The 57671-nt window shown below is 47.6% G+C and carries 45 protein-coding genes and 1 riboswitch (2 of these 46 running past the window's edge); of the genes, 17 read left to right on the top strand and 28 right to left on the bottom strand.

Annotation, left to right across the window (positions count from 1 at the left end; genetic code table 11):
• Positions 1 to 1310, top strand: the final stretch of a protein-coding gene (gene fdhF / locus AC0VXX_RS14585) for a formate dehydrogenase subunit alpha (protein ID WP_475514835.1). The gene continues 2908 nt to the left of window position 1, outside the view; the window shows 1310 of its 4218 coding nt (coding positions 2909-4218); its start codon lies off the left edge, out of view; it ends in the stop codon at positions 1308 to 1310.
• Between the two features lie 319 nt (positions 1311 to 1629).
• Positions 1630 to 2673, top strand: a complete 1044-nt coding sequence (locus tag AC0VXX_RS14590; RefSeq protein ID WP_475514836.1) for an IS110 family RNA-guided transposase — start codon at positions 1630 to 1632, stop codon at positions 2671 to 2673.
• A 503-nt stretch (positions 2674 to 3176) separates the two neighbouring features.
• Here AC0VXX_RS14590 and AC0VXX_RS14595 read toward each other — a convergent pair.
• From AC0VXX_RS14595 to ohrR, 4 genes are all read right to left on the bottom strand, one after another.
• Positions 3177 to 4841 (bottom strand): methyl-accepting chemotaxis protein, encoded by a 1665-nt coding sequence (locus tag AC0VXX_RS14595; RefSeq protein WP_475514837.1) that lies wholly within the window; start codon positions 4839 to 4841, stop codon positions 3177 to 3179.
• Positions 4842 to 5331: 490 nt separating this feature from the next.
• Positions 5332 to 6507 carry a 23S rRNA (uracil(747)-C(5))-methyltransferase RlmC gene (rlmC, locus tag AC0VXX_RS14600; RefSeq protein ID WP_475514838.1) on the bottom strand — a complete coding sequence of 392 codons (1176 nt, stop codon included), beginning with the start codon at positions 6505 to 6507 and terminating at the stop codon, positions 5332 to 5334.
• A gap of 96 nt (positions 6508 to 6603) precedes the next feature.
• Positions 6604 to 7770, bottom strand: a complete 1167-nt coding sequence (locus AC0VXX_RS14605) for a glycerol-3-phosphate dehydrogenase/oxidase (protein WP_475514839.1) — start codon at positions 7768 to 7770, stop codon at positions 6604 to 6606.
• 116 nt (positions 7771 to 7886) lie between these two features.
• On the bottom strand, positions 7887 to 8327 hold the full coding sequence (ohrR, locus tag AC0VXX_RS14610) for a transcriptional regulator OhrR (protein ID WP_475514840.1): 441 nt from the start codon (positions 8325 to 8327) through the stop codon (positions 7887 to 7889).
• Between the two features lie 525 nt (positions 8328 to 8852).
• Here ohrR and AC0VXX_RS14615 point away from each other — a divergent pair.
• From AC0VXX_RS14615 to AC0VXX_RS14625, 3 genes are all read left to right on the top strand, one after another.
• On the top strand, positions 8853 to 9305 hold the full coding sequence (locus AC0VXX_RS14615) for a hypothetical protein (protein WP_475514841.1): 453 nt from the start codon (positions 8853 to 8855) through the stop codon (positions 9303 to 9305).
• Between the two features lie 283 nt (positions 9306 to 9588).
• Positions 9589 to 11001 (top strand): cytochrome C biosynthesis protein, encoded by a 1413-nt coding sequence (locus AC0VXX_RS14620; RefSeq protein WP_475514842.1) that lies wholly within the window; start codon positions 9589 to 9591, stop codon positions 10999 to 11001.
• A 237-nt stretch (positions 11002 to 11238) separates the two neighbouring features.
• Positions 11239 to 11436, top strand: a complete 198-nt coding sequence (locus AC0VXX_RS14625; protein ID WP_475514843.1) for a cytoplasmic protein — start codon at positions 11239 to 11241, stop codon at positions 11434 to 11436.
• Between the two features lie 31 nt (positions 11437 to 11467).
• On the opposite strand, the gene AC0VXX_RS14630 is transcribed toward AC0VXX_RS14625, so the two are convergent.
• From AC0VXX_RS14630 to AC0VXX_RS14645, 4 genes are all read right to left on the bottom strand, one after another.
• A complete protein-coding gene (locus AC0VXX_RS14630) occupies positions 11468 to 12697 on the bottom strand; it encodes a membrane-associated sensor domain-containing protein (RefSeq protein ID WP_475514844.1) in 1230 nt (409 codons plus the stop codon).
• Positions 12698 to 12789: 92 nt separating this feature from the next.
• Positions 12790 to 14355, bottom strand: coding sequence for an alkyl hydroperoxide reductase subunit F (ahpF, locus tag AC0VXX_RS14635; RefSeq protein WP_475514845.1), 1566 nt, complete (start codon positions 14353 to 14355; stop codon positions 12790 to 12792).
• A 175-nt stretch (positions 14356 to 14530) separates the two neighbouring features.
• Entirely contained in the window at positions 14531 to 15100 is a 570-nt protein-coding gene (gene ahpC / locus AC0VXX_RS14640) for an alkyl hydroperoxide reductase subunit C (protein ID WP_475514846.1), read from the bottom strand.
• Positions 15101 to 15349: 249 nt separating this feature from the next.
• Positions 15350 to 16093 carry a spermidine synthase gene (locus AC0VXX_RS14645; protein ID WP_475514847.1) on the bottom strand — a complete coding sequence of 248 codons (744 nt, stop codon included), beginning with the start codon at positions 16091 to 16093 and terminating at the stop codon, positions 15350 to 15352.
• 371 nt (positions 16094 to 16464) lie between these two features.
• Between AC0VXX_RS14645 and AC0VXX_RS14650 the strand changes: the two genes are divergently transcribed.
• Positions 16465 to 17010, top strand: a complete 546-nt coding sequence (locus AC0VXX_RS14650) for a mechanosensitive ion channel domain-containing protein (protein ID WP_475514848.1) — start codon at positions 16465 to 16467, stop codon at positions 17008 to 17010.
• Between the two features lie 26 nt (positions 17011 to 17036).
• Positions 17037 to 18008 carry a magnesium/cobalt transporter CorA gene (corA, locus tag AC0VXX_RS14655; RefSeq protein WP_475514849.1) on the top strand — a complete coding sequence of 324 codons (972 nt, stop codon included), beginning with the start codon at positions 17037 to 17039 and terminating at the stop codon, positions 18006 to 18008.
• A gap of 206 nt (positions 18009 to 18214) precedes the next feature.
• Here corA and AC0VXX_RS14660 read toward each other — a convergent pair whose 3' ends face one another.
• Together AC0VXX_RS14660 and AC0VXX_RS14665 are read right to left on the bottom strand one after the other, a co-directional pair.
• A complete protein-coding gene (locus tag AC0VXX_RS14660) occupies positions 18215 to 18952 on the bottom strand; it encodes a dienelactone hydrolase family protein (protein ID WP_475514850.1) in 738 nt (245 codons plus the stop codon).
• Between the two features lie 131 nt (positions 18953 to 19083).
• Positions 19084 to 20073 carry a 2-hydroxyacid dehydrogenase gene (locus AC0VXX_RS14665; protein ID WP_475514851.1) on the bottom strand — a complete coding sequence of 330 codons (990 nt, stop codon included), beginning with the start codon at positions 20071 to 20073 and terminating at the stop codon, positions 19084 to 19086.
• A gap of 360 nt (positions 20074 to 20433) precedes the next feature.
• Here AC0VXX_RS14665 and AC0VXX_RS14670 point away from each other — a divergent pair, with 360 nt between their 5' ends.
• From AC0VXX_RS14670 to asnC, 5 genes are all read left to right on the top strand, one after another.
• Positions 20434 to 20844 (top strand): hypothetical protein, encoded by a 411-nt coding sequence (locus AC0VXX_RS14670; RefSeq protein ID WP_475514852.1) that lies wholly within the window; start codon positions 20434 to 20436, stop codon positions 20842 to 20844.
• A complete protein-coding gene (locus AC0VXX_RS14675) occupies positions 20819 to 21349 on the top strand; it encodes a class I SAM-dependent methyltransferase (protein WP_475514853.1) in 531 nt (176 codons plus the stop codon). Before AC0VXX_RS14670 ends, AC0VXX_RS14675 begins: the two co-directional genes overlap by 26 nt.
• 43 nt (positions 21350 to 21392) lie before the next feature.
• Positions 21393 to 21680 (top strand): hypothetical protein, encoded by a 288-nt coding sequence (locus AC0VXX_RS14680; RefSeq protein ID WP_475514854.1) that lies wholly within the window; start codon positions 21393 to 21395, stop codon positions 21678 to 21680.
• A gap of 95 nt (positions 21681 to 21775) precedes the next feature.
• Positions 21776 to 22453 (top strand): bifunctional tRNA pseudouridine(32) synthase/23S rRNA pseudouridine(746) synthase RluA, encoded by a 678-nt coding sequence (gene rluA, locus AC0VXX_RS14685; RefSeq protein ID WP_475514855.1) that lies wholly within the window; start codon positions 21776 to 21778, stop codon positions 22451 to 22453.
• Positions 22454 to 22580: 127 nt separating this feature from the next.
• Positions 22581 to 23042, top strand: a complete 462-nt coding sequence (gene asnC / locus AC0VXX_RS14690) for a transcriptional regulator AsnC (RefSeq protein ID WP_110457221.1) — start codon at positions 22581 to 22583, stop codon at positions 23040 to 23042.
• Between the two features lie 116 nt (positions 23043 to 23158).
• Here asnC and AC0VXX_RS14695 read toward each other — a convergent pair whose 3' ends face one another.
• From AC0VXX_RS14695 to AC0VXX_RS14705, 3 genes are all read right to left on the bottom strand, one after another.
• On the bottom strand, positions 23159 to 24265 hold the full coding sequence (locus AC0VXX_RS14695) for a succinylglutamate desuccinylase/aspartoacylase family protein (RefSeq protein ID WP_475514856.1): 1107 nt from the start codon (positions 24263 to 24265) through the stop codon (positions 23159 to 23161).
• A complete protein-coding gene (lysC, locus tag AC0VXX_RS14700; protein WP_475514857.1) occupies positions 24262 to 25620 on the bottom strand; it encodes a lysine-sensitive aspartokinase 3 in 1359 nt (452 codons plus the stop codon). The genes AC0VXX_RS14695 and lysC overlap by 4 nt, the downstream gene beginning before the upstream one ends.
• Before the next feature lie 131 nt (positions 25621 to 25751).
• Positions 25752 to 25928: riboswitch (Lysine riboswitch) on the bottom strand.
• A gap of 119 nt (positions 25929 to 26047) precedes the next feature.
• Positions 26048 to 26479: a DUF3293 domain-containing protein gene (locus AC0VXX_RS14705; RefSeq protein ID WP_475514858.1), complete on the bottom strand. Its 432-nt coding sequence runs from the start codon at positions 26477 to 26479 to the stop codon at positions 26048 to 26050.
• A 577-nt stretch (positions 26480 to 27056) separates the two neighbouring features.
• Here AC0VXX_RS14705 and arcA point away from each other — a divergent pair.
• A complete protein-coding gene (gene arcA / locus AC0VXX_RS14710; protein WP_110457217.1) occupies positions 27057 to 27776 on the top strand; it encodes a two-component system response regulator ArcA in 720 nt (239 codons plus the stop codon).
• A 290-nt stretch (positions 27777 to 28066) separates the two neighbouring features.
• Here arcA and AC0VXX_RS14715 read toward each other — a convergent pair whose 3' ends face one another.
• The 6 genes from AC0VXX_RS14715 to AC0VXX_RS14740 all read right to left on the bottom strand — a co-directional run bounded on the left by AC0VXX_RS14715 (position 28067) and on the right by AC0VXX_RS14740 (position 36576).
• Complete coding sequence (locus tag AC0VXX_RS14715; RefSeq protein WP_475514859.1) at positions 28067 to 28273, bottom strand: helix-turn-helix domain-containing protein; 207 nt, start codon at positions 28271 to 28273, stop codon at positions 28067 to 28069.
• Positions 28251 to 29699, bottom strand: a complete 1449-nt coding sequence (locus AC0VXX_RS14720; protein ID WP_475514860.1) for a sigma 54-interacting transcriptional regulator — start codon at positions 29697 to 29699, stop codon at positions 28251 to 28253. The genes AC0VXX_RS14715 and AC0VXX_RS14720 overlap by 23 nt, the downstream gene beginning before the upstream one ends.
• 365 nt (positions 29700 to 30064) lie before the next feature.
• Positions 30065 to 31240, bottom strand: a complete 1176-nt coding sequence (locus AC0VXX_RS14725) for a DcaP family trimeric outer membrane transporter (protein ID WP_475514861.1) — start codon at positions 31238 to 31240, stop codon at positions 30065 to 30067.
• Positions 31241 to 31352: 112 nt separating this feature from the next.
• Positions 31353 to 31712: a cytochrome c3 family protein gene (locus AC0VXX_RS14730; RefSeq protein WP_475514862.1), complete on the bottom strand. Its 360-nt coding sequence runs from the start codon at positions 31710 to 31712 to the stop codon at positions 31353 to 31355.
• A gap of 66 nt (positions 31713 to 31778) precedes the next feature.
• Positions 31779 to 33455, bottom strand: a complete 1677-nt coding sequence (locus tag AC0VXX_RS14735; protein ID WP_475514863.1) for an FAD-dependent oxidoreductase — start codon at positions 33453 to 33455, stop codon at positions 31779 to 31781.
• An 868-nt stretch (positions 33456 to 34323) separates the two neighbouring features.
• The gene (locus AC0VXX_RS14740; protein ID WP_475514864.1) at positions 34324 to 36576 is read right to left on the bottom strand and encodes a S9 family peptidase; all 2253 of its coding nucleotides are present in this window, start codon (positions 36574 to 36576) and stop codon (positions 34324 to 34326) included.
• 215 nt (positions 36577 to 36791) lie between these two features.
• On the opposite strand from AC0VXX_RS14740, the gene AC0VXX_RS14745 reads away from it, so the two are divergent.
• The gene (locus AC0VXX_RS14745; RefSeq protein ID WP_475514865.1) at positions 36792 to 37781 is read left to right on the top strand and encodes a class 1 fructose-bisphosphatase; all 990 of its coding nucleotides are present in this window, start codon (positions 36792 to 36794) and stop codon (positions 37779 to 37781) included.
• Positions 37782 to 38006: 225 nt separating this feature from the next.
• Here the strand turns inward: AC0VXX_RS14745 and AC0VXX_RS14750 are convergent, their stop codons facing one another.
• The 3 genes from AC0VXX_RS14750 to AC0VXX_RS14760 all read right to left on the bottom strand — a co-directional run bounded on the left by AC0VXX_RS14750 (position 38007) and on the right by AC0VXX_RS14760 (position 42021).
• Positions 38007 to 38669, bottom strand: coding sequence for a hypothetical protein (locus AC0VXX_RS14750; RefSeq protein WP_475514866.1), 663 nt, complete (start codon positions 38667 to 38669; stop codon positions 38007 to 38009).
• Positions 38670 to 38755: 86 nt separating this feature from the next.
• On the bottom strand, positions 38756 to 39343 hold the full coding sequence (locus AC0VXX_RS14755; RefSeq protein ID WP_475514867.1) for an SEC-C metal-binding domain-containing protein: 588 nt from the start codon (positions 39341 to 39343) through the stop codon (positions 38756 to 38758).
• A gap of 881 nt (positions 39344 to 40224) precedes the next feature.
• Positions 40225 to 42021: a flavocytochrome c gene (locus AC0VXX_RS14760; protein ID WP_475514868.1), complete on the bottom strand. Its 1797-nt coding sequence runs from the start codon at positions 42019 to 42021 to the stop codon at positions 40225 to 40227.
• Between the two features lie 387 nt (positions 42022 to 42408).
• Between AC0VXX_RS14760 and AC0VXX_RS14765 the strand changes: the two genes are divergently transcribed.
• Together AC0VXX_RS14765 and AC0VXX_RS14770 are read left to right on the top strand one after the other, a co-directional pair.
• Positions 42409 to 44376, top strand: a complete 1968-nt coding sequence (locus AC0VXX_RS14765) for an ATP-binding protein (protein ID WP_475514869.1) — start codon at positions 42409 to 42411, stop codon at positions 44374 to 44376.
• Positions 44377 to 44380: 4 nt separating this feature from the next.
• Positions 44381 to 45760 carry a sigma-54-dependent transcriptional regulator gene (locus AC0VXX_RS14770; RefSeq protein WP_475514870.1) on the top strand — a complete coding sequence of 460 codons (1380 nt, stop codon included), beginning with the start codon at positions 44381 to 44383 and terminating at the stop codon, positions 45758 to 45760.
• Positions 45761 to 45825: 65 nt separating this feature from the next.
• Here the strand turns inward: AC0VXX_RS14770 and AC0VXX_RS14775 are convergent, their stop codons facing one another.
• The 5 genes from AC0VXX_RS14775 to AC0VXX_RS14795 all read right to left on the bottom strand — a co-directional run bounded on the left by AC0VXX_RS14775 (position 45826) and on the right by AC0VXX_RS14795 (position 54229).
• Positions 45826 to 47094, bottom strand: coding sequence for a dicarboxylate/amino acid:cation symporter (locus AC0VXX_RS14775; RefSeq protein WP_475514871.1), 1269 nt, complete (start codon positions 47092 to 47094; stop codon positions 45826 to 45828).
• Between the two features lie 581 nt (positions 47095 to 47675).
• Positions 47676 to 48896: a phosphoenolpyruvate carboxylase gene (locus AC0VXX_RS14780; protein ID WP_475514872.1), complete on the bottom strand. Its 1221-nt coding sequence runs from the start codon at positions 48894 to 48896 to the stop codon at positions 47676 to 47678.
• Position 48897: 1 nt separating this feature from the next.
• Positions 48898 to 49551, bottom strand: a complete 654-nt coding sequence (locus tag AC0VXX_RS14785; RefSeq protein ID WP_475514873.1) for a hypothetical protein — start codon at positions 49549 to 49551, stop codon at positions 48898 to 48900.
• Entirely contained in the window at positions 49552 to 53223 is a 3672-nt protein-coding gene (locus AC0VXX_RS14790; RefSeq protein ID WP_475517046.1) for an ATP-binding protein, read from the bottom strand.
• Positions 53224 to 53518: 295 nt separating this feature from the next.
• Positions 53519 to 54229, bottom strand: coding sequence for a DUF3581 domain-containing protein (locus AC0VXX_RS14795; protein WP_475514874.1), 711 nt, complete (start codon positions 54227 to 54229; stop codon positions 53519 to 53521).
• A gap of 306 nt (positions 54230 to 54535) precedes the next feature.
• Between AC0VXX_RS14795 and AC0VXX_RS14800 the strand changes: the two genes are divergently transcribed.
• A complete protein-coding gene (locus AC0VXX_RS14800; RefSeq protein WP_475514875.1) occupies positions 54536 to 55717 on the top strand; it encodes a flavohemoglobin expression-modulating QEGLA motif protein in 1182 nt (393 codons plus the stop codon).
• Between the two features lie 100 nt (positions 55718 to 55817).
• Here the strand turns inward: AC0VXX_RS14800 and mrcB are convergent, their stop codons facing one another.
• Positions 55818 to 57671, bottom strand: partial view of a penicillin-binding protein 1B gene (gene mrcB / locus AC0VXX_RS14805; protein ID WP_475514876.1) — the 3' portion only. The gene runs 369 nt beyond the window's last position; the window shows 1854 of its 2223 coding nt (coding positions 370-2223); the start codon falls outside the window, past its right edge; it ends in the stop codon at positions 55818 to 55820.

Genomic DNA, 57671 nt, shown 5'->3' on the forward strand with positions numbered 1-57671 from the left:
AGGTGATGAAGCCAGACTACAGCCTTGAAAACGCAGCGCTTATCACCGGCGTCAGTGCAGCCGAAATACAGCAACTGGCGAAGATGATAGGCACGGCGAGCAAAACCGCCCTCTATTACGCCATGGGCGTGACCCAGCACACCTCGGGCCATGATAACGTTACCGCCATCGCCAATTTACAACTCTTGTGCGGCAACATAGGCATGGCCGGCGCGGGGATCAATCCCCTGCGCGGACAGAGCAATGTGCAAGGCGCCTGCGATATGGGCGCGCTGCCCAACTATATTACCGGCTATCAAAGGGTTGACGATCCCAAGGTGCAGCAACTCTTTAAACAGGCGTGGCAACAACCGCAGTTGCCGAGCACTGTCGGTATCGCCGCCACCGAGATGATGCATGCACTGGCACATGGCGAGCTCAAGGCCCTGTATGTGATGGGGGAAAATCCGGTACTGAGCGATCCTGATCAAGCCCATGTATTACAGGGGTTGGCCGCTGCCGAGTTGTTAGTGGTGCAAGATATCTTTATGACCGAAACGGCTCAGCTTGCCGATGTGGTACTGCCCGCGGCCAGTTTTGCCGAAAAACAAGGCCACTTTACCAATACCGAGCGCCGAGTTCAGCAACTGCAAGCGGCGGTGAACCCGCCTGGGCAAGCACGTTTAGACTGGCAGATAGTTCAAGCTATCGCCAATCAACTTGGCGCCCACTGGCATTACCAAGATGAGCCCCAAATTTGGCATGAAATAACCCAAGTTACGCCACAATATCGCGGCATGCGTTGGCAAGATACCGCGGTTAACGGCCATGCAGGGCGCCACGGCATTCAGTGGCCTTGCCCGAGCGAAGGCCACCCAGGCACGCCGATTTTACACACAGAACAATTTACCCGAGGCAGGGCCATAATGAAGCCAGTAAGCTATCGCTTACCCGCCGAAATGCCCTGTGAAACTTATCCCTTTATTCTCTCGACTGGGCGCTTGCTCGAGCAGTTTCATACCGGCACCTTGACCCGTAAAACAGCAGGCCTCAATGAGCTGGGCAGCCCTAAGGTGATGATCTCTGCCTTCGATGCCGATAGGCTCCAGATAGCCAACGGCGACATGCTAATACTATCGACTCGACGTGGCAGTATTCGCATTGCCGCCTTCGTCACTAAGCGGGCGCAAGCAGGCGTGCTATTTTTACCGTTTCACTTTGCCGAAGCGGCGGCCAATAAACTGACTAATAATGTGTTAGATCCTGTGGCTAAAATCCCCGAGTTTAAGATTTGCGCCGTGAAGGTCGAAAAGGAAATTGAACTAGCCTAGTCCTGGTTAAGCCTAAGTCTGGTTAAGCCTAAGTCTGATTAAACCTAAGCATGGCTAATTCTAAGATAAGCGAGAAGTGCCCCTGATGAGGGGATCCATAAAAGGATCCCCTCATCGAGAACCATTTAGGCCCCCCCCTACCGCCCTAAATGGGTAAACACTTTATAGAGCAAGATACGTCATTACATCGAAGACCTGCCCCAAACGGCTAATATCAAAAAGGCCACCCATAAATGGGTGATGAGATGGACGCTCCCTAATACGGCGTCAATGCGCCAAACTGATGTTGAACCATACAGTTACTTAAGGAGCGTCCACCATGAAAGTTAGCACTATTTCGATTGATTTGGCAAAGAATGTATTTCAACTATTGGGGATGAATAAACACGCCAAGCAAGTGTTCAGTAAGCGCTTAAATCGAAAACAGCTGAGCGAGTTTATGTCACAGCAACCTGCCTGCGATGTGGTCTTTGAGGCGTGTTTTTCTTCCCATTACTGGGGGCGTAAGTTTCTTGCCATGGGGCATAACGTTAAGCTCATCCCAGCGCAGCATGTCACCCCGTTTGTACGCGGTAGCAAGAATGACAAGAACGATGCCATGGCGATTTATGAGGCAAGCCTCAGGCCTAACATTCGCTTTGTGCCGATTAAAACCGAAGCGCAGCAAGAGGTACTGATGCTGCACCGCGTCAGAGAGCGCTTAGTAAAACAAAGAACCGCCTGTACCAATCAAATTCGTGGCGTGTTAGTCGATTTCGGTATTTGTTTTTCGCAAGGTCACAGTGCGTTTGAGCGAGCCATGTGGGATATCATCTGTGACGAAGCGCAACGACCACTGATAAAATTAATGGCCAATGATTTTTGGGAAGAATATCAAGCACTCACTAAGCGCCTTGAACGAATTAACTCATTATTAAAGCAGCTGGTCGAGCAAGACCCTAATGGTAAAATCCTATTGAGTATTCCAGGTGTTGGCCCGATTATCGCTTCAGCATTTGCTGCTGCCATTGGCGCAGGCCAAGCCTTTAATAGCCCTAAAGAATTAGCGGTCTGGCTAGGGTTAACCCCAACACAATTCGCCTCAGGAAATAAGAGCGTCAATGGCAGCATCACCAAGCGCGGCGACGGCTACTTACGCAAACAACTTATTCATGGCGCCAGAACCGTAGTCAGCCATGCCAGCAAGAAAAGTGATGATTTAAATCAGTGGATAACCCAATTAAGAAGCCGTAAGAGCATTTGTACAACCGTAGTGGCTACTGCTCACAGACTTGCCAGACTGATATGGATTTTATTGCACAAGCAAGTGCCTTATGCGCCGCAATACGGCACTTATCAAGGCATAAGCCATGATGAAAATTAATCCCGTTGTCGCTATCTTGCAAAGCTCGGTCTGGCCAAGGGTAGTTAACCCGACTGGGTGATAAGAGCCGCAAGGTAGCACATTAAACACTCACCAAGGTTGTTGTTAACGATGAAGAAATGGCTCAGTCCAACCAGTGTAAGCCCGAACAGGCCAAGGATAGGATAAACCTAATCCGCATGGGTGTTTCACATTTTTAGGCGCAGTGGTACGGATTTCATTAGGGGCGGCACATTCAAAAGGATGCATGCACAGCCCGTATATATGGCAGTACAACCGCTTCTAGCGGTAAATGAGTCGCATCAAAAACAACGATAAAAGTGAGAATGTTGTACAAAAAACTAAGGCCAAAAAGCCTTCGGTGAGCAGAGTCTTGTCTTGACTCACCGGGAGCGTCCATATATGGCCTTTTTGATATGACACTGCTGACATGTTTTATATTTACGACACCAAGCTGATTAGCATTTTTTGGCATCAAACTTATCATTTCCAGCCGATAGCGCTTACACCTTAAATTGGCCCACTAACGAATCTAGGTTGCGTCCCTCATTAGCCAACTCTTGGCTGGTATCTGAGGCGCTATTGCTCGACTGCAGTAGCTCGTTGACAATATCTTGGATAGCAAACACGTTACGGTTAATCTCTTCGGTTACCGAGCTTTGTTCGGTGGCGGCGGTAGCAATTTGGGTACTCATATCATTGATAGAGGTCACCGCAGAGGTCACGGCACCTAAACTGTCAGAAATCGCCCGCGATGAGCTGACTGAGCGATGACAACTTTGCTGGCTCGACTCCATGCTATTAACCGCCAGCGAGACTAAGTTGTGCAGCTGTGACAGCATTTCGTTGATCTCTAAGGTACTCGCTTGAGTGCGACTGGCTAGGCTGCGCACTTCATCGGCAACCACGGCAAAGCCTCGCCCTTGCTCACCCGCTCTCGCCGCCTCAATCGCGGCATTAAGCGCCAATAGATTGGTCTGTTCGGCAATACCACCAATCACACTCAGTACGCTGTTAATTTTTTGTGATTGCTCATTAAGCGAGGTGATGTGGGTGGCGGCGGTATCGATTTCGGCCATTAATGCCGACACTTCGCTCAATGAAGTATCCACACACAGCTGGGCATTACCCACATCTTGTGTCGCGGCTTGTGTCGCCTCGGCGACCTGAGTTGTGCTCATCGCCACTTCTGATGCGGTCGCCGACATTTCGGTAATCGCGGTGACCACCTGATCTGTCTCATTATTATGGCTTTGCAACTGCTGCGACATGGTATGCGTCTGGGCTAAAATGTTGTCTGCGCCCCCCTTCACGGCCTGCGTTGCCTGTGCTACCTGCTTGATAATGCCTTGCAGCTTTTCGACAAACTGGTTAAAGGAGCGTCCTAACATGGCTATCTCATCTTGGCCTTCAACCTCAAGCCGTTTGGTCAGATCGCCCTCTCCCTTGGCAATATCTTCAAGGCTGCGCACCATATTATGAATTGGATTGACCATACGCTGCGCCGCAAACAGCATCACCACGGTCGTAATACCAATGAGCACCAAGACAATAAACACAATTGTCATCGCCTTATTTTGCATATTTTGGGTCATCAACGCGCGATAGTCATCGATAATCACATCCAGATCATCAACATAGGCGCCCGTCCCCATCACCCAATTAGTACCGGGAACCACAGCGCTGTAACTAAGTTTAGGGATGATTTGGCTGGTACCAGGTTTGGCGTACTCAAATTCAAAATGACCATCGGCGTTACGTGCGGCGTCAATAAGCCCTACCACAATTTTTTTACCGTTGGGGTCGGTCATGCCTATCTGATCTGTGCCTTCCAATGCTGGCGCCACGGCGTGAAATATGGTCTTACCGGTAAAGTCATAAATAAAGAAGTAACCCGCGCTGCCAAACCGGACGTTACGCAACGCCGCACTAACATCGCCCCTATCGCCGAGACTCAGCTGATATTTAACAATCTCAACGCCTATTTCTACCTCTTCCTCTAATAGGCTCTTACGCTCACTATAGAGGGAGTCACGAAAAGTGTTCATGTTTTCTTCAAGGGCGTTCGATTCTAGGGTATAGGTGATAGCCACCAGCAACAAAAAGCTGATGATTAACGGCAGTAAGGCAAACACCAGTAGCTTATTTTTCATTTTAAGTTGCCACATTTTCATGCTCCATAACAGATTGATACATTTATTAAAAAAAGAGGTTAATCACTTGCTTGATGGACCCAATAGTTAAACTATAGTCAATATCGCTTTAGCTGCCGTACAAAAAAATACCAAGAGCAACACAATACCTTGTTTCATTGTGAGAAACTCAAGTATCACCTGACCCACAGCGCACTAAATGGAGATAAGCCAAAATCACCATAAGGCGAATATATTCGACCAATTTGACGACAAAACATTGAAAATTTAATGGCTTAATATCAGTAATGATCGAACAGTAAGGCAGCCTATTAACAAGACAGCTTGCTAATAACCTACACTTTTGCGACATCTATCACTAAATCAAGCCAAGCTTTCAGCAGTAAAATCGATTCCTATTACTAAAGTACGACAGTCTAACAGCAAAGCTAAAACGAAATTGCCACCTATCTGGTAAAATCAAGCAGGTCGTACCACATCAGCACACTCGGGTAGCACAATCACGCTACATATCCTTAACCAGCATGGCTAACACTTCGAAGTGATCGGTATGGGGAAACATATCAAAAAGTTGAACTTTGGTGATGTGATAGCCTTTTATCTGGCGTAGATCGCTGGCTAAGGTATGAGGGTTGCAACTAGAGTAGAGAATCGCTTTTGGGGCGAACTCACTTAATGAATGGCACAGAGATTGACCTATGCCGCGTCTGGGAGGATTAACAATAATCAGGTCGGGCTTATCTTGAGCTTGCTTACCGCTGGCAAATTCGGTCGAGTCGAGGGCGGTAAATTGCACGTTATCTAAACCCATCGCCGCTGCCGACTGTTTGGCGCATGCTATCGCCTCAGGCTCGATTTCGATACCGGTTAACGCTATGTCGCCAGAGGCGCAGTGCAAGCCAAAGCCGCCCACACCGCAAAACAGATCCCAAATCGATTGAGGCGCAAGTTCAGCAGTCCACTCACGAGCAGTTTGATATAGCTTTTCAGCCACGATGGGATGGGTCTGAAAGAAACTCTTAGGGCGAATAGACAGTGGTACGTCATTAAAACGTTCTTCTAAGCGTGTCGCCTCGGTGAGGAACATTTCCGTTTCGCCCTCAAGAATTGCCATATGCACTGGCTGCAAGTTAACCGACACCACCTTAATTTGTGGATATTCGGATAATAATGCTGGCAGTTCGCGCTCGATACGGGCAATGGCGTCGGTGGATCGCAACACAAACCTGAGCATATATTCACCGCGAACTTGGCTGCGGGTGAGCAAAATAAACTTCAATTCGCCTTTTTGTTTATCAACCCGATAAGGTGGGATACCAGCTTGGCGCACAAACAGCTGTAAGCGATGCAGCAGCTGCTGCATATCATCAGGGTAGAGCTGGCAATCACACAGACTGACGGGCTCGCCACTGGGGCTCACTATGCCTAAAATGGGCTGATGAGCGGCGCCCAGCACCACCATTTTGGCCTTGTTACGAAATCCACTTTCAGGCCCAAACACAGGTGACAGCCACTCTTGTACCGGTAATCCCTGCAGCAACTGGCGTAATACTGCCGATTTAGCCGTTAACTGCTCGGCTAAAGGCGTCTGAATATGACGACAAGATAAACACTGCTTAGCATCGAAATGGGCACACTTCACGGGTGATAGGCTCTGAGATAAATAGAAAAGGCGGCCCATTTTAGCGCCTTTCAGCTAAAGAATCACCTGCTGAGCAAGGATCTTTCACCACGCCTAAATCAAGGCTTAATACCTAAATCCGTGATGACACTCCATTTAACCTAAGGGCAAATGATCAACATCGGCTTTTATCGGTCTGACACCTATTTGCTCACGCAGCCATAACATCGCATCGGCGGCGGTATGCCTAAAGGTGGTGAGCTTACCCCCATAAATGGTCAATAAGTGTGGGTGACTCGGCTGAACATCCATGATGGTGTCTCTAGGGGTATCGAACGCTGTTCCCGTCTGTTTAGGTAAGACTCGCACACCGCAATAGTGACCAACGACCTTGCTCTGGAGTGCATCCATTGTCATATGGGGAAAGTAATGACGATAAATTCCCAGTAAATATTGCGTTTCTGCAACCGTGACCTTGGCATCTTGCGGCGTCGCAATCGTCGTTTCAGTGGTGCCTATCATGGTTTTACCATGCCAAGGCATCACAAATACTACCCGCTTATCGTAAATAGACTCGAGATACAAAATGCCAGCAGGCGCGGCAATATCCAGCACCAGATGACTGCCCTGCACCAGCTCGATAGCCAGTTTATCCACCTTGGGAGTGACAAGATCTAAGGTATCGTTGACCCAGGGCCCTGTGGCATTAATCACGCAGCGCGCGTGCAGACTCGTAGCCCCGTGGTTGTGACGGTAATTGACCACGCAGCCGTCGCCGTCATGGCTGATCTGCTCTATCTGCGCCTGGGTGATAATGCTCGCGCCAAGTTGCTCGGCACTGGCGGCAACTGCGCGGGTCAGCGCCAAATCGTCGGTTTGCGCGTCCCAATAACGAAACACGGCCCTAAGCCCTTTTAGGGTAATACCAAGTGAGCTCCACTCTTTTGCCTCCAGCGACTTAAATTGCCCTAACGGGTCAAACTCACTGAGCAAGGCATAAAGGCTGAGGCCTGCGCGTATAGCCAATGGCCCGCGCTGGCTATCTTGGTAGACGGGGATATAAAAAGGCACAGGTTTGACTAAGGTGGGGACTAAGGATAACAGCGCTTTACGCTGGGCTAACGACTCTCGCACCAATCCCAGTTGGCCAGTTTCGAGGTAGCGTAGGCCACCATGAATAAGCTTACTGGAATTGGATGAGGTTTGCTCGCCAACACCGTATTTTTCAAGCACGGTAACGCGATAACCCGCCGCTTGTGCTCGCTGCGCGATACCCACACCGGTTATTCCGGCGCCAATGACGATTAAATCGACAGCGTCCATAGCACTCCTTAATCCCCTTAAAACCATCACAAATTTACATCAGCCAAACCTTAAATCCGATGCGCTATCCAGGCGTTGACGAAGATAACAACCAACCGCCACGCGTTTATCTTGATTCAGCTTAAATAGGCATAGGCTTTATCGCACAGTTGTTTTAACTGGGCAAATTCGGCATCTTCGCCACCTAACTTACAGCGCATTTGCATGGGCACTTGCTTAGCCTGCGTTTCAAGCTGCAAGCCTTTGTCGGTGAGATGTAACACTCTGACCCGCTCATCTGTTTCACTGCGACCGCGTGTCACCAGCCCTTTTACTTCGAGGCGCTTTAACAAGGGCGTTAAGGTACCAGAGTCTAGGTGTAACTTTTCACCTAAGGTTTTAACGCTGATCCCCTGATGTTGCCACAGCACCATCATCGCTAAGTATTGCAAATAGGTGAGATCTAACGCCTCAAGCAAGGGGCGATAGGCTCTGATCATGGCATTGGTGGCACTGTATAAAGCAAAACAGATCTGATTTTCCAATATCAAAGGGTTATGGCTGTTATCTTGACTCATTTACGGTTGTTCCAGTATTTAATTGCACACAACTTTTCATCAGTCTACTGCAATCTTGATCCAACTGACAACGACAAAAATTGCGATCGCGCTAGTAAGCGCGATGCCATGCAGATCAAACGCGTAAAACACCAGATTTGCGTAATTACTCAATTATTATCACCAAAATTGCATTTTATTAATAAATACGGTTGATTTGTAAACACTTTTATCCTAAATTGCCCAGCTTATAATAATAGGCTGAAAGTGTGACGCAGAGCCGTTAATGGCTGCATGCAGGCCTTTCTCAGCCCTTACAGCACAAAGACAATTAGGTTGCAGTAAAAACAATTTTCTTATGTATCAAAAAGATAATTAAACCTACCGTCACAGTGGGTATCTCTGGTACTCACAGCTTAAATACAACCCTAGCCACTACTTGATAGACCTGACATCGTACTTTGCTACAAAACCTAAGGTTATTTGCCTAAGTCAAAGACTCGGCTTAACAAAATAGATTACGACAACACATTGGAGGTGTTCACTATGAAGCAGCTAATTCTGGCTCTGCTTTCACTACTATGGTTAGGCAATGCCGCAGCGCACTGCCCACAAGAGATTGAGTTGGTAGATATACCATTTGATGTCAACAGCTCGTACTTTGGTAAACAACACGTCAAGCAACTGCAACTGCAACAGCTCATCACAGACACTCAAACGGATAACGGCTACTTATTACTCGAATTCCCTATCTATAAAGGCCAAACCGATAAAAAGCTGCGAAAATATGACCGTTGGCTGGCGTATCGACGCATCGAACGCGTGAAAGAGTACCTTGCTAAATCTGATTACAAGGCGCCCATTATGACCCGCATCCTCACAGCGAGTAATGACAATAGCCGCACCCTAAGCATACATTGGTGTCAAGATGCTCATCCAGTAACGGTCGCCGCCAAGGATAGTCGCTCAGAGCAAACTGATGCAAACCTAAGCGATTAAACCTACTGACCAACCACCTACACCACAAATGATATCAATTAGTTAAGCCCAAACTGGCGGCAACCGCCGCCAGCAACACAACCAATAAACATGCGTTATCCCTCGTTAATCTCAGCAGCAAAATCTGCCCCAGTTAACACTTACCTGCCATTTCACGATTTGCATTGCAAATATGACAGATAAACTTAATCTCCCTTTGGCTGCGCAGTAAACTATTTGATAACAAGGTTGTCATCCTTGCCACCGTGATCTTGAGTAGGCGAGCGCTTCCCGAGGAGGGAACATGTTAAGAATTGTCATTTTAAGCTTATTATTTCTATTGAGTCTCACCCCCTTGTCCAGTCAAGCCGTCGATACTGGCGCTCACACGGATCCCACCTGGCACTATGTCGATGACCAAGGGCAATTAAAGGTCAAGCTATACTTTTTCTGGTCTAAAACCTGCCCACATTGCGCCGAGGCTCACCCTTTTATCGATTCACTGCCACAACAATATCCTTGGATAGAGCTAGAGTCGCATATGATTACGGCCGATGGCACCATGGAAAAATGGCAACAGATAGCCCAAAAGACCCAAGTGCCAGCCCGCTCGGTGCCCTATATTGCCGCCTGTGACAAAGCCACCGTGGGCTATAGCAGCGAAGCCGTCACCGGTCAGTATATTGTACAAAATCTTAAAGCCTGTTACCGCGCCTTAGGAGGTCAAGTCAGCGATGACGAGCACCCAATCCCTTCGGCCACAGCCAACACTAGCGATGCCTCGCCCCTCTTTGGTACCTGTAGCGAAAGTGAACAAGCCGGCACCTGCGATTTAGGCCTCGGTGACACAGCTAATACCGCCCCAGTAAGCCAAGTGCAACCGGTAGAGCTACCTCTCATTGGCGTTATCGCCCCTGAAACCCTGTCGCTGCCGGTACTGACAGTAGTATTGGCAGGAGTCGACGCATTTAACCCCTGCGCCTTTTTCGTGCTGTTATTCCTATTATCCATCATGGTTAACGCTAAAAGCCGTAGTAGAATGTTGATTGTGGGCGGTATTTTTGTCTTTTTCTCCGGCTTTATTTACTTCCTATTTATGATTGCATGGCTCAATATTTTCGAACTGCTCGGTGCGGGCAGTGATGGTGGCTGGATTATATTAGGCGCCGGATTGATGGCCTTAGTCGCGGGCGTTATCAATATCAAAGACTACTTCTTTACCAAAGGAGAGGTGACGTTGTCGATGTCGGCAGAAAACCGCACCGGACTGATTAAGCGCATGGGTAAACTCACCAGCGCCAGTAGCATGGCGGCGATGATAGCGGGCACTGTGGTACTCGCCATTTTAGCCAACGCCTACGAGCTGCTTTGCACCGCTGGTTTTCCGATGATTTACACCAGTGTACTGTCGATGCATGAACTCCCCGCATTTGATCGTTACCTGTATCTGGCCTTTTACAATATTGTTTATGTGATCCCGCTGGCCATCATTGTTATCGCCTTTAGTGCCACCTTAGGTAAACGCAAGTTAACCGAGAAAGAGGGGCAAACTCTCAAGCTAATGTCGGGCATCATGATGATTGGACTGGGCGGCACCTTAGCGGTCGATCCTACGGCATTGCAAAATGTTACGTTAGCCATCGCCTTAATTGCAGCCTCTATTGGCTTAACCTTGGTTATCACCTTAAGCCGTAAATTGATAGCGCGCCAAGCCTAGCCTGATGTATGGCGTGTAGAGAAGTGGTATGGTGATGCCAAGGTGCATCACCAAGCTTACCTCACACAAAGCGCATTAAAGTTGCAAAGAAGTTGGCCGATAATACGTTAGTTAAGTTAAATGGGGGCTACACAGTGCTGCCCAGTTTAACACCGCTTAGCGTTAATGATGCGAAAGCTTAGCTTATATATTGAGCTAGCATTAACATCAAACAGCAATCAATTTAAGGTAGTCCTTATGGCAGTAACGATTGGCACCAGCAACCTCCAACCCAACATGAGCAATGGCAGTGTTGGCGTAAAAGTGGCTCAGCTTGCTAAGGAGCAACAACAGGCTGAAGGAGAAATTGCATTGCAATTGATCAATGCCGCGATGCCCGCCCCAAGCGCCGCACCTGTGGGCAACATTGGCCACAATATCAATACCACGGCATAAGTTACATTTAACACTAATAAAAAAGCCTACGCTAAGTAGGCTTTTTTACATCACTAATATTATGCAAAGAAGCCATATTATGACTAGTGGAGGGTATCGCCATGCCAACCTTAAAGGTATTGCGCCCCGCTTTTTTAGCCTCGTAAAGTAATTTGTCGGCGCTACACATAAAGGCGTCGGCATCGACCCCCTCCTGCCACTGACACACCCCTTGCGATACTGTGACATAAGGCGCGATGTCGGAATCTGCATGTGGAATTCGCGTATGTTCGATAACTGATTTTAACTTCTGGGCGATGACCTCTGCGCCCTTTAAATCGGTTTCAGGTAAGATAAGGGCAAACTCTTCGCCACCGTAACGGGTCGCCAAGTCGCGTGGGCGATGGGCAATTTCCGACAAGATAGCCGCCAGCTGTACCAAGCAGAGATCTCCAGCCAGATGGCCTTGACTGTCATTAAGGCGCTTAAAATAATCCACATCCAATAGTATCAAACTCAGCGGACGACCGTTACGTGTCGATGCTCTTATCTCTTGATGTAAAACTTGGTCAAAATGGCGCCGATTGCTTAAATTAGTTAATACATCAATCAAGGCCATACGCTGAAACTGCTTCACCAACATCTGTTTTTCCACATCGCGTAAAATAGCCATATCAAACCATTGAGCCAACACCTTACGGCCGGTAAAAATGATCACAAAAAAACAGCCGAACTTAGTAAAGGCAAACACTGGACTGTCGGGCAGACCCGTTAGGCGAATAGTCAACCCCATCAACATCAAAGGAATAATAAAAGCTAGCATCCAGTTACGCTTTGGAAACAGGGCGATGGCAAAGGTCACCACCAAAATATCGACTAAGGCTTCATCCCCTGCTAATACTGAATATTTTGTCATTCCCGTCAAGGGCTCTGTTTGTAAAAACAAACTGATGATCAGATACAACCATGCCGCTTCTAGCAACAAAAAGAAGCCCATCACCATGCGCAGAGTTACCGCTTCTCGCTTGATTAGCACCTTCATAGCCAGCCCTAACAGCGATACCAGTATGACAGGCAATACCATTAGCGAAAAAAGATCAAAGCGTGCAGCCGACATGGCTCTGATATAAGCACTGAAAGAGATGGCCACGATTAGAAACAATGACAGTAGTGAAGCCCACTTAATGCTAGCGAGCATATAACGTAGGCTTTCCAGCTCATGTTGTTGTTCAAAGTGAATAATTTGCGTTGCCATAGGCGTGAGGGTGAGTAACCCGATCATTCCCCAATAAAATCTTCTTGTTAAATCAGTATATAAGCAGATACAAAAACAGCCAGCTAAGCTGGCTGTTTTATCAAGGTATTAGGCTAACATTACGCAGCTTGGACGCTGCTGTCTTCACTATGACGGATCAGATAATCAAAAGCGCCTAATGAAGCGGTGGCTCCGCTGCCCATGGCAATGATGATCTGCTTGTAGGCCGAATTGGTCACATCACCTGCGGCGAATACACCCGCAAGCGAGGTTTCTCCTTTCGCATCGACAATGATCTCACCACGGTTAGTCAGCTCGAGAGTGCCTCTTAACCATTCGGCATTCGGCATTAAACCTATCTGCACAAATATTCCCGCCAAGGCGATATGGTGGCTCTCGCCTGTGGCTCTGTCGGTATAATTAAGGCCGTTAACACGTTGACCATCGCCAGTCACCTCTGTGGTCATTGCCTGAGTAATAATATCAATATTGCCCATAGACGCGGCCTTGCGTTGCAGCACATCATCGGCTCTAAGCTTGCTATCAAACTCCAATACCGTGACATGTTCAACGATATTGGCTAAATCGATTGCCGCCTCAATACCTGAGTTACCGCCACCAATTACAGCAACCCGTTTGCCTTTAAACAATGGGCCATCGCAATGTGGGCAGTACGCGACCCCTTTACCACGGTATTCTTGCTCGCCAGGGACATTCATCTCGCGCCATCGGGCACCAGTCGCGATTAAGACCGTTTTGCTGCGCAGCACTGCGCCGCTTTCCAACTCGAGTTCAAATAGCTCGCCAGATTTAAGGCTCAAGGCACGCTGATTATCCATAATATCAACATCATATTCGTGCACATGGGCTTCAAGGTTAGCCACCAGCTTTGGCCCTTCGGTGGCTTTCACTGAGATAAAGTTTTCAATGCCCACAGTTTCGGCGACTTGACCACCAAACTTGTCGGCGACGATTCCAGTACGCAAACCCTTTCTGGCTGCATATATGGCCGCCGATGCACCCGCGGGGCCGCCGCCCACAACCAACACATCAAACGCTTGTTTCTGATTTAACTGCTCAGCCTTACGGCCAGCGGCATTGACGTCTAGCTTATTTAGGATCTCAACCACACTAATACCGCCCACAGAGAAAGGCTCACCGTTGAGGTAAACAGAGGGCACCGCCATGATGTTGCGTTGATTCACTTCTTCTTGGAATAGTGAGCCGTCGATCATCACATTACTAATATTGGGGTTAATGGCCGCCATCATATTCAGTGCCTGCACCACTTCTGGGCAGGTTTGACAGCTTAACGATACATAGGTTTCAAACCGATACTCGCCGGGAAGTGCACGGATCTGCTCTATTAGTTCCGCATCGAGTTTAATCGGGTGCCCACCGGTGTGCAGCAAAGCTAACACCAATGAGGTAAATTCATGGCCCATTGGCAAACCAGCAAAGCTGATACGGCTATGGGTTTCGTTGTTGGTTACTGTCATTGACGGGGTGCGTTCACCCGCGGATTCGGTCAATGACACTAAGCTTGAAGCGTCAGCAATATCGGCTGCTAACGACTTTAATTCTAAGGCTTTAGGACTGTTATCTGCTGATACGACAAGTTCAACTGGGCGCTTGAGGTTTTGCAGGTAAGTAGTCAGCTGATTTTTTACATTCGCATCTAACATAAAAGCTCCTAAATATAGGCGACTCAAAAATGAGTAAGGAAAAATAGCGATAAAGTGCCAGCTCAGGCATTGCAGGGGGAACCTGAGCCGGCATTTAGATAATGGGGCTAAGTGATGAGCTTAGCCGGTAGCGAATAAGCCAGATGTGGCTCTATCCGCTAGGGGTGAGGCAGTGTTAGATTTTACCCACTAGGTCTAAAGAAGGCGCTAGGGTTGCTTCACCTGGCTGCCATGCAGCAGGACAAACTTCACCGTCGTGCGTTGCAACATACTGAGCCGCTTGGATCTTACGAACCAACTCAGCAGCGCTACGACCAATACCTAGGTCATGAACTTCAGCCACTTTAATCACACCTTCTGGGTTGATAACAAAAGTACCGCGAAGTGCTAAGCCATCTTCTTCAATCATCACACCAAAGTTACGTGTGATAGTTCCGGTTGGGTCACCGATCATTGGGTATTGGATTTTGCCGATAGTGTCTGAGCTATCGTGCCATGCTTTGTGCGTAAAGTGAGTGTCAGTTGATACTGAGTACACTTCAACGCCCATAGACTTTAGCTTCTCGTAGTGATCAGCCATGTCACCTAGTTCTGTAGGGCACACAAACGTGAAATCAGCTGGGTAGAAGAACACTACTGACCACTTGCCTAAAAGGTCTTGCTCGGTTACCGAGACGAAATCACCATTGTGGTATGCAGTTGCAGAAAAAGGCTTGATTTCGGTGTTGATGATAGATTGTGTCATGTCATGCTCCATTTAGGGGTTATTAACAGATTAACGTTTGGGTGGCAGCGGCTTGCTGCAACCCGTTGTTTGTTTCGATGGAGAGATAATAACGAGGAGTGACAATTAAATATAACGGATAAAAACTATCATGCTAATCGATTTTTATAATTGAACTTTGATTGCAACGAAAAAATCGATTAGCCCTAAGCAACAAGTGTAAAAGTGACTATTCTAAAAATGACGAATTTAAAAGGTAATCGTAAACAATCATTCCCATAACTCGAATCGCGTTAAGCTGCGGCCCAAGGGAAAGTCCAATTGTAAGGATAACTGCTGCGCATCAGCTTTTAAGCCACTACTACTGACTGACTTGGCCACTTTACCCGCAATCACCACCCAATTACCGCCACCGGTTAAACAGGCTCTGACCTCGGCAAAATGGATCTGCAGTAAAGCTAATAGCTCTCGATTTTGGCTATGTTCTTTCCAGCAATTGAGCACTAAATACCCCTCACTCTTAAGCAGGCTTGCCGCATTGGCAATAAAGGTTTCTGATAGCTGATTTTCATCGACGCCGTCGGCACCATAAATATCGGCAAAAATCACATCGGCCTTTTTATGCTCCCGCGCCACCAAAAACTCGGTGGCATCTTGATGAATAAGAGTGAGCTTTTTGCCCGTAGGCAGCTGAAAGTAACGTTTAGCAATATCAATTACTTCGGCGCGCAGCTCGACGGCGGTAATATTAATGGCGCGATCGTAATTACGTAAGGCATGGATTAAGCCCCCGCCACCTAGGCCTAACACTATGACTCGCTTAGGCTTAATAAACAGCAGCACCAGTAACATGGCTTGTAAATAGGTATGCTGCGGAATGTGCGGAGATGACTTAAGCAGTTTGCTTTGTTCATCGCTATCGCCAAACGAAAGCAGGCGCACTTGACCATCTTCGTTAACGATTAAAGGGCCATACTCATCCTCGCTGCGATACAAGGTTTGAAAATCTGTCATCTGGACTCCGACAATAAGCATAATGAAACACTGAGCCTATCGCGACCAGCCAGCGAATGGCGGCGTCATTTAAGCCAAGTAACAAAGGGCGATAGTATGACTGAATCGGCGCGTTATCACAGCCACTACGAGGTGATTTATCCCCCACTTCACGCCAGCTACACCACTAAAGCCGTCTATTTGTTCGATTCCTCGTCAAAGCAGCTGCGTCTTGGCACAAAAATCAATAGAGAGATGGTCATCATCAGCCTTGCCCAGCCTATGCCTCACATTAACCCGTCAGCCTATTTGTTGATGCGCAACAAGAGTCATTGCATAAGCTTGCATGATGTAGTAAATGTTAAAAGTCTTTTATTTATAAGCCATTGCTAATGACCTACTCACTACTGATCGCCACCCTGTTTGTCGTACTGTTTATTTTTGGCCAGCGCCTATTAACTAATTGGGTCAGTAAATTGGCCCAACACAAACAGGTATCAACGACTCGCGCAAAAATGGTGATCCAATACATTAGCTACCTCTATTTTACCCTGATGGTGTGCCTAATGGTGGTTTCGCTCGGGATTGAATATCAGCAAGTGTCGCTGTTTATCTCATCCATCTTTGCCGTACTGGGTGTTGCCCTTGTCGCACAATGGTCGATACTGAGTAATATTACCGCAGGCATTTTAATCTTCTTCGTCTTTCCCTATCGCATTGGCGACAAGATTAAAGTGATTGATAAAGATGAAGATGTCACAGGGATCATCGCCGACATATGCCTATTCCATGTATTGATCCAACGCGACGACGATGTACTTATCACTTACCCTAATAATTTGATGCTGCAAAAAGGGGTACTCAAGTTATCCAGCCATGCCCCAGCAGTCGTTAGCGAACAACATGATAAAGACCATATCCAAACCCAAAGTGATTAAGGCGTCATCTAACCAGAGGCAAGACTATGCTGACCACTCTTCTCTACAGCCCGCAAGATAATTCGCTCATTCGGGGCGACGAGTCCAATATTGCTAAGTGGCAACAGAGCGATGACGCCATTTTATGGCTCAATATTGATGGCGAGTTAACCGAGCCACTGCAAGCCATGTTAAAGCAAACCTTTAACCTGCATCAGCTAGCGCTGCAAGATGCGTCACGCGATAGGCATCCACCCAAAATTGAAGATTTTGGCGATCATACCTTTATTTTGCTGCGTGGCTTGTCGGCAGATTCTGAATCTATCAATTGCGATAATATTCTCTTGGCGATGTTTATCAGTGAGCGTTTTATTATCACTCGCCACTCGGCCCGCTCGCTCAGTATTGAGCGCACCATGGCGGCGCTGCACGCGGGCGATATCTCCCTCGCCACTGGGACTGGGGCCTTAAGCCTCAAGATCAGCCGCTTTGTGGTGAAGCGCTATCATAAAATTCTGTTTGATTTAGAAACCCGCCTAGAACAACTAGAGTCGGTCATGTTGACCACTGCCGATGATAAGGTACTGGCCGAAGTGGTATTGTATAAAACCGATCTCACTCGCCTGCGGCGTAACTTTCACTACCATGTAGAGCTGTTTAACAACCTGCGCGATGAGCCATCGACCCCATTTGATAGCACACTGGCGCATGAGATCAACGATGTGTGTGAGCACCAACATCGCGCCGCGAGCCTGGCAGATTTGTTTTATCAGGTTGCTAGCGACTTAATTGACGGCTATATCTCAATTAGCGCCCATCGCTTAAACAACATCATGAAAGTGCTGACGATTATTACCGCCATCTTTGTACCACTGACCTTTATTGCCGGTATTTATGGTATGAATTTCGAGTATATTCCTGAGTTAAAAAACCCTAACGGTTACTTTATTGTTTGGGGCGTTATGCTCAGCATCACCGCGGTATTGATTTGGCTGTTTCGACGCCGAAAATGGATTTAACCACTTCAATACAAGATTACCGCTCGGCGAGGCATAGACAATGGCCAAGCTACGCCATCACAAAGGGCTAATCATGAGTAAGGATTAGCCCTTTGAATTTAATATGATTATGTTAAAGCGGAGTTGGCATGTCGACAGTGCCTAACACTTAATGTCTAACGTATAGTGCCTCTCACTTGGTGCCTAGCCAGCAGCCAAAAAGCGGCCTAGCGTAGCACCCGCTGAAAAAAAGCCACCGCCTGGCAATACATCTGTAAGGCTAATGCCGGGTCATATCGCTCTCCTTCATCGCGCATAAAGGCATGCTGGGCATTGACTTCAAGCCAACTAAAGCAGCGCTTGGTTTCGCTGAGTTTGGCATAAATAAGCTGCCGTCCAGCGGCGTCCACATGCGGGTCTTGCTTACCAAATACTAAGGCCAACTCGCCTTGAATATCGCCAGTGCGACTCAACGAGTCGTTGCCCTTATTACAAGGTAAGGTATTAGAGTGAATATCGGTTGGATACAGGCAAAAAGCCCCGACCACATCGCTATTGAGCGCGGCGCGATAAGCCAAGTGGCCGCCAATGCACACGCCCATCGCCCCCACTAAGCTGCTGCAAAACGGCTGGCGCTGCGCAAACTCCACCAAGGCCTGGGTGTCGCTATCGTGATGCTCTAACCCTTTGGTAAATTTGTCTTGGTTGCCCTTATCTTTGCCCGCCTCATCGTAAGCCAGTACTGTACCTAGCGGATTAAGCTCGTGAAACACTTCGGGCACCAGCACCACAAAACCATGACCAGCCATGATTGCCGCGGCGCGCGCGATAGGCGCCGTTTGCTGGAAAATTTCAGAATAGAAGATGATGGTCGAAAACGGCCCTTCGGCATCGGGACGATAGAGATAACATCTCATGGGACCTGTGGGGGTATCGATATCGTGAACAGCCTGTTTAACCATCATACTCATGCCCTCGGGCTAATAAATGTACTTATAATTTATCAGCCTAAGGGGAGAATGTCAGGTAAAACTCATCGTTAACCATGGCGTTAAAACTGCATCATTAGCGCCAGGGGCAATCGCGGTCTTTAAGGTTAATAAAGCTGGTTAGGACAATCCTCACCATCAAGCAGTTGCTTAATATTGGTTAAGCTGGTCAGGGCAATCGACCCTAACGCCTCTTCGGTTAAAAAGGCTTGGTGACCGGTAAAAATCACGTTGTGGCAGGCCGATAAACGTCTGAACACATCGTCTTGAATGATCTCATTAGACTTATCTTCGAAAAAGAGCTCTTTCTCGTTTTCATATACGTCTAAGCCCAGAGACCCAATTTTGCCCTCTTTTAATGCTTCCATGGCATCCATCGCATTGAGCAGGCCGCCACGGCTGGTGTTGATCACCATGACTTTGGGTTTCATCTTGGCAAAACTCTCTTGGTTTAACAGATGGTGATTATCTTGGGTAAGAGGGCAATGCAAGCTGATAATATCGCATTGGGGGTAGAGCTCATCGAGGGATAGATAGGGCACGCCTAAATCGATAACAGCTTGATTAGGGTATGGGTCGTACGCGACCACCTTACAACCAAAGCCTAACAGCACCTTAATGGTGGCTAAGCCGATGTTACCCGTGCCAATAACGCCGACAGTGCGGCCATGCATATTAAAGCCCACTAACCCTTCGAGCGAGAAGTTTGCATCTCGAGTACGTTGGTAGGCTTTATGCACCTTGCGATTAAGCGTCAGCATCAACGCAACCGTATGTTCGGCCACCGATTCTGGCGAGTAGGCCGGTACGTTAACCACTTTTAACCCTAACCGCTGCGCTGCCACTAAATCGACGTTGTTAAAACCAGAACAGCGCATGGCGATAATCTTGGTGCCGTTTTTAGCCAGTTCAACCAACACCTCTTCGCATAAAGAGTCGTTAACAAAGGCGCAAATCACCTCAAATCCAAAGGCCAGCTTTACTGTTTTCATGCACAGACGAGAATCAAAATACTCGATGCGGGCGCCAAAAGCTTTGTTGGTGCGATTGAAATGCTCCATGTCGTAGTGCTTAGCACTGAAAAAACCGATTTTCATATTTGATTCCCAATTGTGTGCGTGACCATAGGTCACAGAAAAATACCGTTCACAGCGTTAATGCTAACCCTAGCAAACTCTTACGCTGTGGATACTCGGGCAGCTCCCAGCCCATTTAAGGCTGTAACCATATAGCCTTATGTCCACAACCTATTCGAGATAAGTCAACGTAAGACATCATTATAACCTAGGCGTTACACTTGGATCATGAACACTGACCATGGCAAGTCAATATAATTACCCAACCCCATGATAAAACCGCAAGCCTCATCACGAAAACTCTCTCGCAACAGGGCGCCAATGTGCTTTGCCATGATTTCCTGATAAGCTCAAGACAAACTTATTGATGCCATTGATCTTATGGGACGACAATCGATTTCTGAAAAACAGTTTTGGTTACAACGCCTGAGTAAAACCAGTTTACGCGCCTTACATATTTTAGGCATTACGGGGGCCGGTGGGGGGATTTTATTAGGGGTAGCCAAAGCCGACTGGAGCCTATACTGGATACTTGCAATGGGATCGGGCAGCCTATTAATGCTGTGGGAGATCATTCGTGACTGGCGCTGGCTTATCCAGCTAAAGGGCGTACTCACTATAGTAAAACTAGGATTATTAAGTTTATTTATTCCGCTGGCCGATTATAAACCCGAACTGCTCATCGTCATTGTATTATTGTCGGTCGTGGTCTCCCATGGGCCAGCAGGATTACGCCACTACTCTATTATTCACAGGCGACGTATCGATGGAAAAAAAGAAATTAAAGGCTAACGTAGCGCCCTTAATTAGCCACTATTTACCAAACTTAGCTCAGCCTGCACAGTTGCAGGTATTAGATCTAGCCTGCGGTAGTGGCCGTAATGGATTATGGTTCGCGCAGCAAGGGGCAAATGTCACCTTCATCGACAAGGATATCAGCAGTTTACCCAAGCTGCCTCCACACTGCCATGCATTAGCTTATGATCTTGAAGATGGCTCAGCGCCCGCTTTGCCTGTACGTGAGTTTGATATGGTACTGGTGTTTAACTACCTACACAGACCGCTGTTTGAACAAATAAAACACAGTGTTAAGCCAGAGGGACTGTTAATTTATGAGACCTTTACCACAGAGCAAGCCAAGGTAGGCCGGCCTAAAAACCCCGCTTTTTTACTGCAAACCGATGAGCTACTCACTCAATTCGATAAGTTTGATATATTGCACTATTTTGAAGGTAATGTAGGCTGTGAGGATGAGCCCATCTATAAAGCCCAGTTTATCGGGCGAAAACGCGCTTAGCCTCATCAACACTGACCTCATCAACATAGCATAAGGACGTTACATGTTTCCCTATCCCCAGCAATATCGCCTAGCGGCGCCGCCGCTCATCACCGTGCTTATGGTTGTTTGGTCGTTATTGTCTAGGGCATTACTGGGGGACGCTAGCCCTATTGGCTTCTACCCACTGTTTATGCTGTTTCCGCTCAATATCCTGCTGCATGGCCAACTGCTTTGGCAAGCCAAAGGCATGGAGCGACTCGATCAAGCTCTGTACGCCTTTATTCATCTGTCGCTGGCTTTTGTGGTTTGGACCTTCGCCATAATGCATGTCAATGGCCATAGCCTGTAAACTGCGCCCAATTTATCCCGATGCTGGTGAGTTTTGCTTGCGAGCCATCACGCTAAACGGTATCTTGGCTGCCGCTTAAAAATACCGAACCGACTATGAAAGATTTTGTGTACGCTCCACCCACCACGCCTTGGCTAGATGTGGTGCATCAAGATAAAGACATCATCGTGATCAATAAACCCTCTGGGCTGCTCTCAGTCCCGGGGCGCGATCCCGCCTATCATGACAGCATTTTTGCCCGCGTACTCAGCCAACACCCTAACGCCCAGATAGTACATCGTCTCGATATGGCAACCTCCGGCATTATCGTCGTTGCCCTGCGCCGCAGCGCCGAGCGCGAATTGAAACGCCAATTTAGGGACAGAGAAACTCACAAAACCTACTACGCGCGCGTCGCAGGCCATGTTAAAACCCAAAGCGGCACCGTTGAGCTGCCGCTGATCTGCGATTGGCCTAATCGCCCCAAACAGAAAGTTGATCACCGATTAGGTAAGCCCTCGACCACCCATTTCGAGGTGATTAGCCGCGCGAAACGTTCAACCTTAGTTAAACTCACGCCTATTACTGGCCGCTCTCACCAATTGCGGGTACATATGATGGCTTTGGGACACCCCATTCTTGGCGATAACTTTTACGCCGATGCATTAGCCAAACGACTCGCCCCTAGATTACTGCTGCATGCCCAATCGCTAACCATTAACCACCCCTACAGCGGTGAGCCGATGACCTTTAGCACTGACATCCCTTTTGCAACGCCGAGCGAACAGCAATAGCTAACAACAACCTAACTAGGCTGCTATTAGCTATTGAAATTGGCATTAATTGGCCTAAAAAGTTAGCCGTTACTCAAAAAATATCGTAGATTAGCAAACAATATTAATCATAAAGCGGTATTGACTAGTGGATAGTTCATTTCAACGTGATCAATTAGATAATCAAATTCTGTCGGCATTAATGCAAGAGGCACGCACCCCCTTTGCCGAGCTTGCTAAGCGATTTGGTGTCAGTGCTGGCACCATTCATGTGCGGGTAGAAAAGATGAAGCAAGCGGGCATCATTACTGGCGCGCAGATCACCGTCAACCCTAAGGCGCTGGGCTACGATGTGTGCTGTTTTATCGGCATTAACCTTAAGAGCGCCGGTGACTACCCTGCCGCCATCGCTAAGCTTAACGCGTTAGAAGAGGTGACCGAAGCCTATTACACCACGGGCAACTACAGTATTTTTGTCAAAGTGATGTGCCAGTCTATCGATGGTTTGCAGCATGTGCTGATTAACCGCATTCAATCTATTGATGAAATCCAATCTACCGAAACCTTAATTAGCCTACAAAATCCGATTATTCGCGCCGTTAAGCCATAAGGCTTACCAATAACGCAGCAGCGATGCCCACGATACCTAGTACCAACATCTGGCATCGCTAGCGCCTAAAACCCATGACGCTTTATAACTCAGGTTTACAGCTGAATATCAGTGCTTTACAGCTCAAATACATGGGTCATCACTTTATACAGCTCGGTGCCTTGATAAACCGAGGCCGAAGCAAAATGCAAAATCGGCACGCACGCTTGCGATAAGCATAAAGGGGTTAATGTAGACCCACAGCCATACTGATCCACCCGCAAAATAGTCGCTAAAGGCGAACCTGCGGCTAATGGCTCGCCTAACTTGGCCGTATACTCCACCATGCCCCCCATGGGTGAGTGGTATTTTTTATAGTCACGAAGATAACAAGCATATCGCGCCATCTTAGCGGGCAAAATGGGGGAGGCAACCACACCGCGATGACTCAAATACGCCATGATCCCGTCGGCATCGAGGCGTGCATCGGCGAGATCGATATGCTCTTGCGAGCCCAGCTCCAAGGTAAACGCAGATACAGGTACCGCTAATTCTCGCCCCTGCGTTGCTAGGTACTGACACAATTGCCACCAAGGATAAAATATCGATTCATCCATCGCCCCGCCAAACTCATTAGGAATAAATAGCGTATGGGCTATCGAAAATAACCTCGCGGCCTCACTATCATATTCGGGACAATAAAGATGTTTGCAGGCCTTGGGCCCGGTGTGCAGATCCAACACGATATCCGCTTGATGCCCTAAATGCTGCAGAGTGACCGCTTGGCGATGCCCCGTCGTCACGCCCCACTCATGCTGCAGACGCTGCTGACAGCTATCAATCAACATGGCGCGATAAGCCGCCACCAAGGCGTTATCATCTAACTCGGCATGCTGTCGATACCAAGCGGCCATATCGATATGATGATTTAAGTATTCGCGATTCCAATTCACCCCGGTTATCGGGTCAAAACGCCCAAGGGTAAACTCACCACTTTTTTGGTTAATCCCCAAAGGATTGGCGAGTGGCACCAAGGTGACACTGCCAAGCAACTCGCAGTTTTCCAGTTGCTGCATTAACTGATAAATCACCGCATTGCCCTGCACCTCGGCGCCATGCACATTCGCCTGAATATAGACACTCGGCCCACGAATAACGGCTGGCGTAAACTGAAAAATGGGCAACTCGAGATCTTGCCCTGTCGCCAATTCTCCAATTTTCAACGTGCTACGGCTCGGTTTCATCGTTCGCCTTCAAACAGATTTTCATGTAGCGAGCGTACCACCTGCGCCGCCTCACTTTCGGCGACCAATACACATAGGTTGTGTGGGCTAGCCCCTTGGCAGATCATGCGCACATTATGCGGCTCTAGCACCTCAAACACTCGGCGGCACACCCCTGGAGTAGAGGCAATTTTATTGCCCACTATCGCCACTAAGGCTAAATCCTCTTCCACACGCACCCGGCAATGTTGCGATAACTCTTGTAATAGCGCTTCGCTGAGCAAATTGTTACCAGCCGAATCAGAGCCGGTTTTATCTAAGGTCAGCGATACGTTAACTTCCGATGTCGTGATCAAATCGACACTTATTTTGTGCCTTGCCAGTGTAGCAAAGGTCTCCGCCAAGAAACCTTGCGCATGCAGCATCTGCAAACTGTGTAGATTCAGTAAGGTTTGATCGCGGCGCACGGCCACGGCGCGGTAAATAGGCTCGTCACTCACTTGATGACGTATCCAAGTACCGCCACGTTCAGGCTCTTTGCTCGAGCCCACAAACACCTGAATTTTTTGTCTTACCGCAGGTAAAATGGTCGCAGGATGCAGCACCTTAGCGCCAAAAGTCGCCATTTCAGCGGCTTCATTAAAACTAATTTCGGCGATGGGCTGCGCATTGGGGGCCAAGCGCGGATCGGTAGTGTAAATCCCGGCCACATCGGTCCAAATTTCGACAGCCGATGCCTTAAGAGCCTCGGCCAATAATGCCGCCGAGTAATCGCTACCGCCGCGCCCTAAGGTGGTGGTGGCGCCCTGTGCATCGGCACCAATAAAACCTTGAGTGACAATACGCTGCTCGGCCAGCAGCGGGGCTAAATGCGCTGCACATAAGGCTGCAACCTGCTCAATTTGAGGCTCAGCACGGCCAAAATGACTGTCGGTGCGCATCACTTGGCGTACATCAAAGGCTGACGCCGCCTCACCTTTTTCACGTAGCACGGCAGCAAACAGCGCCGCTGAACATTGCTCTCCTTGCGCTAACAACTCATCCATGGTGGCTTTGCAGCGTTCATGGCTCAAAGATTCACTTAACATAGCGATACGACTGAGCACGCTATCGAGATGAGCCGCAACTTCAGCCGGACGACCGAGGCGGTCAAGGATTTGGTATTGGATTGAGGCAATCTGCGTAAGTAGCTGTTGACGTCGCTCGTCATCGAGTTGCGCTTGAGTCAACTCCACCAGCAAATTGGTGACGCCGCTAGAGGCACTCACGACCACAATACGTGTATTAGGATTGGCAATAATGATGTCGGCACAGCGACTCATTGCTGTGTAATCAGCAACGGATGTACCACCGAATTTAGCTACGACAATCGACATTAGCCCACCTCAACGACATTGAAGCGGTAACAAGACACGACAAGAATAGATAACATGATAAACCTCCGAACTTACTTCGTTCGAAGAGCCTGGTGCAAAGATTACGCACCCCAAGACGGGAAATAGCGATCACCACCAGAAGCTCTCCACCAAAAAACAGGTGACAATCGACAGGATTCAGCCATATCGACCGATAAACAAACGAAACCAAACACTTGTCTATCTCGGCGTTAATCTCCATCATAAGCAATCGTCAGAGTTTGGCCTCTTCATGCTTACTACCTAGTTAACGCTCCTCTTCTGTATCTCAAGCGCATTGACGCACAAGATGGTTGAAAATTAGCAAATATCTGTCTAATAAGTCAACGATATTTATTCAATATGAGTAAATATTCTTTCAGGGTCGCCGCCACGTTTACAAACAGCGCTAAGATTGGATATCGGGTAAATCACTGACCAGACAAACCCGCGCCGAAAAAGCCCCCATGGTCAGCTCGGGGTAATTAAGCAAGCAAGGCACCAATTGCAACTGATCGCCTTCAACAAAATAGATCGCATTTTGATTAAACTGCGTGCCCAGCGCCACCGCTAATGACTTCTCTATTGGAACAGCCCAGCTTTTTTCCATATGGCGGCGGTCATAAGAGGCCCCGATTATGGCACGATAAGGGCGCTTAAGTTCGATGATATGTCGCTGTAACTGCCTATCTAAGAGACGATTTTGAGAGGCTGACAAGACTCGCCCCCTTGGATTGTGTGCGGTGATAATGGCGAAAGATAAAGCGGGAGAAAAACCTTGGGTCAATAGAAATTGGGTATGCTGATAACTGTGCCAAAAATGGTCATCTATGCTACTCATTAGTCGAACATTCCTAAATTAGCGTGCAATAATTATAGTTAAATCATCTCATCTGCCTAGATCAAACAGATTATATCTCTGTTAAATTATAATTAATGACCATAAAATCAAAAGATTAGCTATGAAAAATTGATTGACGTCAAATCTAAACGTAAATTTGTTAACATTTCATTTGTTAACAAATGACTAAAACGAGTACAATATGTCGGTTGATTCACTTCCACTCGTCAAGCATGAACGACTTTTGTTACGCCATGTCCTGGTCACTGTAATGAAAAGTTGTCAATTTCCTATAGATATTAGCGATTTTGTCGCTTTAATATTGAAACTTGAAAATTTTCGATAGTTAAAGGAACTATTTCCTACTATTGTTAATCGTAGTGGATACAGTTAGCGCATCTTTTTTCAACAACAAAGAGATACGCATACCTTACTAATCATGAAGTGTGTTGCGGTTTCAGTCGTTTTAGTGAAAGCACCTACGTGACTCGGTAATTTTCAACATGACAAGTTAGGGCGCAACCGCACACCGCGCTCATGGTTAGCACAGATGTAAATAAATATTAGGTAGATAAATATGCAAAATCCGCACATTCTGATCGTAGAAGATGAAGCCGTTACCCGGAACACGCTGAGAAGTATTTTTGAGGCTGAAGGATATGTGGTAACTGAAGCCAATGACGGCGCAGAAATGCATAAAGCAATGCAAGAAAACAAGATCAATCTCGTCGTTATGGATATTAATCTTCCAGGCAAGAATGGTCTTTTGTTGGCACGTGAACTTCGTGAAATAAACAATATCGGTCTAATCTTCCTAACGGGCCGTGATAACGAAGTTGACAAGATCTTGGGTCTTGAAATTGGTGCAGATGATTACATCACTAAGCCATTCAACCCACGTGAGCTAACAATTCGTGCACGTAATTTGTTAACCCGTGTTAATAGCACAGGTGTAGAAACAGAAGAAAAGAGCGCGGTAGAATACTACCGTTTCAACGGCTGGAGCTTAGAAATTAACAGCCGTTCATTGGTTAGCCCACAGGGCGAGTCATACAAGCTTCCACGCAGTGAATTCCGTGCGATGCTTCACTTCGTTGAAAACCCAGGTAAGATCCTGACTCGTGCAGACTTACTGATGAAGATGACCGGCCGTGAGCTTAAGCCACATGACCGTACGGTTGACGTCACGATTCGTCGTATCCGTAAGCACTTTGAAAGCTTACCAGATACGCCTGAAATCATCGCGACAATCCACGGTGAAGGTTACCGCTTCTGTGGTAATTTAGAAGACGCATAAGCTTACGCTTATGTTATTCAATGAAAAAGCCAGTCTCACGACTGGCTTTTTTGTGTCCGCAACACTGATGCCAAAGCCCAGAGATGGTAACTTGGTTTTTTGTATCAGGATTATACTTATCCCCGGTGGCTATGGATGCCCAATAAGAGGATTGGTATCTGTATCACAAATACCAAAACAACTTGAGACCTAACAAACGTCTGCAAATTTACGATATGTACTAGTCAACATAATAGATCCGTCTTACCTAATTCAGAAAGTGATAAATTGTGCTAACAATGAAATGTCACTTACATGGCACCATATTCTTTCAGCTTTCGATATAGCGTTGCCAGACTCATCCCCAATTTTTCTGCAGCCCGAGTCTTGTTGTTATCTAGTTTTTTTAACACAGCTAGAATATAGTCCTCTTCTACCTGATGTAACGCTCTTATGTCTTCCAATACTGAAGGTGTACACAGACCATCACGTATTTCATTCGGAAGATCCTCTGGCATGATCTGACGAACCAGAACTTAGAACAACCGCCCTCTCGATGGTATTCGCCAACTCTCGCACGTTTCCGGGCCAGGCGTAATTCAACAGTAAGTCTGCCGTCTTGTAATTAAATCCGATATGCTCTTTTCCAAGCTCTTGATTAAATTTCAGCAAAAAAAAGCGGCTCAAAGGTAAAATATCTTCTGGGCGTTCCCGCAGCGGTGGAACAACCAACTCAATGACTTTCAAACGATAATACAGATCCTGACGAAACGTTCCTTTTTCAACCGCATCTTCAAGAGAACTATTGGTCGCTGAAATTATTCGTAAATCGACACTAATTGTCTCGGTATCACCGAGTTTACGTATCTCTTTTTCCTGTAAAACTCTTAGCAATTTCACCTGTAATGCAGGTGATAACTCTGCCACTTCATCCAGAAATAAAGTGCCGCCATTAGATGCCTCAATCAAGCCTTTTTTGGTAGTTTCAGCCCCAGTAAAGGCGCCGCGGACATGTCCGAATAATTCATTTTCTAGTAAAGTTTCATTCAATGCGCCGCAGTTTATCGCCACCATGGGTTTATCCGATCGAGGTGACTGATTATGGATAAACCGAACCAGTTTTTCTTTACCAACCCCACTCTCACCTGTGACAAGAACTGACGTCGGCACTTTAGCTACATTGGTAGCCAATTCCAACAAGCTGCACATTTCGTAGCTTTTAGAAATCGGATAACCATCGCCAACCCCACTCTTAGGCATAGAGGAGTTAATTCGATCCTGCGTATTCTTCGGTAAAGTATCACCCCAACATTGCACATTGTTAAACTGAGCTGCGGCACTTTCATTACAGATACCATTATAAATAGGCAAGTATGGTGTGATCTCCTCCCCCCACTCTTCCAAATAGTTACCGCTGATATGGCAATAGCTATCACCTTTAGCCTTGCATTCATCTTCAATAAAGTAGACTGTACGATTTTCAACGTTTGAGACGTAACCACTGGCAAACCCGATATGCTCCCAGCAAACAGGCATTGTACTTAAACCGCTGAGCTGCAGATGCTGTTCAGCTTCATAAAGACTTATAGCGTGGGTTTCAATTAGCGGCTTCGCTTTAATGCCATCTCGCCGCTGACGACTGAGAACTTCCCCGAAACCACACATAGAGAAAAGCAAAGGCCCGAGTTCGCCTTTCGACGCTTCTTTCCACACATCTGGCATCTGGCGCTTTATCTGTTCGGCCAACAGCCAACCTCTTATATAACCTGAGCGCACAATAATAGACTGTGTCGCTGCTGTCCCAAGATTCTCGCAGAGTTCCATCCGTTGCAAGCCATGAGAAAAAATATCTGTCACATAAAGCCTATGGCCAAGGAAACTCATGGCCCCACCTCTGGGTTTAAAAGACAACAATTCTCTTAAGTCTAATTCCAAAGTATTCATATGCGTCCAGTCACGGCAAAAGTCATATCATAACTCAGTCAACAAAAAGTCAACGTGACTACCTTCACCTAATTTAATCATTAATCGGTATTACAAAAATAGAGGGCGGTGAGGGGAGAATTTACGACTTAAATCATTCGGACACAGCCAGATTACAACGTCCTTCAGGCGACTCAAAAAACGCATCCGGTTCACAAGGTCTATTTTATGACGAACACATTTCCATATCAGAGGGGGGACTTGGTTTGAAATAAGAAAAGGCACCTAAGTGCCTTTTCTTATATGGGGCTTCAGATTAGTATCCTAGCCATTGTCCTTAAGTTTAACGATAGAACAACACCGAATAGAATCAAGCCTCTTTGTGCTTAAAAAGTGTAACGTAAATAAGACTGCGTTCGCACCATATCGCCTTCTGCACTTCCCATATTTTCAACATAACCGAAGCGAGTTCCCACGGCAAACTGCAAGTCTTTGGTTATATCCCAATACAGATTAGTATGCCATGAGAAGGCCGTTTTATTAGCCATGTCAGTCAAAGTACCACGGTCAAATGCATCTTCGTCCTGCTCTGAATACCCGGCTCCAACCTGCCAGCGTATACTTGGACTCAAGGAGAACATGATGCCACCTGTAAGACTCTGATAACCTAAGGTTTCAATATTACCAGTATTGTCTATGCCTGCTCCGGCATTGAAACCTAACCCTGCATAACGGCCAATACCATCACCATAGGTATAATTTAATACCGCCTTATGGCCCTGCCCAAATTTCACACTCGCCCCCAAAGCAAAACCGTAACCCGTGCTGTTTTGACCATCTAAGTCAAATTGACGAACCACAACACGAGGACTGATGGTTACTGGACCCGTTGCAACAAAATATTTGACGACTAAATCTGGCAGTGTCTCTTCACTTTTCGCATCGTGCACCCCGTTACCGTTAGTATCCAAGTTAACGTATCTAATCGGAGTCCCTCCGATATTAGCAATCCCATAAGCGGGATTCTCTAAACTAGCCATCAGGTATTGCCCTGGACTCAGGTTGTACTGATAGCGAACTTGTGCTTGACGTATAAACGAATTACCTGGATCTGAAGAAAAGTCCATAGACGGCAATGAGCTAGCAAAATCCATGAAGGCTGTCCAGGTCTGACCCACGAGTATAGAACTATCCTCTCTGTCTATATTAATGTAGGCATGACGGATCCGAAAACCATGGGCATTTGACCAAGTAGGACCATCGGAATCGATATCAGCAAAAAAGTCTCCTTCTAGATGGGAGGAAATTGTACCTATATCTGAATCTGTTTTACTTTTCAGATAAACACGACTCTCTCTGGCCGTCATATTCAAATGGTTAGTATCCGCGTTAGCTGTGCCGTCAATGGGAGTACCATAGACACTGTAAAGGTTACCGTTATAGGGAGCAGTTACAGTACCGTTAGAATCGAACGTTACCATGCCCTTGATATAGCCACCGACGTTAAGGTCGGTATCTGCCACTTTAAAATCAACCGCATGAGCCAGTGGAGATAAAGACAAGCCTATAATTAGTGATAACAGCGCTTTTTTAGTATTCATCATTTTCATCCTTCATTAAGCCAAACCGCAATGCTGCAATCTGGCTTTTATAATCAAATAGGTGTAGAAGCTTCTAAGGCAACTTTTTGAACTCAAACCTTTGGTGACAACCGATACAAGCATTCTCAGAAGGCTTATGTTGGTGATGGCACGAGTTACAGTTGGTCTCTGTATCGTTGTGACGATTTTTATGAGGATTGGTGGGCTGTACATCTTTTGTCACTGCTGCAAGCTCTTTAGTATCGTGACACTGTAAACAAGCAAACATTGGAGCAGGTTGTTTTTTCTTAGCGTCTCCGTGACAATCGGAACAGCTAAGTCCTGCATTAGCATGGATCTTACCTAGTTCAACAGGCTCTGCAGAAGCAACTCCATTTACACAAAACACCATCGCAAAAGTAAGCAGAAGTTGGTACATTTTCAAAAATTTCATCTTTTTTATCCCATGACTTTATTTATGATAGGAATGGCTATCAGTATTTATCTATCCTTTTTAGCCCTATAGCTTGGCAACATACTTACCAGCCAAGTAACCCGCGGTATAACAACGACCCAAAGACAATCCGAATACAGTTAGCGGGTAATCCACACCACCATAGAAGCCGCCACTAAGATTACCGATCACGTATAGACCGCCAATAGGTTTCGCCTCAGCATCAAGTGCTTGGTAATTTTCATTGACTAGCATTCCAGAACATATCGCCGAAACCCGCATACGACGATGGATGCCATAGAAAGGCGCTTTTACAACTGGCACCATTTTTTTAGAAGGTTTACCGAAATCATCATCCTGACCTTTTTCACACAATTCGTTGTAACGTTTAACGTTGGCAACAAATGTTTTTGGATCGCATTCAAGCTTTTCAGCAAGCTCTTCCAAAGTATCTGCAACATAGGTATTTGTAAGAGATGGATAGACACCGGTCTTTGGGGCAGGGTCTTCTGGCATATAGACTTTCATTTCTTCAGGAGAATATAAATGTCCAGGCCAATCAGCTGCTTGCGTCATGTAATTTGAATCAAATATTTGAGAATAATGACCCGCATTTTGTTCATCACGCAGATAGTTGTTCATTAGAGACATTTCCACAGTCTCATTGACAAAACGCTCACCTTTACGATTCACAGCTAAAAATGGCATATCGCACATTGAAGCTGGGCCAGCATCAAAATCATGCAGCATTTTAGTGTGGCCAACAGGCTCAATCACACCACCAGCCCAGTAAGCCATAGCGAAACCGTCACCGGTACGGCCCTGCTGTTTGCGCTCAAAATTCTTCAAGTCAGGGATGAAATAACTGCTCATCGCTTTATTGTTCTGATAATCACCAGACGATAAGATCACACCTTTTTTAGCCATATACTTGTGATACAGACCGTCACGAGATTGAGCGATCACACCGATCACTTTGCCTGATTTATCTTGGATTAACTGTTGCGCAGGCATGTTGAAGAAGAACTTAACGCCTGCTTTTTCGGCTGTTTTAGCAAGCGCCCGCATACCATCGCCAGTAGTGTATGGCTTAGGACCAAAAAATGATGTCACAAAATTAAGTGGGAGTTCGCTAACCCCATGAATACCATGTTGTGGTTTAGTGCCTTGATCTACGACTTGAGCGCCACCTTGCTTAGCTCGGTCGATCACCCAAGATACCGCTTCACCTGAGTTGTATGCCCAGCTTCTCAAAAGACCAGGATGACAGCGATGAGCACTATCTTTCATCAAGCGAGCAACCATGGCTTCGACAGACGCTTTAGGGGTTGTTTCTAAATTGATACCTGAACCAGTATTACCTTGTGAAACCACAATAGACTGCTTCTGTAACACAGCAACTTTAGCGCCATTCTCTGCTGCCGATAGTGCAGCAGGAACTCCTGAAGCACCGGCGCCAACGATAACCACATCAAAAGTTTGTGTTGAGGCAATCTCTTTATCTGAAATAACTTTAGGCTTAGGTAAAAAATGAAGCGTCGCTTCCCCATCACTACTATGGGCAAACTCTTGGCTAGATGACTCAGCAGCAGACGCTATACCACCGGTAAACCCAGATACAGCTACGGCACCAGTCCCAACAGCCGCTCGGGTCAGAAAAGTACGTCGTGAAATACCGTTCCTCAAGGCATTTTCTGTATACGGGTCTAAAGCGACTTGTTCATGATCACTTTCTTTACTCATTGCTCTTACTCCTATTAATGATGACAATGGAGTGGCCGGTTACTCATCACTTATAAACGTTAAATCTGTTCTCAGACATTCATCTGCAGCTAAGCTCGATATGACATTTAAAAACCATTAAATATCGAACAACTTAAAATCTGGACTATTTATAATATGAAAAATTAACCGCCCCCTTCAGCTTGGATATACAAACCCAATAAAATGAACATAACGCTCATTTACAAGTTTAATTGCAGAAGGTATGCCAACAACGGCGCTAGGTGTAAGTCACTGATACAAAAGAATTAAAAAAATAAGCAGCTTGCAAACCATTTAATATTGAGAAATTATTTTTCATTTGTTGAGTAGGTGAGGCAGATGTTAAAAGTGAGGTAGATCAAATTAAAACCAAGCTAATTAAGAACGCACAAATAAATGACAAATATCACACAAAATTTATTAATGGGAGGGGATACAGTTTATTACTCATAAATTAAGGCTATAAATTTAAAATAAATATTATAAAGACTAGATACTCTATTTATATCTTATCGCTAACATCGATTTTTAATCAAAAATTTAAAAAAGCGATTCCACCCTTTCATTTTGCGAAAATTATTATTCAATTGAGATACAATTAGGGGGCTTCGAGCCTGAAGCCACAAAAAAGACAAACAAAAAGAATGGGATAGGAAAAGTGTAAGGGACGTTCATGCCATTTGGTGTTGCGAAGGTTAACGCTACCTTTAGCTAAGTCCTCATCGAATCAGGTAAGGCATTTAAGAAGAAACTCATCCACTTGCTTTAGGCAAGCCCTGTTACTTATATCAAGCAACAGGGCTTGTTGTTCCAACGCAGCGCTAAAAATTACAGTTTATTGTTCATCTTACTGTTTCAGTTGTTTATCTAAGAAATCGGCCAGCGAGCGGTATAGATGCGTTCTCACTTTCTCACCGCGCATCGAGTGCTTAGAGCCGGGGTAGTCGATCATCTGAAACAGCTTGCCCTCATCTTGCAGCGCCTTATAAACCCGCGTGCTGTTTTCAAACAACACATTGTCATCGGCCATGCCATGATACATCAATAATCCCGACTGATAATCTTTGACATAAGGCAGTACACTGCTGGCTTCATAACCTTTGGCATTGCTGCCTGGGTGCGACAAATAACGCTCGGTATAGTGGGTATCATACAAGGCCCAGTCAGTTACCGGCGCTCCCGCAATCGCGGCTTTAAAATGTGTGGGCGCTTTAAATAGGCTCATTAAGGCCATATAACCGCCGTAGCTATGACCATAAATCGCAATATTGTCATCATCGACATAATTTAAGCTACGCAAATAATCGACGCCCGCCTTTTGATCGTCAACTTCCGCTTGCCCAAGTTGCTTGTAGATCACATGTTCAAACTGAGTGCCTCGATGGGCCGAGCCACGATTATCGAGCTGAAACACGATAAAGCCTTGTTGCAGCAGGTACTGGGTAAAGTAGTCTTGTTCACTCCAACTATTGACTACCAACTGAGCATGAGGGCCACCGTACACACGCACCACAACCGGATACTGCTGGGTGGCATCAAAGCCTGTGGGTTTAAAGAGACGATACTGCAAGGCTTGACCATCTTGCGCTTTTATCTGACCAAATTCAGGTAATTGCCATTGACCAAAGAAGGGATATAAGGGATGAGATTCATCGACATTATTTTGCTCGGCCCAAGCCAAGCGCTCCCCTTTAGCACCATGCAGACTAACCTGCGGCGGCTGCACTAGACTATTAAAGTAATCGAGGTAAATAGGCTGATTGTCGGCAAATACTGGCCCATGCATACCCGCTCGGCGGCTAATTTGCTCTATTTCGCCTCCGGCTAAGGGCACGCGGTATAGGTGCTTTTCGATGACACTGCTTTTGCGGCCCGTAAAGTAGACCCAGCCAGCCTGCTCATCGACATATTCCACCTCATCGACTGCCCAAGCTCCTTTGGTAAGTTGCTTAATAAGCTTACCTTGCAGATCAAATAGGTACAGATGATTAAAGCCATCACGCTCCGAGGCCCAAACCAATTGTGGCTGCTGTTTCAAGAAATGCAGATCATTGTTTAAATTAACCCAAGCCTTACTGCGCTCTTTGATGACCGTTGTAGGTGCCACGGTACCGTTTAAAGCGGCAATGCGTAGGTCTAAGGTCTGTTGATCGCGGCTTTGCCACTGAAATGACACATGCTGACTATCTGGCAGCCACTTAACTCGAGGCAGGTAACTATCAGGGGTTTGGCCGATATCAATCCAGCGTACGTTTTTATCTTCAATATTGACCACACCCAGCTCAATACTGACATTATTTTTGCCCGCATAAGGGTAACGTTGCTCGGTAAGCTTAATGCCATCGGCATAAATTTCGTTGCGAGTCACTAACTCGACAGCCGACTCGTCGATACGGGTAAAGGCAATAGCCGACTCATCGGGCGCCCACCAATAACCAGTCATGCGGTCCATCTCTTCTTGCGCAACAAACTCGGCCATCGCATTTTTAATCGCGCCACCACCATCTTGGGTTAATGCGGTTAATTGGCGAGTCTCGAGGTTAAGCACATACAAGTTTTGCTCGCGCACAAACGACACAAAATGCCCCTTAGGCGACAATCTGGCGTCGGTAATAAAGCCCTCACCGGTTGGCAACACTTCCACTTTGGCATCGGCAAGCGAGTAGTAATACAAAGCACCAGACGCTGGGATCAATATGGCTTGGCTGTCATCGGCCCAGAAATACTCCATGATCCCTTGACCATAAATGCGTTGACGCTCGCGGCGGGCCTTTTCTTCGTCCGACAGCTCGCCCCTTTTAAGGCGATCGGCATTGAGCAAGATATCTTGCTCGCCGGTGGCCACATCCATCTGCCATAGGTCATATAAGTATTGGTCGTCGACCCGCCCTGCAAGGTAAGTCACCCGTTGACCGTCGGGAGACAAGGTTAACCCCCGCGGACTGCTGCCAGCCAATGCCGGCGAGGCATACAAGCGCTCGACCGTTAATGCTGCCTTACCACCTTGGGGTTGATTAAGCTCGGCTTGCGCCGCAGATACACTGTGAGATAAAAGCATAGGCACCACCATTAGCGCAGAACTAATCCATTTTTTTGTCATTATTATGTCCTGGATATAAAACGAGTTTGATTAACTAAGCTGTGATGCATTGTGCCTCAAAGTTGCACAAAATAAAAACGCTGCCACTTGGCCTCCGGCGTAATTAGCCGCTGAAAAAACGATTCATCTACGGTAGAATAGCCGCCAGAATTAAACCCTATAAAAACATGCTGACCTCAAATGTGAGCCTAGCTCGCTATGTCATAGGAAATAACATGCAAACTCTGGCGCAACACCTCAGTTCACAAGGGATTGAAGCTCCTTTGTCTCAACTCATTCTGACCCTAGCTGACACCTCTAAAGCGATAAGCCATGCAGTGCGTCATGGCGCACTGGCCGGTGTACTCGGTGCCACCGAGCAAGAAAACGTCCAAGGCGAAACCCAAAAGAAGCTCGATGTGATCACCAATGACATGCTTAAAGACGCGCTAAAAGCCGATAGCACGGTACGCGGCTTAGCATCAGAAGAGGAAGATCATATTGTTGAGGTCGGCCAAAGTGGCGATTTTTTAGTGTGTTTCGACCCACTAGATGGCTCATCGAATATCGATATTAACTCACTGGTCGGCACCATTTTTTCGGTGCTACCCGCGCCAAAAGGTGAACTGAGTCAGCAGAGTTTTTTACAAAGTGGTCGCCATCAAGTGGCCGCAGGTTATGTATTGTATGGCCCATCGACCATGCTGGCCTTAACCACAGGTAAAGGGGTGCAGCTATTTACCCTCAACCCAGATACCAACGAATACTTGCTCACCAATTATGCCATGGCCATTAGCAAAGATACTGGCGAGTTTGCCATTAATATGTCAAACCAACGCTTCTGGGAAGCGCCAATGCAAACCTATATTAGCGATCTACTGCTAGGGGAAATTGGCCCGCGTGAAAAGTCATTCAACATGCGCTGGATTGCAGCCATGGTGGGCGATGTGCACCGCGTATTGTGTCGCGGCGGACTATTTACCTACCCAACGGACAATAAAAACCCAGACAAACCTTATAAACTGCGCTTGATGTATGAAGCCAACCCCATGTCATTTTTGGTCGAACAGGCAGGCGGTAAAGCCTCAACCGGCTATGAAAACATCATGGATATTGAGCCCAGCGACATTCACCAGCGCGTCGCAGTGATTTTAGGCTCGGCTAACGAGGTCGATGCCTGCCTCGAATATCATGGCGTCGATTACAGCCAAGAGCCAAGCCTGTAGCCAATCAGCTAGCAGCACTCGCAACAAAAAAGTCGCCAAGGGCGACTTTTTTATTGCTTCTAACCATGACCTTTTGATGTAACGATGACTTGCTGAAAATATGTGCCAGCCATTATTAATCAGTCTCGGTATCAATCTGTAGCACCACATGATAGCTATTTATTTCTATGTGGGATGAGAATACAGGTAAAAATAAGTTATTGACGCCATAGTCGTTTGTTATGCCTACATTTCGCTAAGCTCTAGCCTCATTTGGTTTAACAGCAACTTTGAATGCATCTGTATTTGATTAGCTAATTCAGCCGCTTTAGCTTGAAACGCTTCTGTTTTTTCATTTTGTTGATTTATTATAATGTCAGTGAAGTTGGTCATGTATTCATTGGTGCAATCCATAGACTCTTGAGTTAAATTCTCGATTTGCTCGAATGTTTCAAGCATTTCATCTGTGGCAATTAACTTAAGGCGATTTGATTCATACTTTAACTTCAGTACATCCTTCAATCCCTCCTGCATTAATGCTGAAACTTGAGAGCTAAGCCAGCCTACAACTTGCCTTTCTCTTTCTTTATCACCAGCCTCAGCGGCTGCTAAATAGTTTTGGAGATACTGATCAAAAATAGGCTGCATACGCTCAGGCATCTCAATTTGATTCTTTTTCCCAAAGTTATCCAAGTCTGTAACGTATTTACCATATTCAGATGCTTTTAGATCGAATATTTTAAGCCTTCTATCAGCTCTATATCTTAAATCTTGTTCTAGCTGTTTTAAGCTTCTTTCATGACGTTGTTTATTGAAATATGCAAAGCCCAACCACAAGACATTTATGATTCCAAAGATCCAAGCATAAAACTTGGGGTTTTCTTGGATTAATTCATAGATTAATTGCATAACTTCCTTTTAGGCATAACGCCCGTAACACCGGGAAATTTGTAGCGCAGCGGAAAATTGATCCGCGTAATTGCGCTTGTTAACTTTTATACCGACAAATAACAGCATTTTTTATATTTAACACCACTTCCGCATGCGCACGGATCGTTTCTCTTTTGCTTCTTAGGTGCGGTTGGTTTAGGTGGAGCTAATTTTTGAATTGATTGCTCTATAGAGCGAACGATAATTTGTTCTATCTCTCTTTCCGGCACGGGATCGTTTTTGAAAGTACCGTAGGCTGCAATCATTAACCCAATAGCTGTTAATATAATTCCGATGAAACCGTACAGTTCAGACCTTGTTTGCGGCAATACAGAAGCGAAATTCTTTAACTCAGGAACAGTTTCTTGTATGTTTGCCTGGACTTGTTCTTTCGAAAGGTTTCTCTTTTGCGCTTCAGCCAATACAGCCGATAATTTCTGTAACTGCTGAACTGTCTTAATACTTCCTTGCAGCAACCTTATTGCGTTGCCAGTGATATCGTAAACGCCATCAGGTACATGGCCCATACCTCCGCAGTTTGGGCAAGGACCTACTCGATTGCCGCTTAGAGTTACATTCCTACAATTTTCAAATACGAAACCAGAACCAAAAATAGCTCCACAGTTATCGCAAAATGCTGGCATCTCTGGCATGGAGCCTCCTTGAAAGTTAACGTCTTAGTATTTATACGTTGCGCTGTCTGCAAGGCATAAATCACTTGTTGGACTTGGCCGCTGCCACATCCATGTATTTGGTATGCATTATGCTATAGGAGTTTGCTTTTCTGTGGTAGTCGTTTTTTTGAGCTTAGGTAAGGTAATCAATTGGTCTTCTTTAGTATTTTTATATTTCATTAACGCCTCTTCACGGCAAATACTCGTGATTCACCGTGCTTTTTAAACCATTCATGCCACTAAGGCCGCAGGTCTTTGCCTCATTGATTTTCATAGCAAGGTCTTACTGAATCTACGGAGATTGATCGTGCTTTAAATTTGTGCTTTTCACTCTGTTCTCTCGCAAACATTGGACGCAGCAAAAGCTTGTTAATTTGCAACTCATATCAAATGAAGTTAAATCGAAGAGGCGTTAGAGATAAGTGTAAACGCGGCTGCGGCCTTCGGTTTCAGGGATGAAACCGTAGAGCGGCCATGGATGGCGCACAGCGTGCCGCAGAAGTGTTTACACATTAGGTCGTTCCGTCACATCCATGTGATCACGACATTTGCGCATCCATGCACTGCACCTGCTGCAAGCAATTTCAAACAGTGAAGGTTCGCCCTTCAAACACTTTCAATAAATAAAAATGCAGCCAGCCGCTACTCAAGCAAACTAAAAAAAATGCCACACCTTCATTTCAAGGCCACCAAACTTTGGTATAAATCCCATGTTGAGCAGCCCCGCTCCATCAAGGATGGATATAAAAAAGCCACAGCGGGAGGGCTGTGGCTGTTAGCGGTGATATCCATACCACCTTTAGGTCAAACTGGAACGACGTTATTAACGATAAGTTTAGCTATTAGTTAATGTTTAACGGTTAATTTTTCTTTGAGTATTTCGCAGCTTCTTCACCTGCTAGACGACCAAAGGTGATGATGTCAGAGATGGCGTTACCACCTAAACGGTTAGCACCATGTACGCCGCCAGTCACTTCACCCGCACCGTATAGGCCTGGGATCACTTGCTTTTTAGCGTTCATCACTTCCGCTTTAGTATCAATCATCACGCCGCCCATGGTGTGGTGAACACCAGGGGTCACTTCGATTGCGTAGTAGTTACCTTCGTTAAGCGCACGAGGTAGGTTTGGACGCTCGAAATCAGCATCTTTGCCGCTAGTGACAAAGCTGTTGTAGCGCGCAACGGTTTCGGTCAAGGCTTTACCATCGATGCCGACACCTTTGATATCGCCAAGTTTCACTAAGGTATCTGCCGTTGGTGCGACACCTAAACCAATATACTTATCGATTTTGCTCAGTGACTTACGTACAGAGTCATCGAAAATCAAGAACGCTGATTTACCGGTTTGAGCTAAGATAGCCGCCGATGCTTTATCACGAGTGGTGATTTCGTTGACGAAACGTTTACCTTCACGGTTAACTAAAATCGCGCCATTACCACGTACCGCTTCAGTCACCATCACGCCGCCTTTAACTGACAATGTTGGGTGAGCTTGGATATATTCGAGATCTTTCATCGCTGCGCCAGCATTACCTGCAACATCGATACCGTCACCAGTTGCGCCCGGTTGGTTAGTCGAGATAAAGCCTTTTAGCTTAGGATCTAGCTTAGATACGCGATCGTTATTTTTGGCAAAACCACCAGTTGCTAAAATCACCGCATCGGCTTTCACCCAGTAGTAACCCTTGTACATCCCTTTAACTAAGATGCCTTTGACCTTACCGCTATCATCTTTAAGAATTTCAATACCACGGGTGTTCATGCGCAAGTCGATATTACGCTCAACGGCGTTATCATAAAGCACTTGTACCACATGAGCGCCCACGCCAGCACCGCCAGTAGGACGATGTGAACGGTTAACCGATGCGCCGCCCATACGGCCAACATCGCTAAGATCAGCGCCCATGGCGGTCATCCAATCGACAGAGCCTTTAGAGTGTGAACTTAAGATTTCCACCAACGCGGGATCGTTAATATCACGACCGCCTTTCATGGTGTCTTTGTACATCAGCTCTGGGCTGTCAACAATGTCTTTGGCTTTTTGTTGATCCGTCCATGCGGCGTTCATACCACCGGCGGCCAATTTGGCATTACCACCAATAACGGGCTCTTTTTCGATAAGAATGACTTTCGCGCCATTGTCGTGTGCCGATACCGCCGCAGAGAAGCCTGCACCACCAGTCCCCACAACCACTACATCAACGGTATCGCGAGGTGCGCTAGCAAGTGCCGCTTGACGTTCAGATTTATCTTTAGCGAGTTCGGCAATAGTCGGTTCATCACGTTGCCATTTTTTCGCATAAGGCATGTCAAAGTCGAAGCTGTGGCAAGAGTCACAGTAGACCATAGATTTTTCATGCGCGCTGTGACAAGAGGTACAAGCAACATCGCCAGGGAAGTGAGAGTCGTGAGCATTGTAGTGCTCATGCTTAGTGGTTTCTGCCACTTCAGCCATGGTACCGTGACACGCGACACACTGTTGGTTTTCATAGGTTAAGCTATCATTTGAAAGCTCACCATCTGGGGTATGGCAGCTGTCACACTCTTGGTTTTGAACATGGAACTCAGCTAGGTTATCTGCGGCAAGCGCATTACCCATAAATCCAGCAGTGCCCATAATGGTAGCCAAACAGGCTGCAAGTTGTAGTTTTTTCATCTTTACTCTCCTTTCCACACTCAACAGCGGTGACGCAGTCAGTCCAGAAACCTTTCATTATAATAATGATCCACGTGTCGCCCAATCGCATTGCGTGGTGGCCGACACTTATGTTGCTCCTAATCATCTTTGTCGATAAATCCAGCGACAGCAAGGTAGACACTCAGGTCTCCACAAGAAATGCCGCCTTAATCACAACACCTAAAATGCACTATGCAAAGTTGCATAACTTGCAAGTGAGATATGCAATTTTGCATATTTCATGCGGAGCGAGATCACTTGGGCGAACGCCGCCAGTAAAAGGCAACTAACACTAATAGTTCACCGTTTACTAATTCGCGCAGTGCAGCACAGTTTATTAAGGCGTTATTCTCTACACTCAAGCCCATGAGACTGATACTACTTTGCCTAATATGCGCTTCGCTGCCGGTGCTCTCCCAAGAGAGCATAGTGTTTGGCGTACACTCTAATACCGCCCCTTTAGAATGGCGTAACAATGGCGTTGACCAAGGGTTTAACCTTGAGCTAATGGACAGAATTGGCCAGCTTACAGGCAAGCGCATCATAGTGCGGCGCAAAAGCTTCCAGCAGTTGGTCGCGGATGTGCACAACCCAGATAGTGATATCGATGTGATAGCCGTGGTCAGTCCGGTGAATTTTAGCCGTGAGCTAAATCAATCGGATCCTATCTATTCCACCCACGCCAAGGCTTATACCTTGCAAGGCAAAGCGTTTATCAATAACTGGAGCGATCTTGCTGGCAAGCGAGTCGCCATTAAAAAAGGCGCTTTTATCGATGTGTATCTGTCAGATCACCTGCAACAGTTTGAGCGTATCGATGTCGACCTGTATGAAACCGGTTTTCAGCAACTGATGGATGATCAAGTCGATGTGGTGTTAGCCGAAAACTTTGTCGCCCGCCGACTACTGCCCTTTTACCCCTCGGTGAGAAGCTCCAGCGATGCACTAATCTACGGCGCCTTTAACTTTGTCAGCAACGGCAAAAAAACCGTATTAATGCAGCAGATTAATGACGCACTACGTCAGCTCAAACTCTCGGGAGAATATGACACATTAGTCAACAAATGGTTTGGCACCGGGCGGGAAAAGGTCGATTTAACCTCGACCCAAAAACGCATGTTTTCTGTGGCCATTTTAGTGGCGCTTATCTCGGCAATCGGAATGGTTTACACCGGATTTATCAGCGCGAGCCTGCGCCGCCAAAAAAGGGCGCTTAAAGAAGAATTAGAACAGCGCCGGCGCGCCGAAGCCGAGATATCGGTTATTTCGACTCAGTTTCAGTCGGTGCTCGATGGCATTCCCCATGGCGTCACCATCATAGATAAGCACCTTAAGCGCCTGTGGAGTAACGATAACAATATCGAGCTGCTGGTTAATCAGCAATTTCACTACCTCGATGGCCAACCCTTTGACCTTAAACAGGCGATCAATAGCGTGCTGACCCAGCAGCGGTCACAAACGGCTGACATGCAGTACCAGCAAGAGTTTTGGCAATTGCAGATCCACCCGATCGCCAGCGATCAGGTGGTGATATTGCTCGAAGAGTCCACCGAGCAACATAGGTTGCGTCAGGCCAACGAAGAGGCCAGCCGCCTAGCCTCCCTAGGTGAGCTTTCTGCCGGCATTGCCCACGAAATCAATAATCCCACAGGGCTGATTGTGCATGCAATTTCACTGCTGAGCGCGGCAATAAAGGATCTAACACCTGCTGCAACCCACTACCAAAAACACAACCCGTTTTGGCGCATTGCCGGACTGGCACCAAACGAAGCCATGGCCGAGTTGGGCCATAGCTGTCAAACGGTTGAAGAGGCCGCTACGCGCATCAGCCGTATTGTTAACGATCTTAAATGCTACGCCCTGCCCAACTTAGCCCAAGCACATCTGCCTATCGCCCTTAACGATGTGGTGCAGGTGGCGCTGCGCTTAACCAATAATCAGTGTAAGAGCTATCAAATCACCACCAACCTTTGCCCAGCAGATCCACTCATTAACGGCGATGCCCAGCAGCTGCACCAAGTGTTGATTAACCTTATTCAAAATGCCTGTCACGCCTGCGACCCTTACACTGGCGCTATCAGTATCGCCACCGAGGTTGATGCAGACCAAGTGCTGCTCACCGTGAGCGATAACGGCTGCGGCATGGACCGCGCCACCTTAAAACGCATCACAGAACCTTTCTTTACCACGCGCAGAAATAACGGCGGTTGCGGCCTAGGCTTGTCGGTCAGCAGCAGGATAATCAAACAACATCATGCGCAAATGCAGATCCAATCGAGTGTCGACCAAGGCACGAGCATCCGCTTAACGTTTGCGTTAGTACAACAGGATTAACCCCATGAAATTGGCCAGAAACATACTCTTAGTCGACGATGAAGCCTCATGGCTACGCACCTTAGCCGTCACCCTTAACCGCTTAGTGCCCGAAGCTGAAATCGACACCTGTGTCGATAGTCGTCAGGTGATCAATCGCCTACAGGTGGGCGATTACGCCTTAGTCTTACTGGACTTAACCATGCCTTTCGATTGTGGCGAAACGCTACTGGCGATGATCCGCAGCGAGTTTCCTAACACCCGGGTGATCATCGTCACCGGCGTCAATGAGGTCGATACTGCGGTGCGCTGCATTAAAAATGGCGCTTACGATTACTTTATCAAAACCGATAAGGTGGAAGAGTTGGCTCAATCGGTGCGCCGCGCGCTAGAAGTGGTGGGGCTGGAGCGTAATTACCTGCACATTAAAGAGCGTTTCTTAAGTCGCACCTTAGACAATCCACAGGCGTTTAATAATATTTTGACCTGCGAGCCGCAGATGCTCGATCAATTTCGCTATTTAGAGGCGGTCGCTTTTAGTCCTGAGCCTTTACTTATCTTTGGTCAAAGCGGTACCGGCAAGTGTGAATTCGCTCGCGCCTGCCACAGCCTCTACAGCCCACAAGCGCCATTTTTAACCATTAATCTGGCGGGGATCAGCAGCGAGGTGTTTGCCCAAAAGATGTGTGGTCAACTGCACCATAATAGCGATGGCCAAATCGATGCTGTAGCCGGTTTGCTGCATCAAGTGGGCGATGGCGTACTCTACCTTAACGAGGTGGGCGCCCTGCCACTGGCGGCACAAATCACCTTATTGGATCTGCTTGAAACCAAGCAATATTATCCACTGGGCAGCGACAGTGCCTATCCGGTGCGATGCAAGTTTGTCGCCTCGACCCAAGATGATTTACTTAAATTACACCAAGCTGGGCAATTTCGTAGCGATCTGCTGTATCGTTTACGCGCCCATAAAATCAAGCTGCCGCCACTGGCCAACAGGCCGCTGGATATTTCGATGCTGATCAACCACTTTATTGCTCAGGCGGCCAGCGAAATGGCGCTGCCAATGCCGCAACAACCGGCCGACTTGGCCGCTAAACTGGCGAATTACAACTTTCCGGGTAATTTGCATGAACTTAAGGGGATGGTGTTTGATGCGGTCAGCCGCAGTGATGGTGTCGCGCTGAATATCTCCCCCTTTATGGAGGCGATTAACGAGCATAAATCGCTGACACAAGCGCCATTAGATACGCTGGTTTTTCCTAAGGTGTTACCTAGTTTAGCCCAGATGAATCAGGCGTTAATTGATGAAGCCATGAGCCGCACCGCCAATAATCAAACCGCGGCGGCGCAGTTACTGGGCATTAGCCAAAGCGCCCTCAGTCGGCGCTTAAAAGGCCATTAAGTCTCCATCATCATGAGTGGCTTGGCACCACTCATGATGATGTATCGCGACTTAAGCGGACTGACTTAAGCAGGCTTGAGCTGCGCCTCTTGCGCCTTAAGCTCCTCGGCTTGATGTTCTTTCTCTGTGGCATCGACTATGGTTAACACCGCCGCATCACCCACTACATTGCACGAGGTCAACACCATATCGATCACCCTGTCGAGCGCCGCTACTATCACAAAGGCTTCGAGTGGTAATCCCATCTGATGGATCAACACGCCAATCATCACCATGCCACCACCAGGTACACCGCCAGCGCCGACCGATAACAAAAAGATACTGAATAACAATGATGGCAACTGCTCCATCATGATGGGGGCACCAAAGGCATTAGCAACAAAGAAAATCGCGATGGTGACATAAATCGACACACCGGTCATATTCATGGTCGCCCCCAGAGGCACGCCAAAACCAGCGACTGCGGGCTTAACCCCCAGCTTTTCTATTAAGGTGCGCATGGTCACCGGAATGGTGGCATTGGAGCTTGCTGTAGATAAGGAAAACAAAATTTGCTCTTGGGTCTTAGCCCGAAACGCCTTGGCCGACACCGAGGTAAACAGACTAACAGCAATAGGATAGACGGCAAAAATCCAGATCAAGAGCAGGGTAATGATCACCACCATATATTCCATCACACTGACAAATAAGCTGGCCTCTAACGTGGCGCCTAACTTCAGCATCAAGGCAAACACCCCATAAGGTGCCAGCTTCATCACGACGCTAATCAGCTTCATCATCAACTTGTTGCCCTCTTGAAACCCTTGGTTTAACAAGGGAACGCCATCGCCCATCGACTTAATCACCCCACCGACTAATAGCGCCATAAAGATCACCTGTAGCATATTGCCCGAGGAAAACGCGCTAACGGGATTACTGGGGACGATATCGACAATCAGTTGCATCAAGTTAGGCAGCTCAGTCGTGGCTATCACAGCCTCAGTGCCTGAGGTCATATCGATGCCGGCACCGGGCTCAACAATCAAGGCCACCGCCAGTGCAGTAGAGATGGCGAGCAGCGTATTAATAATATAAAACCCAAAGGTTTTACCACCGAGGCGGCCAAAACTCTTCAGGTCGTCTAGCTCCAGTACACCACAAACAATGCTGACAAACACCAAAGGCACAACCATCAACATGATCATATTGACAAACATGGTACCGACACCGCTGGCGATGTTGACCACCCATGCGGTTAATTGGCTGGCATCAGCCAAACCGTATTGCAAAATAGTGCCGAGTATGACACCCGAAAAGAGCCCGATAAAGATGCGGGTAGAAAGTGATTTTGTCATCTGTTTGCCTATTAAATTTAGCGTATCTACTGCACGCTTTTATCTGTGTATCTCATCGATGGAGATTAAGATGTGAGGCGGGTACTCCCCTGCTTGTGCAGAGATAGTGGATCATGCTAGCAAGCTTTTCAATGGGCTTGGAAAAAAACCTCAAAAATAACAAGCGCATAACAAGATAAAATATAAATACTTAGCCCAATATTAACAAAGAGATATAGAGACTCAGCACCGACACGCGCAACCCAAACTTTTACATTGACCCATAAAAATAAACCTAACCACTTGATTTACAACTGGCAACACCAGTTTTTACCACTAAAAAATAAAACCGAAAAGGCGTATATATCTACAAAAGCAACACCAGGCAAACTAAACCACTACTAGCGCAGCGTCACTAGTGAAATACACTAGCCAACGTCGCTGAAAAAAGCGCCGCCCCGTGCTGATAATAAGCAATAAAAAAACCATTAAATCAAAGTGTAAACACTTGATTTAATGGTTTTAAGGACGATTACTTTACTTAAAGGTTATAACTTTTTTGGTCAATAGCGGCTTAGACCCAAGGCGTTATCCTCAGCAGGCTAGGCCAACCAAAGCTCCACATCACGAATAATAAAGTTACCACTGTAAGTGGGGTGCGGCTCACCAATGGGCTCTAATTCAAAATAGCGTCTGTGCTCTTCTGGCAATCCTTCGTAACCGCAGATCACCTGATACAGCCAGCTCTCAGGATCCCACTCCAGCGTTTGCTGTTGATGGTATTGCAATGCCGATTGCCTTAAGCCTGAGTCGATCACCGCACAAAAATAATCATCGACCGCCAACTTGAGGGGGTTAGCGGCAATTTCAAAATCTTCAGCATCAACCAAGGCAAACGCCACATCATGCTCGCGCACTAAGGTGTCACGCTCGACACGGCTAATGGCTTTCACTTGCGCCACCAGCTGTAACAGCTCAGCCTCATAGCCGGTATTACTCACATCAACCGCTGCGGGGGCTAAGAGTGCTTCGGCGCGATTAAACAGAACTGGCAACTGCTTGTGGCTGACATGATCTGCCACCTGATAATCGGGATGTTGATCTGTGTATAACAACCAGCCCTTAAGTAAGCGTGTACGCCCTTGGATCTGCCTAAAACGTCCAAGCAACTCCAATAACCGCCCCTGCACCACACTGAGTTCTTGGGTGCAATCACTCAAGGTTTCTTGCAAGGTGGTGACCAGCAATTTACGCAGCTCACGAATATCACCGGCCAGCTCGCCAAGCTCGCTAAATTGGAACATCTCTAAGCCATTGAGCAGCTCACTGACTTGGCTTTGGGCCAATTCGTTTTCACGAATTTTGGCATTGATGGTGCCGACATAACCAAACTCATTATTAATCCGGCTCCACAATACCCGTATCGAATAACGCAACCCTTCGGCAAAGCTGTAAACGTGCTCACTCAGATCGGCTAAATAGGCTTCGCTGGCGCTATAATCTACCGCATGGCGCGCCTCTTTATAGTGGCTCGCCAAGGTTTTGATGGTGGCAAGACCCGAGCCGACATTGGCATCGATTTGCCGATTACGCTCATCACTTAAGGTCTCTTCTAATAGCGCGCGCACCGACCGTTTAAGGCGTAAATCTTGCCCGGGTTCTGGTCGCCACAGGATCTCGGCTTTACGTAGCTTATCGATTGCTGCCGCGTTATCGCCCCCTTCGGCCACTGAGCCCGATAGGTACACGTCCATGATAAGTTCGCTATGCCGCCCCAGTAGCTTAAGTAGCGTTACCCCGGATTGGTGTAAGTTACTACTCATATCAGATCAAGTCCCTTTGGGTGGCGGTTTCGGCCTGAGCCTCAAGGCTTAAGCCTTCAGTCTCGTCGATAAAACGAATCACTTCATAGAGGTAATCGAGTTTACCCGTGGCGATGTAGATTTGCTTTTCCACGTTAGGACGCAGCAGATACCCCAGCTCCACTAATCGTTTAAACACCAACTTAATTTGTGCATCCACCTGAGTACTGCTAGAGCCAAATAAACGGTAGTGGCTGATCTTAGCCAGCTGCTCACGAAACGCGGGGGTATCTTCGATGCGCATCTGCAGTTCGCTTAAGCGCACCGCCGCCCCTTCGCAAAGCGGCGCATCTTGACCACTGGCTTCTTGCACCAGCACCAGCCATTCGACCAAAGGGATCAATGCATTACAGATATCGCGAAACTGAGACGATATCACCTTGCGCTCAGTGTCACCGAGCTGCAAGTAACCACAGAAAAACACCTCGCCTTCACCGGCCGATGCCACTGTACGGTTAATGCGGTTAAGGTACTGCTCGACACTGTCGCGGGTTGTCGATGACTTTAACGCACGCCACGCTTCTTCGTTACTGGTGCGGCAGATAAATTCGCCGCGCAGCAAACTTTCAATCAATGCGCCTTGGCCGACTAATACGGTTTGTGTGCTATTACTCATTTATCCCGTCTCCTTGGCAAAACGCTGGCTTAACTTGTCGGCAATAGGATTTAATTGCGGCTTCACGACCTGTAATTTCTTGGTCTGTTTATTGATGATATAGCGGTTAACAAACAGATTTAACACCTCTGACTCAGGGTTAGGGAATGCCCCTAACACGCTGATATTGTTGTTTTCACAGGCATCAAAAATCTTTTTCACATTACCGTGGTGTAAGGTGCCTAACTCATCGATAGGCCAATGGATGGTCACATCGGCACGGCCACGCAGTAAGCGGGTAAAAGCCAGCAAGAACTTACATAAAATCAGGTAGGCCATACCATGGCTCGACGACTCATTAAGCTGTCGGTCGGTGCGGATGATGAGGTCGCTGTTACCCTCTTTTAGGCGCAGCTCAATCTCTAATAACTTGGCGATGCCACCCGTTAATGCCGCGCGGCCAATAATGTCTAAGGCGCGGCGCATGCTGTTGGTGTAGTGCTCGTCGGGCAATTCGGCAAAGCCGTCGGCTTTCCATTGACGGAACGCCTTAACAAACACCTCAAGCTCTGGCCAAAACTCCAGCTCGCTGATGCGCGAGCGGATACGCACCGCCGACTCGCTCACCCCATCGAGGAACAGCTCTTCACCCACTTCGCGGGTAATACGCGCACTTTGCGAGGCAATACGGCGGTCGATATCGGCTAACACATCGTAAAAGGCGGTCAAATCGATACCAAAGTTACGCCCTTGCTCACGCAGGCCCATCACGGCTTGGGGCACCATCACATTGAGCAGCTGCTCAAGTTGTGGCACGAGCTTACGATAATCGAGTAGGCGAATGCCTTTATCGTTAATAAAGCTCGACTCTTCGCGCGCACGATCCCAGATCTCCGACAGGCTCGACCCGGACTTACTGGCGATCACCGAATCAAAATGTTCAATATATTGCTTCACCGATCCCAGCAGTTGATCGCGGCGCAGTAACTGATCTTCACCTTGACGCAGGCGCTCAGCCAAGCTGCCTTGCAGTTCATCATTGCTTGCGGGCAATTTTAGCTCGGCCAGTTTACGCATCACGCTGCGCAATTTAGTGAGGTTTTCAGACGCTTCCACTTGAATCGCATCCGATTGCTTACGCTGGCTGTCGAGCTCCTGACGTCGCTGCTTGATCTCGTTGGCTTTGCGAGTCAACTGCTGCTCTAGCTCAGCGACCGCCATCTTGACCTTACTCAGCTCAGTTTGCAGCTTAGGCTTACGTGACAACCAGGTGTGCTGGTACCAGTCATCGAAACGCAACACTTCACTGCGACGCTGTTCGGCTTTGCTGATGTCACTTTCAAGCTGACGTATCTCCTGCTTGAGCTTAACAATTTTGCCTTCATCGACGCCGCGAGATTTAAGCTCATCTTTGTACCACTGCTCACAGGCTTTTTGCTCTGCTTTGGCGTCTTGACGGCGCTGGGCGATATTGTTTTTCACCTGGGCTAACTGGTTGTCTAAAACGCCGACCACCTCTTGCCAGTAGGCGTTTTTCTCCATGCGGGCTTCGAGCTCTAGCTCTTTTTGCGCCGCTATCCACTCTTGATGCCGGGCATTGAGCTGCTTAATCTCGCTGTCGATACGGCTAAGGCGTTTTTGTGCCTCGGCTTTACGGCCGCTCAACGCTTGATTGATTTTCTCTTGCTCGCTGCGTTTATCATCAAACAGGCGACGCAGATCGTCACGGCTATTCTTATAGGCAGTCTTGGCAAAGGTCAGCTCCCGGTTGAGCTCATCGAGTTCGGCGTTACACGCCACCAGATGCGCTTCGGCCTCGGTTTGCAGCGCCTTGGCCGCCGCCAAGGTCTCTTCGGCCTCACTGTAGCGGCTACGCAGCTCCTGCTCTGACGCGGCATAGTCAGGAATATCAATGGCTTTAAGATCTAGAGCGATACCACAAAAGCTCTCTTGCGGCTCGGTTATGGTTGGGTGTAAGTCGCTGCGATGCAGTAACTCAGGGTTAATCAGCTTACCAATATTGGCTTCCCACCCGTTGACCTCTTTGCGCAGGTATTCAAGCAGGGTGTGAGATTGGGGAAACAACACATGGTGCAACTCGTCGAGGGCAGTTTGACGCTCAATGACCCTCAGTCCCGCTTGGCGCAGGGCTTCGTTGGCTTGATCGCGTTTGGCTCTGAGCTTGCGCTCATGGCTGCTTAGGCGTTCGACCTTGGCATTGCACACCTCTTGTTCTTCGTCAGCTTGGGCGATCCGCTCATCGAACACGGCCAAGCTGAGCTTTTCCGCTTCGCTGTAGGTGACATTGTTAACCTGCATGGTCAACTCGGCGGCCGAGAGCTTTAACTGATAGGCTTGTTCGCTGTGTTTCGCGCGCCCCGCTTCCAGCTGCTCGCGCCATTGTTGCTCTAGTGCCGCTAACTCGTTACGGCCCTGCTCTTGCTGCTTGTCGCGGGCTTCGCGATGCTTATCTTGCTCTTTATCGAGCTGCTCTAATTCGCGGTTAAGGTTGTCACCAATTTTACTGCGACGGGCATTGTAAGCCGCCTCGACATCTTGGTGTTTTTCGGTTTGCAGCTTATGGCGCTCGGTTAAGTTATCTAAACTGGCGCGCCAGCTTGGCAGCTGGTCGAGATCCAATTTAGCCTGCTCTATATCGGCATCGAGAAAGGCACCGTGCTGATCTTCGATTGCGTCTAGCTCGGCTTCAAACTTAGTCACATCGCCCTTGGCGGCGGACAAGTCTTGATTGAGCTCGTCGCGCTGCTCGCGCCACTCCTCGTCGAGTTGGCGCAGCTGCTCCCCTAACGCCTTGGAGCGTTGCTGATTAAGCTCTTGGCGCTCAACCTCGGCGGTTTCATCTTTACTGTAACCACGCTTAAGGCCGCTCAGGCGCTGCTCGGCGCTGAGTAACTGATTAAACTCCTGTTCGAGCTTGTCGTACTCGGGGCGGATCTGCTCAAATCCTTGGATCAACTGGCTTTCACGGATCCAGGCTTCCACGCGCTGTGGATTGAGGCGCGAGCTGGGCGGATTGACCCCATCTTCCTCTAAGATGGCGGCGATCATCGATTTGATGGTCTCCATCTTGCCTTCTTTCGAGTGCACCGCTTTGGCCAGTTTTTCGATATGGCGCAGCGAGTGTTCCTGCTGACATAAGGAAAACTGCCGCGCATAGGCGCGCAGCTCACTGCGGTTACTGCCCGTGCTCAATAAGGTGCGATCGTTTTGTATGATGGCGCGATATTCTCGGGTGTTGAGTAAATTACTCACCGACACGCCGCTGCGTTTCATCTCGCGGCCCAGCTCTGCCATGTTGTGGCACAAAATCGAGTCGCCTTGCTGGGACTTCACATAGTCTGCCAGTTCAAATGCTTTGGCGATAAAACGGTAATTAACCCCTTTGCCATCACCCGCCGATGCCAGCACTGCTTGGCTGTAAAGGCCATCGTCACGCACATATTCATAGATGATGTAACTGGAATCGTGCGGCAGATACCAACGCTCGAAACTATCACGGGTTGAGGGCACGACTCGGCTCGGATATTCGCCATAAAATACTGGCACCAAACGCTGCAAGGTGGTTTTACCCGAGGCGTTGGTCCCACAAATATTGGTGTGTCCGTCGAGGGCGAGTTCAACAACGCCAGGTAGGTGCGTGTTTATCAGCACTATTCGATTCAAACTAGGCATCTTTTTCCTTAATGCAAACGGCGCTAGGGCGGTCATAGCGCGCATAAAAACCTCCCCACGCCAAGGCGTAACGGCAGGCAGCAACAATCTAATGGTCACTAAAGTAAATCAAAGCGACAGGCTTGGCAATCGAGCGGCGCTCGAGGCGCTTTTGGACGTTTAAAAAGCACGCTTACATCGCAAAACCAGCTTAATAATGCGTCAATAAGTTGCAGTGAGACGACTTAACCGCGCCCACAAAAAAGCTCGCACTTGGCGAGCCCTTAATATAAAGCTAAAGCGGGTTACTTAACCGTTAAGCACCTTGGTAATCGATGCGCCGCGCTTCATAACGCGCCACCATGGCGTCCATATCTTGCTCTTCAATGGCGCGCAGGCCACTCAGCACTAAAGTTTTAACGCCGGTGCCCACTAACTTATCACCGCAGCGCAGCTCAAATTTAAGGGTAACATCGCCGCGCTTACCGTCTATCACTAAGGTTTGCTCCACCAGAGACAGTTCAATATGGTTAAAGTCCAATGTGACTAAGTCAAAGGCCATGCTTTCGTAGATCACTAATGGACGAGCGGGATTGATCATCACCCCTTGCTCGCGCATTAACGGCACTAATACATGGGTAAAGTTCAGCCCTGAGAAGGCCACATAGCTGCGAATAAAAGATTCGGTTTGCACATCACACAAGGTGCTGTCGCCGCTACGCTCGACGCTTAGATATTGTTTATCTTTATGGTCACGAATAGCAAAACGCTCGCCCACCTGAGGTGGAAACACCAAGGACACCCCATCGCCCACCATGCCTTCAAACTGAAAACGCATCTTTTGGCTCAAGCCATATTGACCAAGTACTAAGGCAAACAAGAGATCGCCAGGCACGCAAAAACGTTTGGCTGCCACATCATGGATGGGGTTAAAGTCTTGTGCGACCTCTTTGGCAAAATCACTGGCTTGCTGGGCCGATACTGAAACACTTTGCTGTTCTTTTTTAAAATAAGGGCTTAGAAACATATGGGCTCGTTCAATCAGGGTTATCCAAAATTGGGTGCGCTAGTATATACCTGTTTACAAAAAACACTCACCCGATGACTTGGGGACAGTGATTAGTACAAATCAATTGGTACAAATCAATTGGTACAAATCAATTGGTATAAATCAATTGGTATAAATAATAGGTGTTACGCTATCCCTTTCGCGATCATTTTGGGTCAGCTAGCATGATTTGGTAGCTAAAATGGCTAAGCTGAGTTAGCTTTAGCGACAGACAGATTTTGCACGGCAATAGGGCCCTCTTGGCCTGCATAATAGGTCTAGGCGATGTCGATTATCGACATCTATCACCCTCTTTATGAGATTGAACATTCTATGTCTAATGTGGCGTCTACCCTGTCGGCTATCGACACTCAGTTGCATCAGCTTGTTAAAGATATTGATATTTTAGAAGCTGTTAAGCCGCTTAACTACCTGCAACAAAAACAGGCCTTCTTTGATAACCACTTCTCCATTGAGCCTCGCTTTATCTACGCCGACACCTCAATCGACCCGTTTAAGCTCAAACGCGATCTGTTTAATCTGCCGCTCGAGACGCTAGATGATCCCGATATCTACACCTTGTATCTGGACATTGTTGACTCATATGTGGATAAAATCGATCAGTTTAAATCTATCGGCAGCAGTGAGTTTTTATATGACTCGCTGCGTTACTATGGCGAGCCCAGCGAAAAAGACTTGCGCAATGCCCAGTTCATTTTGCATCTGCCCGATCTTCAACAAGATGGCGATGAGCCGCAGCTCGACGCGCAGGCAATCGGCGAGTTGTTGCAACAGATGGCGCAGCAAGAAGACTACCAATGGCAGCTGCAGTTTGACGAGACCATGGTAGCCAACGCCTTAGTGTCTGGCACCACAGTGCGCATTAACAGCCATGCCCGCTTGAGTAAAACCGATGCACGAGCCTTAGCGCATCATGAGTTAGGGGTGCATTTAGTCACCTCCCTCAATGGTAAACATCAGCCACTGAAAATTTTGTCGCTGGGCTGTCCACTCAATACCATGACTCAGGAAGGCTTGGCGATTTTAAGCGAATACCTGTCAGGCAATCTTAGCGTTAAGCGCTTAAAAACCTTGGCGCTCAGAGTGATTGCGGTGCGGTCGATGATCGAAGATAAAAACTTTCGCACCACCTTCTTAATGCTTAAAGAAGATTACGGTGTCGAGCCCAACTTGGCTTACACCATTACCGCGCGAGTGTATCGAGGCGGCGGCTATACCAAAGATCACCTCTATCTCAAAGGCTTTAGCATGATCTTAAACGCCTATGAAAATGAGCCGCAGTTTAATCACCTATTGATGGGCAAAACCTCATTGGCTTATCTGCCCATGTTGTCGCGTTTAATTGCAAAAGGCATTTTATCGGCGCCAAAGTACATTACCCCCGCCTATAAAAATCCGGTGGCAAACAGCGCCGTGAACACCTTTATCACCCACGCCATTCGCTAATATTTGCCGCGTGCCATGCAGCTCATGCCCATACAAGAGTAAGGCCCATAAAAAAGGAGGACGCGAGTCCTCCTTTTTTATCATCCATACAAGTGAAGCCCTAACTGCCGGTCAATTTTTGCCACCAAGACAAGGGCTGACCACAGTTACGTATGGGGCGATAACTCTCACGCAGCGCAGGTAAGCCAACCACATTGGCGCAATCGGCCTCTTGTGCCACCCCGGTATCACGATCGAAATAGCCTTGCACCACCCCCTCAACTGGGGTGCGCCTTAAACTGATGGGCGCACGCTGGCGTAAAAACTCCTGATACACCGCCATAGCACCGCTGCTGCCATAGAGTCCAGTTTTACCATTATCGTCACGCCCAACCCAAACAGAGGCGACATTTCGCTCATCGAAACCGGCAAACCAAGAGTCACGAGAATCATTACTGGTACCGGTTTTACCCGCCAGTGTCACCCCAGGAAATGCACGCCCTAAGCGGCTGGCCGTCCCCGACTGCACCACTTGTGTCATGGCGTGTTGCACCAAGAAATCGCTGGCCACCGGGATAGCTTGATGGGTCTTAATGGGGCTGCCCGCTAAGGCCTGATTGTCCATATCGAGCACATGGGTCACCGCACTGAGCTGACGGTAACGCCCATTATCGGCCAAGGTTTGATACACCTGCGCCACCATCAAGGGCGAGCCATTAACCGCGCCCAATAACATTGAGGGATACTCGGATATTTTATCTGGCCAGCCCGCCTTATCTAAGGTGGTGGCCACCGCATCGGTACCGATAGCCATACCCAAGTTAACCGTGGGCACATTCATCGACTTTTTAAAAGCCGTTAACAAAGGCACCTGACCCGAAAACTGTTTATCGACGTTTTGCGGTGACCAGGTTTGGCCATGCTGGTTTGTTAGGGTGATCGGCTCATCTTTTAACGGCGTCGCCAAGGTGTACTTATCAGCTTGAGTCAAGGCGCTGGCGTATACGAAAGGCTTAATCAATGAGCCTATGGGGCGACGTATCTCGACCGCACGGTTAAAGCCATAATAACTTGGCACTTTATCACCTACCATGGCAGCAATACCTGCCGAATACTTATCGGTGACCACCATGCCCACTTGCAAGGCTTTGTCGCGTTTAGCCAGCTGCTTCATGGTCGACTCCACCGCCGTTTCGGCGGCTTCTTGCGCCATAGGATCTAACGTGGTGTACACCTTAATGCCCGATTGCTGCAACAGAGCATCGCCATAACGCTCGCTCAACTCATGGCGCACCACGGCAAAAAATGCCGGTAACTTTTGTTGCACCGATTTATCAAACTGGCGTAATCCCAGCGGCGAGTCGACCGCGACCTTATATTGCGCCACAGACAACTGCTGCGCCTCCATCAACAGCCGCAGCACCAGATCGCGCCGAGCTTGCGCCCGCTCAGGGTAGCGCCACGGATTGTAATAAGATGGCCCTTTGATCACTGCCACTAAAAAGGCTTGCTGTGGCAGGGTCAGCTCGGCGATGGGCCGACCAAAATAGAACTGCGACGCCAGCCCCATGCCATGCACGGCTCGGGCCTTATCTTGCCCCATATACACTTCGTTAAGGTAGGCTTCTAAGATCTCATCCTTGTCATACCGAAAGTCGATAATGATCGCCATTAACGCCTCGCGCAGCTTACGCACAATTGAGCGCTCGCTTGACAGAAAGAAATTTTTCGCCAGCTGCTGGGTTAAGGTCGAGCCGCCTTGTACCGTGCGTCCCGCGCTCAGGTTAACTAATGCGGCACGTACAATCGCAAAGGGATTGACGCCGTGGTGCTCATAAAAACTGCGATCTTCCACCAAAATTAACGCATCGACAATCGCCTTAGGCATCTGCTCTGCATCAACAAAGAGGCGATCTTCGCCGTCTCCGGCGATCATTCTGTCCAGTAACACAGGTTCAAGGTGGAACACCGCCAG

This window comes from Shewanella sp. QJM3NY_23 (assembly GCF_056173105.1).

Excerpts from the sequence above, each read along its gene's own strand:
- AC0VXX_RS14785 (WP_475514873.1), bottom strand. The coding sequence starts at position 49,551 with ATGAGTAATAGCACACAAACCGTATTAGTCGGCCAAGGCGCATTGATT.
- AC0VXX_RS14670 (WP_475514852.1), top strand. The coding sequence starts at position 20,434 with ATGGGACGACAATCGATTTCTGAAAAACAGTTTTGGTTACAACGCCTG.
- AC0VXX_RS14660 (WP_475514850.1), bottom strand. The coding sequence starts at position 18,952 with ATGATGGTTAAACAGGCTGTTCACGATATCGATACCCCCACAGGTCCC.
- AC0VXX_RS14730 (WP_475514862.1), bottom strand. The coding sequence starts at position 31,712 with ATGAAATTTTTGAAAATGTACCAACTTCTGCTTACTTTTGCGATGGTG.
- AC0VXX_RS14795 (WP_475514874.1), bottom strand. The coding sequence starts at position 54,229 with ATGTTTCTAAGCCCTTATTTTAAAAAAGAACAGCAAAGTGTTTCAGTA.
- rlmC (WP_475514838.1), bottom strand. The coding sequence starts at position 6,507 with ATGGGCCGCCTTTTCTATTTATCTCAGAGCCTATCACCCGTGAAGTGT.
- AC0VXX_RS14605 (WP_475514839.1), bottom strand. The coding sequence starts at position 7,770 with ATGGACGCTGTCGATTTAATCGTCATTGGCGCCGGAATAACCGGTGTG.
- AC0VXX_RS14680 (WP_475514854.1), top strand. The coding sequence starts at position 21,393 with ATGTTTCCCTATCCCCAGCAATATCGCCTAGCGGCGCCGCCGCTCATC.
- AC0VXX_RS14595 (WP_475514837.1), bottom strand. The coding sequence starts at position 4,841 with ATGTGGCAACTTAAAATGAAAAATAAGCTACTGGTGTTTGCCTTACTG.
- AC0VXX_RS14760 (WP_475514868.1), bottom strand. The coding sequence starts at position 42,021 with ATGAAAAAACTACAACTTGCAGCCTGTTTGGCTACCATTATGGGCACT.
- AC0VXX_RS14620 (WP_475514842.1), top strand. The coding sequence starts at position 9,589 with ATGTTAAGAATTGTCATTTTAAGCTTATTATTTCTATTGAGTCTCACC.
- ohrR (WP_475514840.1), bottom strand. The coding sequence starts at position 8,327 with ATGAGTCAAGATAACAGCCATAACCCTTTGATATTGGAAAATCAGATC.
- AC0VXX_RS14745 (WP_475514865.1), top strand. The coding sequence starts at position 36,792 with ATGCAAACTCTGGCGCAACACCTCAGTTCACAAGGGATTGAAGCTCCT.
- corA (WP_475514849.1), top strand. The coding sequence starts at position 17,037 with ATGCTGACCACTCTTCTCTACAGCCCGCAAGATAATTCGCTCATTCGG.
- AC0VXX_RS14705 (WP_475514858.1), bottom strand. The coding sequence starts at position 26,479 with ATGAGTAGCATAGATGACCATTTTTGGCACAGTTATCAGCATACCCAA.
- AC0VXX_RS14770 (WP_475514870.1), top strand. The coding sequence starts at position 44,381 with ATGAAATTGGCCAGAAACATACTCTTAGTCGACGATGAAGCCTCATGG.
- AC0VXX_RS14615 (WP_475514841.1), top strand. The coding sequence starts at position 8,853 with ATGAAGCAGCTAATTCTGGCTCTGCTTTCACTACTATGGTTAGGCAAT.
- AC0VXX_RS14720 (WP_475514860.1), bottom strand. The coding sequence starts at position 29,699 with ATGAATACTTTGGAATTAGACTTAAGAGAATTGTTGTCTTTTAAACCC.
- AC0VXX_RS14750 (WP_475514866.1), bottom strand. The coding sequence starts at position 38,669 with ATGCAATTAATCTATGAATTAATCCAAGAAAACCCCAAGTTTTATGCT.
- AC0VXX_RS14590 (WP_475514836.1), top strand. The coding sequence starts at position 1,630 with ATGAAAGTTAGCACTATTTCGATTGATTTGGCAAAGAATGTATTTCAA.
- AC0VXX_RS14715 (WP_475514859.1), bottom strand. The coding sequence starts at position 28,273 with ATGCCAGAGGATCTTCCGAATGAAATACGTGATGGTCTGTGTACACCT.
- AC0VXX_RS14790 (WP_475517046.1), bottom strand. The coding sequence starts at position 53,223 with ATGCCTAGTTTGAATCGAATAGTGCTGATAAACACGCACCTACCTGGC.
- AC0VXX_RS14675 (WP_475514853.1), top strand. The coding sequence starts at position 20,819 with ATGGAAAAAAAGAAATTAAAGGCTAACGTAGCGCCCTTAATTAGCCAC.
- AC0VXX_RS14775 (WP_475514871.1), bottom strand. The coding sequence starts at position 47,094 with ATGACAAAATCACTTTCTACCCGCATCTTTATCGGGCTCTTTTCGGGT.
- AC0VXX_RS14740 (WP_475514864.1), bottom strand. The coding sequence starts at position 36,576 with ATGACAAAAAAATGGATTAGTTCTGCGCTAATGGTGGTGCCTATGCTT.
- AC0VXX_RS14650 (WP_475514848.1), top strand. The coding sequence starts at position 16,465 with ATGACCTACTCACTACTGATCGCCACCCTGTTTGTCGTACTGTTTATT.
- AC0VXX_RS14765 (WP_475514869.1), top strand. The coding sequence starts at position 42,409 with ATGAGACTGATACTACTTTGCCTAATATGCGCTTCGCTGCCGGTGCTC.
- AC0VXX_RS14780 (WP_475514872.1), bottom strand. The coding sequence starts at position 48,896 with ATGAGTAGTAACTTACACCAATCCGGGGTAACGCTACTTAAGCTACTG.
- AC0VXX_RS14625 (WP_475514843.1), top strand. The coding sequence starts at position 11,239 with ATGGCAGTAACGATTGGCACCAGCAACCTCCAACCCAACATGAGCAAT.
- arcA (WP_110457217.1), top strand. The coding sequence starts at position 27,057 with ATGCAAAATCCGCACATTCTGATCGTAGAAGATGAAGCCGTTACCCGG.
- AC0VXX_RS14630 (WP_475514844.1), bottom strand. The coding sequence starts at position 12,697 with ATGATCGGGTTACTCACCCTCACGCCTATGGCAACGCAAATTATTCAC.
- AC0VXX_RS14800 (WP_475514875.1), top strand. The coding sequence starts at position 54,536 with ATGTCGATTATCGACATCTATCACCCTCTTTATGAGATTGAACATTCT.
- lysC (WP_475514857.1), bottom strand. The coding sequence starts at position 25,620 with ATGTCGATTGTCGTAGCTAAATTCGGTGGTACATCCGTTGCTGATTAC.
- ahpC (WP_475514846.1), bottom strand. The coding sequence starts at position 15,100 with ATGACACAATCTATCATCAACACCGAAATCAAGCCTTTTTCTGCAACT.
- AC0VXX_RS14665 (WP_475514851.1), bottom strand. The coding sequence starts at position 20,073 with ATGAAAATCGGTTTTTTCAGTGCTAAGCACTACGACATGGAGCATTTC.
- AC0VXX_RS14645 (WP_475514847.1), bottom strand. The coding sequence starts at position 16,093 with ATGACAGATTTTCAAACCTTGTATCGCAGCGAGGATGAGTATGGCCCT.
- rluA (WP_475514855.1), top strand. The coding sequence starts at position 21,776 with ATGAAAGATTTTGTGTACGCTCCACCCACCACGCCTTGGCTAGATGTG.
- AC0VXX_RS14735 (WP_475514863.1), bottom strand. The coding sequence starts at position 33,455 with ATGAGTAAAGAAAGTGATCATGAACAAGTCGCTTTAGACCCGTATACA.
- AC0VXX_RS14695 (WP_475514856.1), bottom strand. The coding sequence starts at position 24,265 with ATGAAACCGAGCCGTAGCACGTTGAAAATTGGAGAATTGGCGACAGGG.
- ahpF (WP_475514845.1), bottom strand. The coding sequence starts at position 14,355 with ATGTTAGATGCGAATGTAAAAAATCAGCTGACTACTTACCTGCAAAAC.
- AC0VXX_RS14755 (WP_475514867.1), bottom strand. The coding sequence starts at position 39,343 with ATGCCAGAGATGCCAGCATTTTGCGATAACTGTGGAGCTATTTTTGGT.